The organism is Variovorax atrisoli (assembly GCF_014195185.1).
GTDB lineage: Bacteria > Pseudomonadota > Gammaproteobacteria > Burkholderiales > Burkholderiaceae_C > Variovorax > Variovorax atrisoli.
Map to the genome: position 1 here is coordinate 109527 of NZ_JACIBG010000006.1, position 54549 is coordinate 164075.

Here is a 54549-nt window from a genome sequence, read left to right on the forward strand (position 1 = left end):
CACCACCAGGAACAACCCCAGCCCGCCGCCAGCGCGGCCCTTGCTCGACTGGTAGGGCTTGCCGAACTCCTTGAGGATGGCCGGCAGGAAGCCGGGGCCTGCGTCGGTGACGGTGATCGTCAGCGCGTCGGCGTCGTGCGCCGCCTCGAGGCGCAGCCAGTGGGGCGACGCCTCCAGCGCATTGTCGAGCACGTTGCAGATCATCTGCTTGAGGGCCGAGTCGGAAACCATGGGCAGGTCGCGGCCGAAGCGGTTGTCGTACTCGAAATCCTCCACCGGGCGGGTGGTGCGCCATTCCTCGACCAGGTCGTCGAGGAAGGTGCTGACGGTGGTTTCCTCCGAAGACTCGCCGCGCGCCTCGCCGGCCGACAGCAGGATGCCGCTCACGATGCTCTTGCAGCGCTGGATCTGCAGTTCCATCTCGGCCACTTCGGTCAGCAGCTCGGGGTCGGAACTGAAATGCGGCAGCCGGCGCCAGTCGCCGAGGATCACCGCGAGCGTGGCAAGCGGCGTGCCCAGCTCGTGCGCCGCGCCCGAGGCCAGCAGGCCCATGCGCACGATGTGCTCTTCCTCCGAGGCGCGCTGCCGCAGGTCGGCCAGACGCGCGTCTCGCGCGCGCAGGTTGCGGCTGATGCGGGTGATGAAGATGACCAGCAGCGCCGCATTGAGCGCGAAGCACACCAGCATGCCCTGGATGTACGGGCTCCACAGGCCCCGGTCATGGTCCAGCGGCAGCGCGAGCGGGCGCGAGAACAGCGCCAGCCCGGCGAAGCAGATGCTGGTGATGACCACCATGGTCCAGGTCGACCAGGCCTTCAGCAGCACCGCGCCGAGCGTCACCTGCAGCAGGAAGAGGAACACGAAGGGGTTGGTCGCGCCGCCGCTCAGGTAGAGCTGTGCAGTGAGCGTGGCCACGTCCACCAGCAGCGCGACGAACAGCTCGCCGTTGGTCACGCGCCGATGGCTGCGCGAGCGCAGCAGGCTCACCATGTTGAAGAGGGCGAGGCAGGCCAGCACCTGCAGCATGTGGTCCAGCGGAAGCCGGATCTCGAAGCCGTAGTGCACCACCAGGATGGTGGCGACCTGCCCGACCACGGCGAACCAGCGCAGCTGGATCAGCTGCTGCATGTTCTGGTGGCCGATGGCGTTGTCGAGGCTCGCGACGCCGGCGCGGGGCGGGTGCAGTTCGCCCGCGACCGCGGCGGCTTCAGCCGTCGCGGCGGGCATCTTGGTCGGCGGGGCGGGCGTCGGCATGGGCCGCATTTTCGCTGCGCCGCACGAACCAGGCCGCGATCAGCACCATCAGGGCCAGGCCATACCAGGTCAGGGCATAGACGAGGTGGCTGTTGGGAAAGGAAATGACCGTCAGGCCGCCGGCGGGCCAGGCGGGTGTGTCGGCGCCCGGGGCGCCGGACTTTGCAGGTGCGGCTTCGGCATCGACGAAGTAGGGCGCCACGTCGGCCAGGCCGCGCGCGGCGGCGATGGCCTGCACGTCGCGCGAGAACCAGCGGTCGCCGGCCGGATCGTTCTTGCGCAGGAAGCCGCCCTTGGGCTCGGTCAGGCGCAGCAGGCCGTCTACGGTGGTCTCGCCCTGCGGCTCGGTCGCGGTACGCGCCGCGCGTTTCTGCGCCTCGGGAGGCACGAAGCCGCGGTTGACCAGCACGATGCTGCCGTCGGCGCTGCTGCGCAGCGGGGTCAGCACCCAGAAGCCGGCGCCGAGCTTGGTGCTGGCCTGCACCAGCGTCTCTTTGTCGTGGAGGAAGGTGCCGGCAAGGCGGACATGCCGGTATTCGTCGTTGGCCGCGTTGACCGTGGGCCATTCGGTCCGCCCGGGGGCCGCGCTGGCCGGGGCGTGCACGCGCTGTTCGACGCGTGCGATGAGATCCAGCTTCCAGGCCCTGCGCTCGACCTGCCAGGTGCCGAGCGCGACGAAGCCGGCGAAGGCGAGGGCGGCGCAGACCGCCAGCGCCACCCGTGCGGCGGTGGAGCGCTGGCGGACGGCCTGCTCCGCCATCAGGGCATGTTCTTCATGTCGTGCACCGAGTGCGGCATCATGTTGGTGTTCATGTGGTACATGACCCACAGCGAACCGGCCAGCGTGATGACCACGAGCACGAGCGTGAAGATCAGCGCCAGCATGTTCCAGCCGCCTTCGGACTTCGCGTCCATGTGCAGGAAGTAAACCATGTGCACCACGATCTGCACCACGGCGAAGGCCAGGATGACGAGGGCGGTGGTGCCGGGCTTGTCGAAGACCTTGCCCATCACGAGCCAGAACGGAATGGCGGTGAGGATCACGGCCAGCACGAAGCCGGTCATGTAGCCCTTGAAGGTGCTGTGGCTCACCGGGCCGTCATCGTGACCGTGCCCGTGATCGTCGTGGCCATGTGCGCCGTGGCCGGCGGTTTCGGTGTGCGCGCTCATTGCAGCGATCCCATCAGATACACGAAGGTGAAGACGCCGATCCAGACCACGTCCAGGAAGTGCCAGAACATCGACAGGCACATCAGGCGGCGGCGGTTGGCGGCGGTGAAGCCGTGCTTGGGCAGCTGGATCATCAGCACGATGAGCCAGATGATGCCGAAGGTCACGTGCAGGCCGTGGGTGCCCACCAGCGCGAAGAACGACGACAGGAAGGCGCTGCGCTGCGGGCCCGCGCCTTCGTGGATCAGGTGCGCGAATTCATACAGCTCCAGGCCGATGAAGCCCGCGCCCAGCAGGCCGGTGATGGCCAGCCAGAGCAGCACGCCGCCCATGCGGCGCTGCTGCATCTGCAGCATGGCGAAGCCATAGGTGATGGAAGACAGCAGCAGCAGCGAGGTGTTGATCGCCACCAGCGGCAGGTCGAACAGGTCGGCGCCCGAGGGGCCGGCCGCATAGCTGCGGCCCAGCACGCCGTACACCGCGAACAGGCAGGCGAAGATGAGGCAGTCGCTCATCAGGTAGAGCCAGAAGCCCAGCAGCGTGCCGTTCTCGGGGTGGTGGTCTTCGTTGCGGACGTTGAACACCTCGAAGGTGGGCACGCTCGCGGCGTTGCCCACGGTGTTCGTGTGGCTGGAGTGGAGGGCGGTACTGTTAGACATTGGCAGCCAGCAGGCGCGTGCGCGCTTCTTCGGTACGGACGACTTCTTCCGCGGGGATGTAGTAGTCGCGCTTGTAGTTGAAGGTGTGGATGATCGTGGCGGCGAGCATGGCGACGAAGCCGATGCCGGCCAGCAGCCACATCTGCCAGATCAGCGCGAAGCCGCACACCGCGCTCAGGCCCGCGATGATGAAGCCGGCGGCCGTGTTCTTGGGCATGTGGATCGGGCTGAAGCCTTCCAGCGGACGCTGGTAGCCGCGGGCCTTCATGTCGGACCAGGCGTCGTTGTCGTGCACGCGCGGCGTGAACGCGAAGTTGTAGGCCGGCGGCGGCGACGAGGTCGCCCATTCCAGCGTGCGGCCGTTCCACGGGTCACCGGTGGTGTCGCGCAGCTGGTCGCGGCGGATGAAGCTCACCACCAGCTGGATCAGGAACGAGGCGATGCCCAGGGCGATCAGCACGGCGCCGAAGGCGGCGATCTGGAACCAGATCTGCAGCGACATGTCCTGGAAGTGGTTCATGCGGCGGGTGACGCCCATCAGGCCCAGGATGTACAGCGGCATGAAGGCGAACCAGAAGCCGACGATCCAGAACCAGAACGAGCACTTGCCCCAGAACGGGTCGAGCTTGTAGCCGAAGGCCTTCGGGAACCAGTAGGTGATGCCCGCCAGCATGCCGAACAGCACGCCGCCGATGATCACGTTGTGGAAGTGGGCGATCAGGAACAGGCTGTTGTGCAGCACGAAGTCGGCCGGGGGAACGGCCAGCAGCACGCCGGTCATGCCGCCGATCACGAAGGTGATCATGAAGCCGATGGTCCACATCATCGGCAGCTCGAAGCGGATGCGGCCGCGGTACATGGTGAACAGCCAGTTGAAGATTTTCGCGCCCGTCGGGATCGAGATGATCATCGTCGTGATGCCGAAGAACGAGTTCACGCTGGCGCCGGAGCCCATGGTGAAGAAGTGGTGCAGCCAGACGAGGTACGACAGGATGGTGATCACGACCGTGGCGTACACCATCGAGGCGTAGCCGAAGAGGCGCTTGCCCGAGAAGGTGGAGACCACTTCCGAGAAGATGCCGAAGGCCGGCAGGATCAGGATGTACACCTCGGGGTGGCCCCAGATCCAGATCAGGTTCACGTACATCATGGCGTTGCCGCCGAGGTCGTTCGTGAAGAAGTTGGTGCCTGCGTAGCGGTCGAGAGACAGCAGGGCCAGCACGGCGGTCAGCACCGGGAAGGCGGCGACGATCAGCACGTTGGTGCACAGGGCGGTCCAGGTGAAGACGGGCATCTTCATCATGGTCATGCCGGGCGCGCGCATCTTCACGATGGTGGCCAGCAGGTTCACGCCGGACAGTAATGTGCCCACCCCCGCTATCTGCAACGACCATATGTAGTAGTCGACCCCCACGTCGGGGCTGAAGAGGATGCCCGACAGCGGCGGATAGGCCAGCCAGCCCGTCTTGGCGAACTCGCCGACGAACAGCGACGCCATCACCAGGCCGGCGCCGAAGGTGGTCATCCAGAAGCTGAAGTTGTTCAGGAACGGGAAGGCCACGTCGCGCGCGCCGATCTGCAGCGGCACCACGAAGTTCATGAGGCCCGTGACCAGTGGCATCGCCACGAAGAAGATCATGATCACGCCGTGGGCGGTGAAGATCTGGTCGTAGTGGTGCGGCGGCAGGAAGCCCGCGTTGTCGCCGAAGGCGATGGCCTGCTGGGCGCGCATCATGAGCGCGTCGGCGAAGCCGCGAAGCAGCATCACCAGGCCCAGGATGATGTACATGATGCCGATCTTCTTGTGGTCGATGCTGGTGATCCAGTCGCGCCACAGGGTGCCCCACAGCTTGAAGTAGGTCAGTGCGCCCAGGACGGCCAGGCCGCCCAGCACCACGCCGGCAAAGGTCACGAGCAGGATCGGCTCGTGCAAGGGAATTGCCTCCCAGGAGAGGCGGCCGAAGACGAGCTTCGTCAGGTCTAGGTTCTGCAACATCTTATTCTTCAGTGGTGCACATCGCGGTGACGTACTTGCGCTTGGGCGTATCGAGGGATTCGATGTCCCATGCCAGCTTGGTGGCAACGTTGAAGGCGCCGGGCTTGCCCATGCCGCCGCTGGCGTCGATGGCCATCATTTCCTTCATGCACATCTTGTTGCGGTCCACGCACTGGTTGAGGATCGCGTCGTACAGGTCGGATGCAACGGTGGGGTAGTGGCGCACGGGCTCGCGCTCGCTCGGCACTTCGAGCTTCTTGTAGATATCGCGGGAGAGTTCGCCGTCCTTGCCGGACTTGACCTTCTGCACCCACTGGTCGAAGTCTTCGTTGCTCAGGCCGTGGAACTTGAAGCGCATGCCCGAGAAGCCCGCGCCGCTGTAGTTGGCGGAGAAGCCTTCGAACTCGCCCGGCTTGTTGATGACCGCGTGCAGCTTGGTTTCCATGCCCGGCATGGCGTAGATCTGGCCGGCCAGCGCGGGGATGAAGAAGGAGTTCATGACCGAGGAGGCCGTGATCTTGAAGCTGATCGGACGGTCCACCGGGGCGGCCAGCTCGTTCACCGTGGCGATGCCCTGCTCGGGGTAGATGAACAGCCACTTCCAGTCGAGGGCGACCACTTCCACCGTCAGCGGCTTGGTCTCGGGCGGAATGGCGCGCTGGGCGTCGAGGCGGCGCAGCGGCTGGTAGGGGTCGAGCGTGTGGGTGCTGATCCAGGTGATGGCGCCCAGCGCGATGATGATGAGCAGCGGCGCCGCCCAGATCGCCAGCTCGAGCTGGGTGGAGTGGTCCCAGTCGGGGCTGTAGGTGGCCTCCTTGTTGGACTGGCGATAGCGCCAGGCAAAGAAGATGGTCAGGGCGATCACCGGAATGATGATGATCAGCATCAGCACGGTGGAGACGACGATCAGGCGTCCCTGCTGATGGGCGATGTCGCCGGAGGGGTTCATCAGCACCGTGTTGCAGCCCGCCAGGAGCATGGCGGAGAGCAGCAGGAGTGCTCGGCGAAGGTTCTTGAGGATGTGCATGCCGGGGAAAAGAGATGCAGGGACGCAGGGGGCGACGCAAAAAGACCCCACAATCTACGCCTGAAGACGGGTTTCGCCTATTGGACGTTTTGTCCTATGGCGGTAAACGTGATTCGGTGCGACGCTCTGGGGTCTCCCATGGTCCTATGGTGTCTCGCCGCGGCGTTACATCTGAATTACAGCAAGCAATGACGACGTCCAGCATCATTTCGCAAGGCGCACAGCCGATGCCGAACCCGGCCGATCACGGCGGCGCCCGGCAGGGCGACGACCACTCGCACATCTCCCCCGGCGAGATCGCGGTCGGTGTGGTCATCGGCCGCGCCTCCGAATATTTCGACTTCTTCGTCTACGGCATCGCCTCGGTGCTGGTGTTTCCGGCGGTCTTCTTCCCGTTCGAGCAGCATCTCGAGGGCGTTCTCTATTCGTTCCTGATCTTCTCCTTCGCCTTCATCGCGCGTCCGTTCGGAACTGTCATCTCGATGATGATCCAGCGACGTTTCGGGCGGGAAGCCAAGCTCACGCTGGCGCTCTTCGTGCTCGGCACCTCCACCGCCGGCATTGCCTTCCTGCCGGGCTATTCGAGCCTGGGCTTCACGGCCATCGTGCTGCTGTCGGTGTTCCGCTTCGGCCAGGGCCTGGCGCTGGGCGGCTCGTGGGACGGCCTGCCGTCGCTGCTGGCGCTGAACGCGCCGGCCAACCGCCGCGGCTGGTACGCCATGCTGGGCCAGCTGGGCGCGCCCATCGGCTTCTTCATCGCCAGCGCGCTTTTCGCCTACCTGTATTCCAGCCTGCCGTCCGAAGACTTCCTCGACTGGGGCTGGCGCTATTCCTTCTACGTGGCCTTCGCGATCAACGTGGTGGCGCTCTTCGCCCGCCTGCGCCTGGTGGCCACCGACGAATACTCGCGCCTGCTCGAAGAGCGTGAACTCGAACCCACCAGCGTCACCGAGCTGGTCAGCTCGCAGGGCAGCAACATCCTGATCGGCGCGTTCGCCGCGCTGGCCAGCTATGCGCTGTTCCACCTGATCACGGTGTTCCCGCTGTCGTGGATCACGCTGTATTCCGACCAGTCGGTCACCGAATTCCTGGTGATCCAGATGGTGGGCGCGGTGTTCGGCGCCGCCGGCATCGTGGCCTCGGGCCTGCTGGCCGACCGCATCGGCCGCCGCTTCACGCTGGGCGGCCTGGCCGCGGTGATCGCCGCCTTCAGCGGCTTCGCCCCCACGCTGCTCGACGGCGGCCGTATCGGCCAGGACATCTTCATCCTGCTGGGCTTCGTGATCCTCGGCCTGTCGTACGGCCAGGCGGCCGGCGCCGTGACCTCCAACTTCGCGCCCAAGTACCGCTACGTCGGTGCGGCGCTCACGGCCGACGTGGCCTGGCTGATCGGCGCGGCCTTCGCCCCGCTGGTGGCCCTGGGTCTCTCGGCCCACTTCGGCCTGGCCTACGTGAGCGTCTACCTGCTGTCGGGTGCAGTTGCCACGCTGGCGGCCCTCGGCCTGAACCGGGCGCTGGCGCGGGACTGAGTCTTTCGCGCAACCAACGAAAAAGGGGCCTCCATGGCCCTTTTTTCGTTTTTCATTACGATGCCCCGATGTTCGCCGCTGCAATCTTCGACATGGACGGGCTGCTGATCGACTCCGAGCGCCCCATCATGGCCGCCTGGATCGAGGTCGCCCGCACGCTCGGCATCGAGCTTTCGCACAGCCAGTACATGCAGGTGGTGGGGCTGTCCACGGTGGAGTCCGAAGTCGTGCTTGCCTCGCTGCTGGGCGGATCGGCGGCCTACACCCACGCCGTGGGCCTCGTGCGCCAGCGCCTGCAACTGGAGCGCTCCGACGGGACGCCGCTCTTTCCGATCAAGTCCGGCGCGGCCGAGATCCTGTCGGCGTTGCGCGAGCGCGGCACGCGTTGCGCCGTGGCGTCGTCATCCACGAGCGCGCAGATCCAGGCCTGTCTCGGCAGCCTGGGCGTGCTGGAGCATTTCTCGGCCTTCGCGGGCGGCGACGAGGTCGCGCGCGCCAAGCCCGATCCGGCCCTCTACCTGCTCGCGGCCGGGCGCCTGGGCGTGGACCCGGCCGAATGCATCGCGTTCGAGGACAGCGAGAACGGCGCCAAGGCGGCACTGGCGGCGGGCCTTCGGGTGGTGGTCGTGCCCGACCTCAAGCATCCGCCTGCATCGGTCGTCGAACGGGCCTTTCACGTGCTCGATTCGCTGCACGACGCGCTGGCGCACCTGCCGCGCTGGTTCCCGCAACAGGCCATGCAAAAGGTGTAACGGCATGATCAAGATCGGCACGCTCTGCCATGTGGTCGACAGCTGCCTGGCGTCGCCCTTCACGGAGCGGGCCGTGGGCCGGATCGTGGAGGTGGTGTCCGCGCCCTATGAAGCGCCGAGCGAGCGCTACCTGCCCGGCACTTACTACGACGTGCTGTTCGAGGGCTGGACCTTCTACTGCCGCAGCGACAAGCTCGTGCCCATCTCCGACCCCGACGCCCGCATCGAGCACTGGGAGGACGCCTTCCTCGAAGAGCCCGGCCTCCTGCCGGCGCCGGCTCCTGCCCCTCAGAGCACTTCGTCGCGCAGCTGCGGAAACACCTTCGACACCTTCGCGAGCAGGTAGTCGCCGTAGCGCCCGTTGAAGGCGTGCACGTTGGCGCGGTCCCAGCGTTCGGCACTGTCGTCGCGGGCCTCCGCGCCCGCGAGGCCCTCGATGCGCTGCACGCGCGCCTCGAAGTTCGGGTCGAAGAAGAGCGGAAACGACAGCCGGTCATGCCCCGAGGTGTTGCGCTTCACGCGGTGCGGCGTCGACTTGTAGAGCCCGCCGGTCATGCGGTCGAGCATGTCGCCGATGTTGCAGACGAAGGAGCCCGCCACCGGCGGCGCGTCGATCCAGCCGCCCGGCGTGTGCACCGCGAGGCCGCCGATGTGGTCCTGGTGCAGGATCGTCAGCAGCCCGTAGTCGGTGTGCTCGCCCACGCCCCATTGCACGTCGAGGCCTTCGGGCACCGGCTGCGAGGGGTAGTTGAAGAGGCGGAACAGGATCAGCGGATCGGCCGTATAGCGCTTCGCGAAGTAGTCCGCATCGAGGCCCAGGCTCAGCGCGATGCCTTCCATCAGCCGGTGGCCCAGCTGCGTGACGGCGGCCATGTATTCGAGGATGGTCTCGCGAAAGCCCGGCACGTCAGGGAAAAGGTTGGGCCCGTGCACCGGCGTCTTCGCCTGCACCAGCGGATGCGTGGCGGGCAGCTCCGTGCCGAGGTAGAGGCCTTCCTTCCAGTCGGGCCGGCCGGAGGTCAGCTCGCCGCCGAGCGGAAAGTAGCCGCGCCATGCGCGGCCGCCCAGGGCCATGCGCCACTGCATCTTGGTTTCCTCGGGCAGGTCGAAGAAGCGGTGGCTCAGGTCTTCGAGCCGCTTCACCAGCGCCGGGTCGACGCCATGGCCGGTCACGTAGAAGAAACCGTGGGCGCGGCAGGCGGCGCCGATCTGCGCGGCCACGGCATCGCGTGCGGCGGTGCCGGCGACGAGCGCGGAAACGTCGATGAGGGGGAGGGCTGAATCGGTCATGCGTCTCTCGCGAAGGGGGAGCGGATGTCGGCCAGGAACTGCTGCGCGCGCGGATGCTGCGGCCGGTTGAAGAAGTCGTCGGGCGTGGCGCGCTCCAGCACCTTGCCTTCGTCCATGAAGAGCACGCGGTCGGCCACCTCGCGCGCGAAGCCCATCTCGTGCGTGACGCAGACCATGGTCATGCCGTCGCGCGTGAGGTCGCGCATCACCAGCAGCACCTCGCCGACCATCTCGGGGTCGAGCGCGCTGGTGGGCTCGTCGAACAGCATCAGCGGCGGCTGCATCGCGAGCGCGCGGGCGATCGCCACGCGCTGCTGCTGGCCGCCCGAGAGCTCGCTGGGCCATGCGTTGGCCTTGTTCGACAGGCCCACGCGGTGCAGCAGCGCCATCGCACGCTCGTCGGCCTGCTTGCGGGTGAGGCCGCGCAGCTGCATCGGCGCCATCGTGCAGTTCTGCAGCACCGTGAGGTGAGGGAACAGGTTGAACTGCTGGAACACGAAGCCGATGCGCGAGCGGAATTCGTTCACGTCCAGCCCCGGCGCATGAATGTCCTGGCCGTTCACCACGATGCGGCCCGACTGGATCGGCTCCAGCCGGTTGAAGGTGCGGATCAGCGTCGACTTGCCCGAGCCGGAGGGCCCGCACACCACGACGACCTCGCCCTTGTGGATGGTTTCGGTCACGTCGACCAGCGCGTGGTAGCTGCCGTACCACTTGTTGACTTTTTCGAGTTCGATCATGCGGACACCTTGGTGGCGGCGGTGGAGATGCCGCGGCGTGCGAGCCGGTGTTCGAGCCAGTAGGCGAAGCGCGAGAGGCCGAAGCACAGGATGAAGTACGTCCCGCCCAGAATCAGGTAGATCTGAGCGGGCTTGGTGAACACCTGCGTGTTGATCTGCGTCGCGATGAACGACACCTCGGCCAGCCCGATGATGTAGCCCAGCGAGGTTTCCTTGATGGTCGAGACGAACTGGTTCACCAGCGAGGGCAGCATGCTGCGCAGCGCCTGCGGCAGCACCACGAGGCGCATCGCGGCGCCGTAGCCCAGGCCCAGCGCACGGGCTGTTTCCATCTGTCCGCGCGGCAGTCCCTGGATGCCGGCGCGCACGATCTCCGCCAGGTAGGCGGCGTCGAACACCACCAGCGCGATCAGCATGGTGGTGAACTGGTCGGTCTTCACGCCCGTGACGCTGGGCAGGAAGAAGTAGGCCCAGAAGATCACCATCAGCAGAGGCAGCCCGCGCACCACGTACACGAAGCCAGTGACCGGCCAGCGCAGCCAGCGCCAAGGGCTCACCCGCGCCAGCCCGAGCACGATGCCCAGAGGCAGCGCCAGCACCAGGCCGCAGGAGGCGAGGATCAGCGTGAGCACCAGCCCGCCGAGCGGCCCGTTCGGGTACTGGCCGATGAGGAAGTAGACCCAGTAGTCGTTGATGATCTGAAGCATCAGCGCTCAGCTCCCGCTTCACGTGGCTCGCGATGCACGGCACCGGCACGGCCAAGGCCGGAAACACCGCGGAACCGGCTTTGCCGGGCCGCCGGTGTTGCCCCCGGCGAGGGGGGAGGAGAAGCGACACGCAGTGCGCGCAGCCTGGGGGAGCGCGTCATATCGTCCGCACCGGGTAACGGTGGTGGTACCAGCTCGCCAGGCCCGTGATGGCCAGCGAAACAGTGAGGTAGGCCGCGCTCGCGAACGCGAAGGACTCGAAGCTGCGGAAGGTCGCGCTCTCGACCTGGCCGGCCTGGTACATCAGCTCGGCCACGCCGATCACGGTGGCGATGGAAGTGTTCTTCCACAGGCTCAGCGTCTGCGAGATGAGCGGCGGGATGGTCACGCGCAGCGCCTGCGGCAGCACCACGCGGCGCATGGTGGCAAGGTAGCTGAAGCCCATTGCCCGGCCGGCCTCGAACTGCACGGCGGGGATCGCGCGGATGCCGCTTCGGATGTCTTCCGCCATGAAGGCGGCCGTGTAGAGCGCCAGCGCGATGATGGCGCTGTAGGCCTCGATGTGCCCCGCGTAGAGCCATTGCTTGATGTCCTCCGGCAGCAGCTCGGGCGCGCCGAAGTACCAGAAGAGCATGTGCGCGAGCAGCGGAATGTTGCGGATCGATTCCACGTACGCGAAGCCGAGCCAGCGCAGCGGCGCGAAGGGCGACAGCCGCAGCAGCGCCACCACCACCGCGATGGGCAGCGCCAGCACCAGCGAGGCCGCGAGCAGCTGCAGCGACAGCAGCAGGCCCGCGACGAGCATGTCGTGGTACTTGCCGGTCAGCAGCAAGGAATAGTCGAACAGGGGCATGGGGGGCGACAGTATCACCGTCGCGGAGGGATGTGGCTCCCTCCCCCGCTGGGGGAGGGTTGGGGTGGGGGGCACGGCGGCGTCTGGAAAGACGCGGCGGTCATGTGCAGGCCGCTTGCCCCCATCCCGGCCTTCCCCCAGCGGGGGAAGGAGAAAGACCTGAGGCCGGGCTCAGTCGATCTTGTCGCTCTCGAGCTTGAAGTCGCGCGACTGGAAGCCCGATGCCGTGTTCGGGCCATACCACTTGACGAAGATCTTCTCTGCGTCGCCCGACTTCTCGAGTTCGCGCAGCGTGTCGTCCACCACGGCCTTCAGGCCGCTCTCGCCCTTCTTGATGCCGATGGCCAGCGCCTCGGTGCTCAGGTTCTGCTTGAGCACCACGTACTGCGCCTTCTGCGGGCCCAGCTTGGCGTAGCTGCGCAGCAGCGCTGCCTCGTCGTCCACGTAGCCCACGCCCTTGCCCTGCTGCAGGGCCTGGAAGGCCTGCTGGCTCGTGTCGAAGGTCACGACCTCGACGTTGGGCACGGCCTTGCGGATGTTCGGCTCCTGCGTGCCGCCGCGGATGGTCAGCACCTTCTTGCCGGCGAGCTGCGGCACCTCGGTGATGCCGCTGTCCTTCTTCACGAGGGCCTTCTGGCCGGTGACGAAGGTGGTGAGCGAGAAGTCGATCTGCGCCTCGCGCTCCTTGTTGTGCGTGAGGCCGGCGGCCACCAGGTCGACGTGGCCCTGCTGCAGCTCGGGAATGCGCGCGGCCACCGCGATCTGCTTGAGCACCGGCTTCACGCCGATCTTCTTGGCGATGGCGTTCACCAGGTCCACCTCGTAGCCGACGATCTGGCGCGTCTTGGGGTCGACGAAGGTCGCGGGCTCGTCCGTGCCGAGCACGCCGACGACCAGCTCGCCCTTCTTCTTGATGTCGGCCAGCTGGTCCGCATGGGCGGTGGTCCCGAGCAGGAAGGTCGAAGCGGCGAGGGCCGCGGCTGCAATCAGTTTCATGCGCATGTTCTTCTCCTTGGTGGAAACGGAAGGGGCAGGACCATATCAATAAAACCTCTGATTATTAAATCGTCAATCGACATATGCATATAGGGCAGCCCGAAGGCCGCTTTTCCGGGCTGGGTTAAATTCGCGGCGCAAAAACGCGCTTCCGGCGCCTTTGTTTCGCCTCCCTCAGCATCTCTTCGAGCGAGATCCTCATGATCATCAAACCCCGCGTGCGCGGCTTCATCTGCGTCACCACCCATCCCGCCGGCTGCGAAGCCAACGTCCGCCAGCAGATCGAATACGTCAAGGCGAAGCCCGCCATCGAAGGCGGCCCGAAGAAGGTGCTGGTGATCGGCGCATCGACCGGCTACGGCCTCGCCGCGCGCATCACCGCCGCCTTCGGCTGCGGCGCCGGCACGCTGGGCGTCTTCTTCGAACGCCCGGGCAGCGAGACCAGGCCCGGCTCGCCCGGCTGGTACAACACCGCCGCCTTCGAGCGCGCCGCGCATGCCGAGGGCCTCTATGCGAAGAGCATCAACGGCGACGGTTTTTCCGACGCGATGAAGCAGCAGGTCATCGACACCATCCGCGCCGACCTGGGGCAGGTCGACCTCGTCGTCTACAGCCTGGCCGCACCGCGGCGCACGCATCCGAAGACCGGCCAGGTCTTCAACTCGGTGCTCAAGCCCGTGGGCAAGGCGGTGACCTTGCGCGGCCTCGATACCGACAGCGGGACGGTGAAGGAATCGGTGCTCGAGCCCGCCACGCAGGAGGAGATCGACAACACCGTGGCCGTGATGGGCGGCGAGGACTGGCAGATGTGGATCGACGCGCTGCAGCAGGCCGGCGTGCTGGCCGACGGCGCCAAGACCACGGCCTTCACCTACCTGGGCGAGAAGATCACGCACGACATCTACTGGAACGGCTCCATCGGCGCGGCCAAGAAGGACCTCGACCAGAAGGTGTTGGGCATCCGCGCGCAGCTCGCGGCCAAGGGCGGCGACGCACGCGTGTCGGTGCTGAAGGCGGTGGTCACGCAGGCCAGCTCGGCCATTCCGATGATGCCGCTGTACCTGTCGCTGCTGTTCAAGGTGATGAAGGAAGAGGGCACGCACGAGGGCTGCATCGAGCAGGTGCACGGTCTCTATGCCGACAGCCTCTACGGCGCCACGCCGCACATCGACGAGGAAGGTCGCCTGCGCGCCGACTACAAGGAGCTGGCACCGCAGGTGCAGTCGCGCGTGCTCGCGCTATGGCCCCAGGTGAACGACGCCAACCTCGGCGAGCTCACCGATTTCGCCGGCTACAAGACGGAGTTCCTGCGGCTCTTCGGCTTCGCGGTGGAGGGTGTGGACTACGACGCCGACGTGAACCCCGACGTGGGCATTCCGGGCATCGTGCAGCTCTAGCAGGCCCTTGAGGGGATACTCCCGCCCATGCAGATTCAAGAAAAGCCACCCGCCGGCACGCCCTTCGACTGGATCGGCGGCGAGGCCAAGGTGGAGGCGCTGGTCGAGCGCTTCTACGACCTGATGGACCTCGAGCCTGCCTATGCGCAGCTGCGTGCAGTGCACGGCACCAGCCTCGACAACGCGCGCCAGCGCCTGTTCTGGTTCCTCTGCGGCTGGCTCGGCGGCCCCCAGTACTACACCGACCGCTTCGGCCACCCGATGCTGCGCGCGCGCCACCTGCCGCAGAGCATCGGCGGCCACACCATCGGCATCAAGGAGCGTGACCAGTGGCTCGCCTGCATGGACCAGGCGATGGGCGAGACGGGCGTGCCCGAGGATTTGCGTGCGAGGCTGCGCGACTCCTTCTTCAAGACCGCTGACTGGATGCGCAATAGAGGCGAATGATCGCCGGCCAGACACACGAGCAACGATTTCCGAAAGACGCTTCTTCCATCATGAATTCCATCGTCATCATCGGCGGCGGCCACGCCGCGGCCCAGCTCTGTGCGGGGCTTGCCGAAGCCGGGCAGGGCGCGCGCGTCCACCTGGTCTGCGAGGAGGCCTGCGAGCCTTATCACCGGCCTCCGCTGTCCAAGGCCTTCTTGAAGAGCGCCGAAGAGACCACGCAGCCGCACAAGGCCGCCGACTGGTACCGCGAAGCCGGCATCACGCTGCACCTGGGCGACGCGGCCGTGGCCATCGACCGCGAGGCGCACACCGTCACGCTGCGTTCGGGCGCGATCCTGCCGTGGCAGCAGCTGGTGATCGCCACCGGTACGCGCGCGCGCCAGATGCCCGACCTGAAGCCGGGCCTGGAGAACGTCGCCAGCCTGCGCGCGGCCGACGAGGCGCATCGCCTGCGCACGCGGCTCGCTGCGGCAGAGAAGGTGACGGTGCTCGGCGGCGGCTTCATCGGGCTCGAAGTGGCGGCGACCGCCAAGGCGCTCGGCAAGACGGTGCAGGTCATCGAGAGCGCGCCGCGCCTGCTGGGCCGCGCCGTGTCGCCCGAGCTGTCGGCGCACGTGCTGGCCACGCATCGCGCGTCGGGCATCGACATCGTGCTCGGCGCGCAGACCGGCGCCTTCGAGGTCGAGGGCGACCGGCTGGTGTCGCTGCAGGTCAACGGCGCGAAGCAGCCGGTCGACCTGCTGCTGCTGGGCATCGGCGCAGTGCCCGAGACCGCGCTCGCGCAGGCGGCCGGCATCGAGTGCGCGGACGGCATCGTGGTGGACGAGCACATGCGCACCAGCGCGGCCGACGTGCTCGCGGTGGGCGACTGCACGCGCTTTCCCGATCGCCGCGCGGGCCGTGCGCTGCGGCTCGAGTCGGTGCAGAACGCGAACGACCAGGCGCGCACCGCGGTCGCCACGCTCACCGGCGAGGCACGCGCGCACGATGCGGTCGCGTGGTTCTGGTCAGACCAGGGCGGCATGCGCCTGCAGATGGTGGGCCTGATGCCCGCCGAAGGCACGCCGGGCCTGAGCAGCGTGCGCCGCGCGGGCCCGAAGCCCGACGCCTTCTCGCTGTTCCACTATGTCGATGGAAAGCTCGTGTGCGTGGAGTCGGTGAACGCGCCGGTCGACCACATGATGAGCCGCAAGCTGCTCGAGGCGGGCCGCAATCCCGATGCGGCGTCGGTGGCGGATGCCTCGGTGCCGCTGAAGAACCTGCTGGCCTGAGCCGAAGAAGGTGCTCAGCGCCGCGCGGGGGCCAGCAGCACCACCAGCGCCCCGGCTCCGCCTTCGGCCGGCTTGGCCTGCACGAAGGCGATCACCTCGTTCTTCTGGATCAGCCAGCGCTGCGTCTTGGTCTTGAGCACCGGCTGCTTGCCCGGCGAGCCCAGGCCCTTGCCGTGCACCACGCGCACGCAGCGCAGGCCCTGCTTGTACGCATTGCGGATGAAGCCGCCCAAGGTCTCGCGCGCCTCGTCGCTGCGCAGCCCGTGCAGGTCGACCTGCGCCTGGATGGCCCAGTCGCCCTTGCGCAGCCGCGCGGTCACGTCGGTGCCGATGCCCGGGCGGCGGAAGCTCATGGCGTCGTCCACGTCGAGCAGCGTGGTCACGTCGAACTCGTCGGAGAGCGATTCGCGCAGCACGCGCTGCTCGTCGAGCTGGTGCTGCACCGGGATGGGCGCGGGCGGCTCCGGCGCGAGCGGCACCACGGCCTTGCGGCGCAGCGGCTCGGTGGCGCCGATGGCACGGGTGAACAGGTCTTTCTCGGCCGCGCGCTTGCGCTCGGCCAGCGCCTTGGCCGCGGCCTCGGCGGCTTCGCGCTCGCGGGTCTCGGCGAGCACGCGCTGCACCTGCTTGAGATCGGCGAGGTTCTTGATCGAAGGGGCGCGTGCGGCCATCAGAGCAATCCTTTCTCGGCCATCGAGAAGCTCTGCCCGGGGCTCACGATGATGTGGTCGAGCACGCGCACATCCACCAGCGCCAGCGCGGCGCGCAGCGTCTGCGTGAGCGACTCGTCGGCGCGCGAGGGCTCGATGCTGCCGCTGGGGTGGTTGTGCGCCAGCACCACCGCTGCCGCATGGTGGTGGATGGCGCGCGTGACCACCTCGCGCGGGTAGACGCTGGTCTGCGTGAGCGTGCCGCGGAACATTTCCTCCAGCGCGAGCATGCGGTGCTGCACGTCGAGGAAGACCACCGCGAACACCTCATGGGGGCGGGGGCCGATGTGCAGCTGCAGGTACTGCTTGACCGCGTCGGGCGAATCGAAGACGGGGCGCTCGCGCAGCTTCTCGCCCATGGCGCGGCGCGCCAGCTCGAGCACCGCGATCAGTTCGGAGCGCTTGGCGCTGCCGCCCAGCCCCTTGACCGACTTGAGGTCGTCGGCGCCGGTGTGCAGCAGCCCGGAGAGCCCGCCGAAGCGTTCGAGCAGCTGCTGCGCAAGCTGCAGCACGTTCTTGCCCGCCACGCCGGTGCGCAGCAGCAGGGCGAGCAGCTCGGCATCGGCCAGCGCGGCCGCGCCGCGCGCGATGAGCTTTTCGCGCGGACGTGCGTCCAGAGGGAGATCCTTGAAAGACATGAAACCCTGGGGTGAAACCTTGGCGGAGCCGGGTGAAGCCCCGGTCCTTAAAATGAGGCCAGTTTATCGGGACACATCCCTGTCTCCGCACACCTTCGCTGCACCATGTCCCAAGTCGTGAATTCCGGCTCTTTTCTCACCCTGCACTACCGGCTGGCCGGTCCGGCGGGCGACATCATCAACACCTTCGCCGACAAGCCCGCCACGCTTTCGCTGGGCACCGGCGAGCTCTCGCCCGCCATGGAGCAGCGCCTGATGGGCCTGGAAGAGGGCACGCACGCCACCTTCGAGCTGCCCGCGGGCGAGGCCTTCGGCGAGCGCAATCCCGACATGCAGCAGTGGGTGGCCAGGAAGCTGCTCGCGCAGATGGGCGACCCCGACGAGCAATATGCCGTGGGCGACGTGGTGCAGTTCCCCACGCCCGACGGCACGGGCAGCTATGCCGGCGCGGTCATCGAGTCGAACGACACCGCGGTGCGCTTCGACTTCAACCATCCGCTCGCAGGCCAGCCCGTGACCTTCGAAGTGAAGCTCATCGGCGTGCTATGAACCCCGGAATCTCCGAAGTCATCCTGGCCGAGCCGCGCGGTTTCTGCGCGGGCGTGGACCGCGCCATCGAGATCGTCGAGCGCGCCATCGCGAAGTTCGGCGCGCCGATCTACGTGCGCCACGAGATCGTGCACAACACCTACGTGGTGAACGAGCTCAAGGCCAAGGGCGCGATCTTCATCGAGGAACTCTCCGACGTGCCGCCCGGCGCCACTCTGGTGTTCAGCGCGCACGGCGTGAGCAAGGCCGTGGAGCAGGAGGCGCGAGACCGCGGCTTCTCGATCTTCGACGCGACCTGCCCGCTGGTGACCAAGGTGCACGTCGAGGTCGCCAAGCTCGCGAAGGAAGGCTACGAGTTCATCATGATCGGCCACAAGGGGCACCCCGAGGTCGAGGGCACGATGGGCCAGCTCTCCAGCGGCATCCACCTGGTGGAGGACGTGGAAGACGTGGCCAGGGTCGCCCCGGGGCAGACCGACAAGCTCGCCGTGGTCACGCAGACCACGCTGAGCGTGGACGACGCCGCCGACATCGCCGCCGCGGTGCGCGCGCGTTTTCCCAAGGTACGAGAGCCCAAGCAGCAGGACATCTGCTACGCCACGCAGAACCGCCAGGACGCGGTGAAGATCATGAGCCCGCAGGTCGACCTCGTGATCGTGGTCGGCAGCCCCACCAGCTCCAACAGCAATCGCCTGCGCGAACTGGCGCAGCGCCTGGGTACCGAGAGCTACATGGTCGATTCGGCCGCCGAGCTCGAGCCCAGGTGGTTCGAGGGCAAGGCGCGCGTCGGCATCACCGCCGGCGCCTCGGCGCCCGAAGTGCTGGTGCGCGAGGTGATCGACCGCGTGCGCGCATTCGGCGCGGTGTCGGTGCGCAAGATGGACGGCATCGAGGAAACCATCAAGTTCCCGCTGCCCAAGGGCCTCAAGCTCGACGACATTCCTCCCCCTGGACACATCTCTTGAACACCACGCAGACCGCCGGCTGGCGCTCCCAAATAGATAGCGCATCGCAACGGCTGGCCGATCGCGCCGGCCACTTCCTGCGCCAGACGCCGCTGTGGAAGCTGCCGGCGTCGGCCTTCGGCATCGACGCGAGCGGCGCGGAAATCTGGCTCAAGCTGGAGCACATGCAGGTCAGCGGCAGCTTCAAGGCGCGCGGCATGATGAACCGGCTCCTGGCCAACGACATTCCGCAAAGCGGGGTGATCGTCGCCTCGGGCGGCAATGCGGGCATCGCCACGGCGGCCGCGGCGCGCGCGCTGGGCGTGCCCTGCCAGGTCTTCCTGCCGGGAGTGTCGCCCGAAGCCAAGCGCGCGCGGCTGCGTGCGCTGGGCGCCGAAGTGGTCGTGGTCGGCGAGCTGTACCCCGATGCGCTGGCCGCCTGCCTGACGCGCCAGAAGGAATCGGGCGCCTTGCTCACCCACGCCTACGACCAGCCCGAAGTGGTGGCCGGTGCCGGCACGCTGGGCCGCGAGATCGAGCAGCAGGGCGGCCTGCCCGACGCTGTGCTCGTGAGCGTGGGCGGCGGCGGCCTCATCGGCGGCCTGGCCGGCTGGTTCGAGAAGCGCTCCCGCGTGGTCGCGCTCGAGCCCGAGAAGGCGCCGACGCTGTTCCGCGCCCGCGAGGCTGGCGAGCCGGTCGACGTGGAGGTGGGCGGCATCGCCGCCGATTCCCTGGGCGCGCGCCGTATCGGCGCCATCGCCTGGGAGATCACCCGACAGCACGTGCAGGACGCGCTGCTGTTGTCCGACGAATCCATCCGCGCAGCCCAGCAGTGGCTCTGGAAGGAGCTGAAGCTGGCCGTGGAACCGGCCGCCGCGCTGCCGCTGGCGGCGCTGCAGACCGGTGCCTACAAGCCGCGCGCGGGCGAGAAGGTCTGCCTGATCGTCTGCGGGGCGAACGTCGATCCCGCGACGGTTGCCTGACGGCTTCCTGCTTCACGCAGTTCATCTTCCAGGCTGGCAGAGCCTGTCGGCAGGCATGCCGAAGCCCGTGGCCCGCAACCGCGGGCCGCAGGGCATCGCCAGCCTGCCGCCTTCGGCTCGCGCACGCCCACCTAAAATCCCTCCATGCTCGACATCACCCTGCTCCGCAAAGATCTGGCCTCCGCAGTGGCCGGCCTCGAAAAACGCAAGAAGAACCAGCCGTACCTCGACGTGTCGGCATTCACCGCGCTCGAAGCCGAACGCAAGACCCTGCAGACCCGCACCGAGGAAATCCAGGCCCGCCGCAATGTGCTGAACAAGCAGATCGGCCCCCTCAAGGCCAAGGGCGAGTCGACCGACGCGCTGATGGCCGAAGTGAATGCACTGAAGGCCGAGCAGGAATCGCAATCGAAGCGTCTCGACGAGATCCAGCCGGAGCTGCACGCGCTGCTGCTGGCGGTGCCCAACCTGCCGCACGCCAGCGTGCCGGTCGGCGAGGACGAGACGGGCAACGTCGAGATGCGCCGCTGGGCCCCGAAGGGCGGCGCCGGCGCCAACGCCACGCCGCTAGGCTTCGCGCCCAAGGACCACGTCGACCTCGGCGCGCCACTGGGCCTCGACTTCGAGACGGGCGCCAAGCTCGCGGGCTCGCGCTTCACCGTGATGAAGGGCCCGATCGCCCGCCTGCACCGCGCGCTCGCGCAGTTCATGCTCGACATCCAGACCGAGAAGCACGGCTACAGCGAGTGCTACGTGCCCTACATCGTCAACGCCGCCACCCTGAGCGGCACCGGCCAGCTGCCCAAGTTCGAGGGCGACCTGTTCGCCGCGAAGAAAGGCGGCCAGGACGGCGAACCCGCGCCCGACCATTCGGCGCTGTACCTCATCCCGACCAGCGAAGTGCCGCTGACCAACTTCGTGCGCGACGAGGTGGTGCCCGAGTCGCAGCTGCCGATCAAGCTCACCGCCCACACGCCGTGCTTCCGTTCCGAAGCCGGCAGCGCGGGCCGCGACACGCGCGGCATGATTCGCCAGCACCAGTTCGACAAGGTCGAGATGGTGCAGATCGTGCACCCCGAGAAGAGCTACGACGCACTCGAGCAGATGACCGGCCATGCCGAGGCCGTGCTGCAGGCGCTGGAGCTGCCTTACCGCGTGGTGCTGCTGTGCACGGGCGACATGGGCTTCGGCTCCAGCAAGACCTATGACCTCGAAGTCTGGCTGCCCGCGCAGGACACCTACCGCGAGATCAGCTCGGTCTCGAACTGCGAAGCCTTCCAGGCGCGCCGCCTGCAGGCCCGTTTCAAGAACGCACAGGGCAAGAACGAACTCGTGCACACCCTCAACGGCTCCGGCCTGGCAGTGGGCCGCACGCTCGTGGCCGTGCTCGAGAACCATCAGAACGAAGACGGCTCGATCAACGTGCCCGCCGCGCTGCGTCCGTACCTCGGCGGACTCGAAGTTTTGAGGGCCTGATCGCAGGGGGCTTCAAAAGCCCCGTTTTTGTCTGCTAGAATAGCAGGCTCGACAGCACCGGAGAGGTGGCAGAGTGGTCGAATGTACCTGACTCGAAATCAGGCGTACTAGCGATAGTACCGAGGGTTCGAATCCCTCCCTCTCCTCCAAGAATGGCCCCGCAAGGGGCTATTTTTTTGCCTATTCCCCACCGAAAACCCAGCAAAATCAAGGTCTTAGCCGATTCCGCTGCCTGCTTTTCCGTGGATTTCCCACCGTCAAACACCGTTCCACACCGGTCCTCGGTGGGCATCGTTGTGGGCACTGAACGGCATCCGATTCACGATGCCTACAAACACCCTCACCGACACCATTTGCAAGACGGCTAAGCCGTCAGAGAAGGCGCGCAAGCTGTTCGACGGCCACGGCCTGCACCTGTTTATTTCGCCGACCGGCGCGAAGGTCTGGCGGATGGCGTACCGCGTCGATGGCAAACCCAAAACAAAGTCGCTGGGGGCGTATCCGCTGGTCACGCTGGCCGAGGCGCGGCAGCAATGCGCAGTGCTGCGCAAAGGCTTGCTTGAGGGGGTTGCGCCCGTCACCAAGACGAAGCGACCGGACTCGAGTTTTTGGGAGGACTGTCAGGCCTACTGGAACGGGCGAAAGGACGTGGCGGACGGGTACAGGGAGAACGCGCTGCGCGGACTTGAACTGCACCTGAAACCGGCGCTCGGCGACCTGGCGTCCGCGGAGATTGACCGCGCCAAGCTTCTCGCCGAACTCAATCGGATGGATGCGGCCGGCAAGCATGTGTTTGTGCGCAAAGTGCGGATGTGGGCCTCACAGGTTTTTGATTGGGCCGTCGAGCAAGGCAAGGCGACGATCAATCCGGCCGAACTCATCAACCCACAGAAGGCATTCGGCCGCCGCAAGGTCAAGCATCATGCGTCGCTTGAGCTGACCGAAATTCACGAGTTCGTGCGACGGCTGAGCTTCGAGAAGGACCTCAACTCGGTGCTCGCCTGCCGCTTCATCGCATACACCTGGGTGCGTACCAACGAAATGCGGATGATGCGTTTCGACGAGGTGGAGGGCGACGCCTGGCTAATTGGCGGGGAGCGCATGAAACGCGACAAGGATCACATCGTGCCGTTGTCGCGGCAGGCAATCGAAATCCTCGATGTGATGCGGGCGCGCCGGCGGGAAGGGTGCGACTACGTGTTTCCCTCAGACCATCGCATTGACCGACCGATCAGCGAGAACACGGTGCTCGCGCTGATCGCGAGGATGGGCTACAAGGGTGAGATGACGGGCCACGGCTGGCGCACAGTGGCATCCACCTGGGCAAACGAGCATGGCTATCCGCCTGACGCCATCGAGCGGCAGCTCGCGCATACGCCTGAAGACAAGGTGCGAGCGACCTACAACCGGGCGGAGTACATGCGCGTGCGGCGGCCCATGATGCAGGAATGGGCAGATTGGTTAGATCAACCCGATGCCGGCAGCTTGGAGGGTTGAGAGTCGCCAGCCCATGGTTTTCTGACTGATGGCTACGTCTGGCGGCGGGAGCTTGTTTGCCTTGATCCAGCGGCGAATCGCCTCAGACCCGACGCCTGTCAGGGTGCACAGCTCTCGACGATAGATGATGCGGTCGGCATTCAGCGCCGCGCCCGCTGCTTGGGGTTGTCCGGTAGTGCTTGTTGTGTGACTCATCTCGTCTTGCCTTGAGTCGAAGGCGCGGCGCCCTCGACGAGGTGTTTTGCGATCCATGCGCGCATGTGTGCCCACCGCTCGGTGCCCACTTCAGCGGCGGGCCGGGCGATGCGCACGCTGCGCTCGTGCCGATTCCAGTCGGGAAACCCGCGACGCATGGGGCCGCAGATTTCAACGTTTACCCACTCGTCAGTGCAGGTCTGCTCGTCGTTCTCGAACACGATTTCCTGAACGAGGACGGGTGCGACGTTGAGCGCTTTGCCGACGGCTTCCCACTCCTCGTGATGCCAATCCTCGTCGGGCACGTTGCGAGCATCAATGCCGTGCTTTGCTGCAATCGTGCCGAGGGTGCAGAACTCACCCTCGGCCGTGGCGAGGGAGCCGGCGACGAGCTGCTTCTGCGGCATGGCGTCGAGGGCGTCGGCCAACTTGCGCAGCAAGGCTTGCCCGCGCTTGCCGCGAATAGCGGACGCAATACGTCCGCGCCACCGACCATGCGCGAGCACGTCCTCGCACTCGTCGTCGATGTATCCGCTGCGGCTCATGCTGCACCGCCTTTCGACGAATCTCTGATCCGGTCGTGGCTCTCGACGGCCGCGATAGCGAGGGCGGCAATCTTCACGAGGCGTTCGCGCCGCTCGGCCTCGTTCGCGAGCTGGCGAATCTGCTTGTGGATACAGTTCTGCCAATCGATGACGCTATGCGCGTCGTCGTTGGCGGGGCCGCCCCATTGCTCGTCCTGACGATTGCGCTCCGCGCTGATGTCCCGGAAGGCGATCAGCCGGCGCCACCGCGTGCCGTCGAGGGTGTCGCAGAAGCTCGCCGTCAATTCGTCGTTCACGGTGTTCGGGCGACGACGGCGCGGCTCTGGCATCGCAACGGGCTTCCAGCCTGCGGGTGGTGCGTAGCCGACATACGCCAGCAGCTTGCCTTCGTGCACGAGTTGCGCGATGCGCGAATCAATGGCGGCATGCACTTCGGCAACGGTGTGCGGAACGCATGGTTCATCGCATTCCTCATGGTTGCAGTCTGGGCAGCCGCCCCAGTCACCATCAAGCAAAGCAATGGCCTTCATCAAATCGGCTTCGGCCCAATCGTTGATGGTTCGCTCGGACGCCCATTCGTGCGCGGCAGCGATCACCGCCGCCTCTGCTTCCACCGTCGGGGCAGCCTCGGGGGCTGAGTAGAGCGGCATGGTGAACTTGCCTGCAGGTGTTTTGCGCAGAGGGAGGTAGATGCCGCCTTCGCTGGCGCCGGGGCGGTCTTGCAGTGCGGCCACCTGTTCCGGGCTCGCGTAGAACATCGGCGCTACCGGGGTGACGCTGGGCGTGCCCGAGCCGTCGTCGTCGGCTTCGCCTCCTTCGTAAAGCCCGGTGTCGCGGTTCATTCGCACGCCGAGCTCTTGGCCGGGAAAGATGCCGTCCGGGTTGTCGTCCCACGCCTCACCGTTCGGGCATAGCGTTGTGTTTGCGTCGTTTGCGGTTACCTGCGTTGCAAGGATGCGCCGGGCGTAGCTCCGGCGTGGATCGTCTCCCTGTCCATCGGCGAGCCGCTGCAGCAACTCTTGGCGCTGCTCGGGTGTCGCCTTGACCTTCAGGGTGCATTCGTTGGCGGGCACGAGCGTACACGGCCAGCCACAAGCACACAGCAGCTCGTTGGCGACGTAGGCAACGAGCCAATCCTCGCCGGTCAGTGCGTGGTGCACGGTGTCGCCCGTATCGATGGTTTGCATTGCGATGGTGTTCATTGGGCGATTCCTTCCTCTGCCGCGACCTGGCGGCGAATGCGCGCGAGCGATTCGATGAATGCATCGAACATCTGCCTCGGCGAGCTGTTGCGGGTGATTTCTTCGCAGACCTGAAGGCCGGCCGCCATCGCTTGCAGGCCGGGTCCGTCGAAGCCGTAGCGGCCATGACGGCCCCGAATTGCGTCGCAGCGGCGCAGTGCATCCGCTGCGGCGTGGAGGGGCGCGAGGCAAAGCTCGTCGATAGCTTCGGCGCGCACCATGACGGTATTCAGGTGCGTGCTAAGCCTGTCGAAGAGCTCGTCGTCTCTGCTACCTGCCTTGAGGTCGGCAAAGGCGCTGTAAACCTTCGTCATGATGTCGTCGCCTGCCGGGATGTTGTGCACTTGGCGTGCGGCGACAGCGATAGCGACCATTGCAGGCCGGATGCGGCGGCTGACGCGCTTCATGCGGCCTCCGCGAATAAGCCGCCACGAGCGCGGGAAAGTGCCTCGCTGCATGCTGCGTTGAGCCAAACCACCTCGGTGCGGGATCGGGCGCCATCTGCGAAGCATGGCCGCTCGAAGCGCTCCCATCCTTCGAACAGCTGCTCGTAGAGGCCGCTCGGATAGCCCGACACGATCACCATACCCTCGAGGCCGTGTGCGAATAGCGCAAAGTCGCGATGTGCGTCGTCGTCCATTTCGTAGCGGTACGCCTTGCCGCTGGATCGGCCCTCGGTGGTCGTGCCTCTAACCTTGCTCGACCGCGTGCTATGGACATAGGGCGGGTCGAAATAGTGGAGGGTCGTCGGCGCGTCGTGATGGGCAGCGACGGCCAGCGCATCGCGGTTCTCGATGACGACCCCGCGTAGCCTCTCGACAAGCGCGGGAAGAGCGCCGGCAAGGTTCGCCCAGTCGTGCGCGGGCGTCGTTCCACTGCGATTTGAATTCGCGCGGAAGCCGCTGCGCTCACCGGTGGCGGCGGCAGATCCGAATCCCTGAAAAGAACGCACGATGGTGCGGCGCGCTTGTTCGACCGGATCCTCTGCGCGCACATATGAGAGGTCGAACTCGGCTCGCGCGAACGGTGTCATCGTCAGCACTCGCAGCAGCTCGTCGCCACGGTCGCGCAAGACGCGAAAGACGTTAACTACCTCGCCGTCGAGGTCGTTGTACACCTCGCCGTAGCTCCGCTCTTTTCTGAGCAGCACAGATGCTCCGCCGCCGAAGGCCTCGACGTAGACGCGGTGGGGTGGGAAGAAAAGCTGAAGCCACGGCGCGAGCTTCCATTTGCCGCCGTGATATCGCAGGGCGGGTCGTGTGACGGGCGTTTTCATGCGGCCCTCCGCATGTCGTAGTCGAAAAAGTTCGCTGCGGTCACTGCGCGCTGCAGCAGCGGCGGCACAGCGTTGCCGATCATGGCGACCTGTTTCGACTTCGAGAACATGCGCCCGTCGTGGCCGCGCTCGATGATGTGCTGCGGCGGGAAGCTGGTCGCGTTCGCCAGTTCGCGCGGCGTCAGCATCCGCAGACAGATATCCACGATTACCCAAGGCTCGCCCTTGATCCACACCGTCACGAGCGCGAGCCGGGCCTTTGTGGTGATGGTGTGCATGGGCTCATTGAGGTCGCCGAGCTGGCCGCCTTCGCCGTAGTAGCGAATGAGGAACGCAGCGCAGCGAAGGGCGCCTGCCTCTGTCTCTGGCGAGAGGTCGTAGGCGGCTTCGGCGCTGGCAAGCTGGTCGGTAACGAGACGCTGCTGACTGCCGCTTGTGGTGACGGTAGAGAGCGGCGCCGTGGCCGCGCGAGCTGGCATGGTGTTATGACCGCCGTTCGCCTGTTCCACGAACGCCGTTACGAGTGCATGCTTTGCGCCTCCGGCCACCACGGTGCCGAGCGGTCGGCCGAGGTCGAGCGCGCGTGGTGCTTGGCCCTCCCGCTCCCCATAACCCGTTTGCACGAGAACCGGCGTGGCGACCATGAATTCGCCACGCTGCGCCGTGGTGATGGTGCGCAGTGGCTCGCGGATGTCGTGCACGCGCACGCTGCCCGAATGGGTCACCGGCACGATGAACGGGTCTGCGTTGTCGAGGACGTAGCGCTTCAAGCCATGGGCAACGCGCTTGCACGTTGCATCTGCGAGCGGCTTCTTTCGGTCGAAGATGCTCGTGGTCGGCAGCGAGAAGTCGATGCACTCGGCTGCGCTTCGCCACTTCGTCTGCCCGGGCTGCGGGTTGCGGAAGTGCGTCGGGGTGGGCCAGCAGATCGGAAGGCCGTCGCGCCGGGCGATCATGAAGAGGCGCGTGCGCGTGGTGGGCGCGCCGAAGTCGGCGGCGCACAGCAGACGATGCTCGACCATGTAGCCCAAGCTGCGCAGTAGCCGCAGGAAGCGCTCCCACGTCTTGCCGACGTGCTTCGGGTCGGGGATGAGGTGCTGCAGGCGGCGCGGCACCACTTCGCCGGGCTCCGCCACGCTGCCATCGACCTTTACGACACGGCCGGTTGCCTTGTCGCGTTTGGCGATCAGACGCCCCCATTTACGAATCTGCTCGACGTTCTCCAGCGTGATGACATCGGGCTTTGCCTGGCCGGCCCAACGCAGCCCGACCCAAGAGAGGGAGCGGATTTCCGTGTCGCGCGGCTGGCCGCCGAGCGCCTGGCTGAAGTGAGTGCAGTCCGGTGAGAGGTGCAGATAGCCCGCCGGCCTGCCGCCCGTCAGTTCGCGTGGGCACAGTTCGCGCACGTCCGCGCGGTAGTGCTTCGTCTGCGGGTGGTTCTTCGCGTGGCTGGAGATGGCGTCTTCGTTGTGGTTGGCCGCGATGTCAACGTGGCGGCCGATGGCTTGCTCGATGCCCGTGCAGCTACCGCCCGCGCCAGCGAAAAGCACGATCACGAGCTTTGCCGAGAGGTTGAGGACGAATTGAGGGGTCAGCATTTCTTCGCCCCCAGTCCAGCGAGGGTGCGAGCAACCTGCAGCTCGGCGAAGCGCGTGAGAAAGCGCTCGCGCCATTCCTTCCACGTCGCGGCCTCGCGCTCGGGCGTGTCGAGGCGAACCCAGTCGGCGGGCGCGACCGGCTGCAGCGTGTTGTCGCTGAGCACGGGCCACGGCATGTGCCGCGATGGGTTGTAGGGCGTAAGGTCGCGGCGAGCCGTGGCGAGCGCCTGCAGGTCGATGGAGCGCAGAAACTCGCGATGGCCGGCGAACACTGACAGGAGCTTGAAGTGCTCGCGCACGCCCTTCGCATGCTCGGCCTCGAAGGCGTGCCATGCGCCAACGCCGAAGGCCATGCTGTAGCTATTGACAGCTTGCTTAGCCGGGCTGATGAGGTCGTTGGTGTATGCCTCGTGCGCGTCGTGCAGCAGCGCTGCCATCTGCACGAACACCGATGCGCCAGCGCGCTGGGCGATGTCGCAACACAGGAGGCTGTGCTCGGCCACGCTGTAGGGGCGCGACGTGGCGCCGTTGAACTGGGCGACGATGGCGAGGTGGTGCGCCACGTCGTTGATGTCCACGGGGCGGCCGCATGCGCCGTAGGCGGTGGGGCCGGCGAGGTGGTACTCGGCGCCGCTGGCGGTAAGCATCCACGTCATTGCGCGCCCTCCGGCTGTTGTTGCGGGCTGCGTGCGAGCAGGGCGGCGCGGTGATCGTTGAACACCTTCTTGAAGTGCTGCCCCGAGCGTTCGTCGAAGGGATAGCTGCAAGCGAAGTTGAGCGAGTGGCCGGCCTCGGCCGCTTCCTTCGCTTCGCGCTCGATCTTGTCGAGCGACACGATGGGAAAGTCCATGGAGTCTCCGGTAAATGAGTGGCTAGGCGGCGTGGGCCGGCGCGGGAGCGCGTGCGGGCAGCAGCTCGCACGAGGTGATGGCGGCGTGGATTTCGGGCGCGTGCGCGCCTGGCATCGAGCGCGGGTTCGTGAGCACCAAGCGCAGCGCATCGCCGGCCTTTAGGCTGCGATGCTTCGCGCGCCATGCGGCGGCCTCGGGGCCGACCCAGCGCACCACGTAGACCTCGACCGCGCGGGGGCCTTGGTTGTCTACGACGCGCATCTTCAGGACGAAGGCGCCGTCGTTGTTCGTGTGCTCGCTGACGGCGGGCCGCGTGGGGTGGTCCTTGCCCACGAAGAAGAGCCCTGTCGTGGTCGTCGTCATCGCTGCGCACCTCGCTGCATCTCAGCGCGGATGCGCTTGAAGGTCTTGCGGATGTCGGTGGCGACGGCCGGCGTGTAGTGGAAGCGGTCATCGGCGAGGCCGCCGATCGGACCGGTGCGCTGCGGCTGCTTGGGCCGGCGCGGGCGAGGGTGGGTAATCACGATCATGGAGTGCTCCAGCCGTAGACGCACATCGCGGCGATCACGATGGGCAGGACGATGAAGACCGCCAGCGCTGCAGCGGTCGCGAGGAAGCCCGGAATGGGCGCGACTGGCGATGTCCTCATGAGGCCATTGCCGGTTTCGTGGAGAGAGGTCGAGCGCATGGCCGGCCTTTCAGAAAGGGCAGGCCGCGAGTGCGCGGCCCGGGGCGGTGAGGGCGATTTCGAGCGCGATGTCGAACACCTCTTCGTCAGAGGCGCCGTACCGGCTCGCGAGCAGGGCCGCGCTCATCGGGTTGCGCTCGCAGTACGGCGAACCCGGGCGGTGCTCGTAGTGGTATCCGCCGCACCGGCACAGGCGATGGCCGGTCGCGCGCAGGTGCTGCGTGAACAGCCCATGGTCGCGGCGGCGCGTGCGGCACTCGGGGCAGCGGAATAGGAAAGCCACGCGCTTAGCTCCCGCGAGTCTTCTTGGCCGTGGTGCGGCCGGCGAGCGCGAGGTGCCGCGTGTTGACGGCAAGGCCTTGCCAGTACGTGAACATTGGAGGCTTGCGCGTCTTGTACGCATGCACGGCGTTCTCGCGGCACAGACGGCTGACCACGCGAAGCATCGTCACGAGCGCGGCACGCGCTTCGGGTGGGAGCGCATCGAATTCATTGCGCACCTCTGGCAGCTTCAGCATCGGATTGCGCACGTCGGCGCGATTGCTGCGGGCAGCCGGGCCGGGTGTGGGGTGTGCGCCGCTCACGACTTCACCTGCCGCAGCGAGAAGTTGACGTTCGCCAGCGCGTCGTGAAGCGGCTCGGTCACGAGCGAGCCATAGCCGGCTTCCTGATAGCAGGCGATCGCCTCCGCGATGGCCTTCGCTGCGAGGGCTGCTGCAAGCTGCGCCTTCAGCTCGGCGACGCTCTCGACGTTGATCTTTCGCGGGGCGTTCATGCGTCACCTCGCGCGGACGGGTTCAGGGCGTCGATGTCGCTGTTGAGAGCGCGAGCACGCTCCGCGAAGTCGGCGGCCATCGGATGCACCGGCGCTTCCTCTTCCTCGTAGCTCTCGACGGCTGCATCAGCGAGGCCGGGGAGGTCGATGCTTCCAGCCTTGAGGGCCTTCAGTGCCAGCGGCACGCCCATGGCCTGCCACGTCGTGACGCCAGCGAGCTTGCAGCGATAGAACGCCTGGCGCCGGCGGCCGGTGGTGCGCATCCAGATTTCGACGCGCGCGGCGCGGGTGGCGACGAACGGCGACGGGCGGCCGGCGGTCGCGTGGTTGGTTTGTGCGCGGGCCACGGCGTCAGCCCTCTATGCGCACGGTATCGAGCACCGGACACCCGGTGATGCGGTGCGCGATGTCGGCGGCCCGTGTGGCGCTGGTGGCGTGGAATTGGACGAACGGCGCGGCGCCGGTGTCCGAGGGGTTCAGGTGCCCGTGGGCATCCCGAGGGGTGTAGTAGCAGCGATAGCGGCGAGTTGCCATGTCCATCTCCGAGTTGAGATGGACGGATTACAAATCAGTTTGTAGTGCGTGTCAACAAGCTGCTTTGTAGTTCTACATGTCAGTTTGTAGAAATCGTTTCCATGGCGGTCCAATAGGCCTGCACTTGACCTTGCGGACGCAGCCGAACGAGACCGGAAAAGATGGATGTGTCGTCGATAAACACGACCTGGCCGCGTTTGAAGATCACGCACTGTCCCGACAGAACGCCGGCGGCGAGTGCCTTTGTGAATGCCTCCTTGTCGCCTTGGACAGCAATCTTCGTGAGTTGCTCGTAAGCCTCCTTACTCGCGCAGCCCGCCGACGATCCGCGACTGACGATGTGCGACCCATCAGCGCGCACCGTTGGTTTAGCGCTGGCCGCCGGTGCGGCGACTGCGGGTGAGGGCTTTGCGGGCGGGCTTTGTGGAGCGCTTGGTATCGGCTGCGCTATCTGAACCGGTTGGCCGTCAAGCGACTTCGCTCCGATGGCCCCGGCGGGGCATGTGTGGGTAAGGCTCAGAGTGATGGTGCGGCCATTAGGCATCGTGCAGGCGACCTGCGCGCCTGCGTTCAGGCTCGCAGTGAGCATTCCGATGAAGGCCCAGGTCTTCACGCGCTGCTATCTAGCCGTTTGATTCGTCGCCGAGGTACGGGGTGGGCGATGTAGTAAATCCAAGTCACCTCGGAGGGCTCATAGAACATCACTTCTGGATCGTTGTAGCTGCTGAAGCGATACCCATCGCGGCGCGACACCAGCCGCTTAATCATGGTTTCGCCACTTTGTAGGCGAACAAGCACGTCGTCCTCAAGTTCCGGTTCGGTGCCTGGCTCCACGAGAGCGAAGTGCCCGGGGTTGTAGACCGGAATCATGCTGCGGCCGGATACGCGAACGAGGAATGCGTGAGGGTCCGCGCTCGCCACCAATCCGTATTCATCCGTCATGCCCACAGGATAGTCGCCGTCTGTCCATATGCGCTCGGGTAGACCTCCGGCACCCTTGCCAAGGACCCAAATCGGACGAAACTTGGTTGCAGCTACAGTAATCGCGTCGTCGGGGATGGCTGGCGCAAACGTGCTGTCGTTGGTTGGCAGCGTTTCGTCCATCAAGCCCTCGCCAGTAGCGAGCCACCGCGAACTAATCGAAAGCGCGCCCGCGAGCGCAACCGTGTGTTTGCTTCCAGTAGCGCTGTTGCGTGGATCGAGCAGGTACTGAATGGCTTGTGGCTTAACCCCAACTGCCCGCGCCAGCGTGCTTTGGTTGCTCTGGCCTCTTTTCTCCATGGCAAAACGCAACCGCCCCGCATAGGTTGAGAGGTCGGAGGGATCGCTCGGAGAAGTGGGGGGCGCACGGTCGTTCACCGTCGAATGGTACAAACGGGTTTGTCGCTGGGGTTGCAAATTCATTTGTAGTCAGTTACAAACAGGCTTGTATGAGCAAGCCAAAACAACCAAGCCCGGAAGATGAAGCCTCCCGCGAACGGACGCGCGAGGTGCTGCTGCGCATCGCTGCCGTGATGGGCAGCCAGGCGGCAGCGGGAGCTGCATGCGGCAAGACCCAGGGGCACTTCTCGCATTGGCTCAAGGTGGGTTTGGTGCCGGCAGAGCATTGCCCCGCGCTAGAGGGGGCGACAAGGGCGAAGGGTAGCGTCGTGCATTGCGAGGCCATCCGGCCCGATGTGCCATGGCGTCATGTTCGCGGCTGGCCTCCTGTCGGCGATGCGCAGGAAGAGGGCGCGGCGCGTGCATAAAGCTGATGGGCTCAGGATGGCCGCCCGGGCGCCGGCCGCAACACGTCTACGGCGGACGAAAACACGCGCCCGCAAAGCCAATCCATCGCCGCACGCTCGCGCGACGACTGCAGACCGTGAGCGGTGGCGCACTTGTTGGTTAGCTCAATCCACGCCGAGATGTTCTCGCGCGTCAGTTCTGGCTCGACCTCCAGCAGCAATACGAGCTGCTGCAGGAAGTTTTCAACAGCTCCCATTCGCTCTTCGAGCGTGGGCGCCTGGGTTGTTGCGCTGGCGGCGCGATGGCCTGTTTCATCTGAGGTTTGCATGGGAGTGACTGTCTCAATTCCCGATGGCATTGCCTATGGCGCAGACGAAGCCTTGCCCGCCAGAGTGCAGGGGCAGAGCGTTGCCGAGGTTGCCTACAACACGGTGTACGGCTTCGAGCCGGGTATCGAAGTCCTTGCGAAGCGCATGAACATGAGCGCGAACACGCTCGCGCACAAGGTCAATCTGAAGAACAAGACGCATCACCTTTCGCTGCGCGAAGCCATCGAGCTGCAGCGCGCGACGGGCAACTTTGCGCTGCTGCATGCGATGGCGGACGAGCTGGGCCACACCGCCACGCTCGCCACGCCGCCGCAGGCCGAAGGCAATCCCGTCGAGACCATCATGCGCATGCACTGCGAGTTCGCCGACTTCACGCGCGCGGTTGCAGACGCCGTAGGCGACGGCACGCGGTTCGTGACGGGCAACGAGATGCGGCGTGCGGACTACCACGGGCAGGAAGCCGTCGCATCGGTGGGGCACACCCTCTCGATGCTTCGCTCGCGTGTGCGGAAGGCGCCGACGACGTGAGACATCGGTTTGCCAGACGAGGAGGGTGCGCGATCCCATGAGCATCCGCCTGATGTCGATGATTTTCGAGCGCTACCCCGAGGGCGGTAGCGAGATGCTGCTCGCGCTCGCGATGGCTGACCACGCGAACGACGATGGCGCGCGCATCTGGCCCTCGCTCGACGAGCTGGCGCGCAAGACGCGGCAGAGCCGGCGCACCGTGCAGCGGCAGATCGCAAAGATGCTGGCCTCGGGCTGGCTGGAGCAGGTTCGTACGGCCACGGGCCGTCCTGGCGCGACGAACGAATACCGCGTTTGCCCCGCCTGGGTTGCCGGCGCAGAGCTTCCGAAGACGGGTGTCAAAGTGACACCCGTCGAGGATTCGCCTGAACCGGGGACGGGTGACACATTGACACCCCTCGCGCCGCATGAGGTTGTCCACACGGGTGACAAAGTGACACCCGTTGGCGAAGGGGAGAGGGGTGTCACCCGTGACGCGAGGGGTGTCACCGGTGACGCGACGGGTGACACAGCTATGTCACCCGAATCTTCAGGAACCATCAAGAACCATACCCCCCTACCCCCCGATGGGGGGGCGGACGGGTTCGAAGCCCTTTGGGCGATCTACCCGAACCACGACAACCGGGCAAAGGCAGAGCGGCGATACCGCCGGCTCGCGCCGAGCACCGCGCTGCAGCAGGCCATGCGCTCGGCCATCGAGGCACAAAGGCTTGGCAAGAGGTGGACGAAGGACGGCGGCGAGTTCGTGCCCGAGTTCGCGACCTGGCTTCGCAATGAGCGTTGGCGCGATGAGCCGGCTACTGCTGGCGCGACGGGCCGAGGATGGGACGAGACACGCGCAGGCATCGATGCGAAGGCCCGCGAGCTAGGCATCCCCGCATGGGACGAGGCAGCGTTCTCGCTGGGCAGGGGGCCGAGCTACCCGGCATTCACGGAGCGCGTGCGACGCGCAGCAGAAGGAAGGGAGGCCGGATGCGCCTAACGATGACATTCGATAGCGGCCTCGCCAGCGTGCAGCGTCAGCTCGCCAAGCTGTCCAGTCAACAGGCTAAGCAGGCATACGCCGAGGGCTTGAACGACGGCGGCTTTCGCGTGCGGCGCGAGTGGCAGCGCGAGATGAGCGACCAGTTCGACCGGCCCACCGCCTACATCCTCAAGAGCGTGTACGTGCGCAAGGCAACGCCCGACCGCTTGAGCGTGGACATCGAGCCGACGTACTTCGGCGGCAAGGGCGTGGACCCGCAAAAGATTCTTCAGGCGCAGGAGTTCGGCGGACCACGGCGCGACAAGCGCAGCGAACTGGCCCTGCGCCGCATCGGCATCCTCCCGGCCGGGTATCAGACGGCCATGCCCGCAGCGCCTTTCCCGGGCAGCGATGACGGGCGGGGCAATGTGCGCGGCAGCTTTCTCGTGCGGTTGCTGTCGTACTTCCAGGCGCTGGGCGAGCAGGGCTATCGGGCCAACATGACGGACAGGAGCAAGGCCCGTCTGCACAAGGGGACGAAAGGCCGAGAGGGCGTCCGCTTCTTCGTTGCGTACGGTCGCCTTCGCGGTGGTCCCACGCGGCATCTTGCGCCTGGCATCTGGGCTGCGACGGGCACGCAGGGCGTCATCGTGCGGCCGGTGCTCATGTTCGTACGCAACGCAACGTACGAGGCGCGCATTAGCCGCGAGCGCGTAGCAGAGCGTGCCGACCTGCAGCCGTACATCGAGCGGCGCATCCGCTTCCGCATCCGGCAGATGGTGGGCGAATGAGGGGAGGCCACGTCATGTCTCCCCGTCGCGCGCACCCTCGCCCCCGCACCATCGTGGGGCGCCTTGGGGCGCCGGCCGGGTCCTTCTGGGAGGTGCGCGATACGGGTAATTCGAACCGCGTGCTCGGGCTGTTCACCGAGCTTGCTAAGGGGGTTAAGTGAAGGTGGTTGAGGCTATGGGAGTCGGCATCACGCAGGCCGAGTTCGCGGCCCTCATCGGCGTGAGCGAGGCAAAGGTCAGCCAGTTGGTTGCCGAAGGCGTGATCGAGCGCGGCCAGTCGGCTCACGCATGGCTGCTCGCCTACTGCGAGCGGCTGCGCGAGGTCGCTGCCGGCCGCGCATCGGGAGAGCTGGGCGGACTCGACCTCGTGCAGGAGCGCGCCGCGCTCGCTCGCAGTCAGCGCGAGGCGCAGGAGATCAAGAACGCTGTGGCCCGTGGCGAGTTCGCGCCTATCGGCCTGCTTGCGGACGTGCTCGGCATGGCGTCGAGCGCAGTCGTTGATCGCTTCGAGCAACTGGAGGGCGCGCTGCGCAAAGCATGTCCGGATTTGCCCGATGAAGCGAAGGCCACGCTGCAGCAGGTGATCGCCAATGCGCGCAACGAATGGATTCGGTCCACGGAGAAACTCGTCGCGTCGGAGCTGGACAGGATGAGCCGTGAGGCGGACGAAGACGAGAGCGCAGACGGCGGCGTCGCCGCACTCGAAGAGCATTCGGAGGCATCGACCTGATGGCCGCACACGTTTCGCGTGAAACATTCACGGCAGTGCTTCACGCCGTGACTCTCGGCCTCGGCAGCCTGCGCGCCGAGGTCTTCCAGACGCTGAGCGAATGGGCCGCCGATCACTTCAAGCTCGCCGGCGAAAGCTCGCACCAGAAGGGCGGATGGATCGCATGGTCGTTTCAAGTCGGCATCCTCGACTTCATGAGTGACGACCGCATCGAAGAACTCGATGTGATGAAGTCGAAGCGTGTCGGCTACACAAAGATGATTACCGCCTTCGTCGCCTACAACATCGCGCACCGCCGCCGCAAACAGGCGCTCTGGCAACCGACAGACGACGACCGAGATAGCTACGTCAAGAGCGAGATCGACCCAATCCTCGATGCGCGCGACGGTGTGCCGTCCGTGCAGGCGGCTCGCCGCAAGGGCGGCGGCAACGACGACACCATCAAGATGAAGAAGTTTCGCGACAGCGTGCTTCACCTGCTGGGCGGCAAGGCCAAGCGCGCATATCGCCGCATCACCGTGGCCATCTCGATCCTCGACGAGTGGTCGGCCTTCGATCAGACCATCGAGAAGTCCGGCGACCCGGGCGGTCTTGCGAAAGGCCGTCTTGAGGGCGCGCCTTATCCGAAGTTCGTCGGCGGCTCCACTCCTGGCGTGAAGGGCCTGTGTCACGTCGAGCGCGCTGCGCTGAATGCGGCTGGCTTCGTTCGCTTCTACATCGACTGCAAGCACTGCGGCGTCGAGCACCCGCTCTCGTGGGGTGGCAAGGAAAAGCTCCACGGCTTCAAATGGGAGCGCGGCAATCCGGCCAGCGTGCGGCATGTCTGCCCGCACTGCCGCAAGCCGATTCGACAGAGCGACTTCCTGCAAGGCGGCCTGCCCATGCCCGGCCGCTGGGTGTGCGAGAAGACCGGCAAGACCTTCGGGCCTGATCGCATCTGGCGCGATGCCACCGGCATGCCGACGCGCCCGCCGCAAAGCCTCGGCCTGCATGTGTGGGCGGCGTACAGCCCGCAGCGCACCTGGGAAAGCATCGTCAAGGAATTCGAAGAAGCGTGCGACGCTCTCGCGCGTGGCGATGCCGGTCCGATGCAGCTCTTCGTCAATGAGACGCTCGGCGAGACATGGGAGGTCGTCGGCGAGCGCACCGATGAGCACGCCCTGCAGTTGCGTGCCGAGCCCTATGCGCTCAGGACCGTACCCGCCGGCGGCCTCGTGCTCACGGCTGGCGTGGACGTGCAGCGTGACCGTTGGGAGATCGACGTATGGGCATGGGGCCGCGGACTCGAGTCATGGCACGTCGAGCACCATGTCATCTACGGCAATCCCGCGTCTGAAGACGACTGGGCGCCGGTGACGGCCTACCTCTCGAGTCGCTATGTGCAAGCCTGGCACGGTGGCTCGCTGGGTCTGAGTGCTATCTCCATCGATTCGAGCGACCAGACGCAGGCGGTCTACAACTGGGTGCGCAAGACGCAGCACCTGTTGCCCAAGCTACGCGCAGTGAAGGGGCGCGGCGAAGAGAACGTGCCAGTGCTCGGGCCGAGCAGTCCGCAAGAGGTACGGTTTAACGGGAAGAAGATTCCCAACGGCATCAAGCTTTGGAACGTCGGCGTTGATACGGCGAAGGATCTGCTGCTCGGGCAGCTCGCCATCGAGCAGCCTGGCCCGGGCTTCATCCACTTTAGTTCGGAGTTGCCGCGCGAGTGGTTTGAGCAGCTCACGGCTGAGCAGCGCATTCTCGTAAAGGTAAATGGCAAGGAAGTTTTTCGCTGGGTGAAGCGCAGGCCGCGCAACGAGGTGCTCGACAACAGGAACTATGCATTGCACGCGGCCTTCGGCCTGGGGCTGCACAACTACGCGGATAAGCGGTGGACCGATCTTGAAGCGTCGGTGCAGCCTCCGCGCGATCTCTTCTCGACTATGCCTCTTTCACCGAATTCATCAGGCGCTGCACTGGAATTTGAGGTGACGTCGGCGACCGTTGCACACGGCCCGGCGGCTGCGTTGTCCAGAGAGGACATCGACATCTTCTCTCCCATTGAACTGAATTGACCATGTCTGACGTTGTCCCACCCGCCGACGAACCACTAGCAATCATTGAGGAGGAAGCCTGTGCAGTCGCGAGGTGCTTTGGTATTCCAATGCCCGAAGCCGCCGCAGCGTCGCTAGTTGATCGGATTGTCTTGCGACTGGGGGGCGCCCATGTCTATCTTCCCAAGAAGACCCCGCGAGAGAGAGATCGCATTCGCACTGAGATCTTTGCGAGATTCAACGGCCGCAATCTCCACGAGTTAGCACGTGACTACGAAATTACTCCCCGTCACCTGCGCCGCATCCTTGCGGCTAACAAGAAGCCATGAGTGCAAGGCAGCGGCTTTAGGAAGCGATGGTTGCTGATGGACAACATACGGTCTATCTCCTAGACGTACTTTCATATTCAACTTCAAGGGGAGTCCAAGGAAAGATCCGAAAGTTGTTTGAAACGAGCGGAATGTCCGCTAGGCTGAAACAACTTGTACCAAGTACATGCCAGTGCCTCCCGCCAACCGAGGAGCGCTGAAGCAATTCAAAGTACTAATTCCTTGGAGGGAATATGAGAAGAAAGCGTGCGGCTGGCTCGCTGGGCAGCGTGGCTCTTGCCTTTTGTGTTGGATTCTTCTTGCTCTTCTCAACGGTTGCGAATGCACTTCCCAAGCAAAGCCAGTGGTTTACCGACGATGGCTTGGAAGGATTCCCGCGCACACCTAACAAGACCTATCAGGACGCATGCGCCAAAGCTGTAAAGCTGTACCAAGAAAAATACCCGACTTTGCCAATCACATTGCGGGGCTACTACTTCTACCCTGACGACCCGCAAGGCTTGAATCGGGTGCGTTGTGACCTCGTTGGATTCGGGGGCGGCGTCATCGTGGAGTACGTTGTTGCCACGCGCGTCGAATTTTGCCCCGCAGGCAGCATGGAAGATGGAGGAGGCTGTATATGCGAAAGTGGCCGTGAGGAAGATTTTGCTCTAGGGGCATGTGTGGTCCCGGTGGTGGAGCCTGCGCCGGGCGGCGGTGGAGCAGCCGGGATGTGTACGCCGAACCCCATTCTTCCTGCTTCCGGAGAAAAGTATCGGTACGAACTGGACTTCTCCGACGGTGGCCCTGCACCGCTGGAGTTTGCGCGGATCTATCGCAGTACCTGGGGCACAAGTGACACTGTTGAGAAGGGACCCTTGGGGAAACCCTGGAATCACAGTCATGCTACGACCTTGAAGGCCTGGCCTCAAACGGGCCCCACAAAGGTCACGGTTCTCACCGCTGAAGGCTTTCGGCGTACGTTCGCGAAGGCTACCAATGCAGCGATTTGGACGGCCATTAATAGCGATGACACGCTTGCGCAAAATGCCGATGGCAGCTGGACCTACCGTCGGACGCCCGAAGATGCCGTCCTAGTGTTTGACGCGAGTGGACGGCTGCAGACTTCGTCAACTCGAAACGGCTGGCCTACAAACTACACCTATAACGGCGCGGGGCAGCTTGCGACCATCAGCAATAACTTCGGCCGAAGCCTCAATCTCTCGTACAACAGCGCTTCACAGCTGGTTAGCGTCACCAGCGCTGACGCTCGTAGCGTCTCATATGCTTATGACGCTGCTGGCAGGCTCTCGGCTGTTGTCTATCCTGACGGAAAGTCCCGCGCATTCCTTTACGAGGACGCAAACTTTCCTCAGGCGCTTACTGGACTGATCGACGAGACAGGAGCGCGATTCGCCACTTTCTCGTACGACACCCGAGGGCGCGCAATCGATTCGTCGCTTGCCGGACTGGTAGACCGCTACCAAGTTACTTACCCTAGCCAGAATACGGCAACCATCGTCGACCCACTTGGCACGAGCCGGACCTATCAGTATCGGATCGCAAATGGTCGATTCGGCGTCGGTACAAGCTCGTTACCTTCGGCTCTCAGCGAACCCGATGCAGCCACACGCACTCTCAATACCTTCGGCGATGTAATTTCAGCGACCGATTTCAAGGGGGTGCGTTCTACGTACGCTTGGACACGCGGAGTGCTCACCCAGAAATTCGAGGCAGAACAAGCCTCGGGATTTCGCACAACGCGAATCTATTTGCACCCCTCTTTCAGTCTTCCCGAATACGTCAATGAAGAGGCGCGCTTCACCACCTATCAATACAACGGACTCGGCAATGTTCTGAGCCGAGCGGTACAAGACACTTCGTCTGGTGTGACCCGACTGTCGAGCTGGACCTACAACAGCCAGGGTCTCGTTGATACTGCTACGGCCCCCAACGGCGCGGTTACGCAGTACTCGTATGACACGCGCGGCAATGCGATAACTATTACGAACGCTTTGGGTCTTGTTCAGAGCTATAGCTACGACGGTGCTAATCGTCTGATTGGCTACACGGCTCCGAACGGCCTTATTACCACCTATACCTACGATGAACGTGACCGTCTCCTTACTCAAACTGTTGGGGGTTTAACCACCACTTTTTCCTATAAACCCTATGGTGCCGTCGAAACGGCGACGTTGCCTACAGGAATGACGGTCACATACACATACGATGCCGCTCACCGCCTTACCGGCTGGAGTAACAATCGAGGGGAAAGTGGCATCTTTGCGCTCGATGCAATGGGCAACCGCACTTCTGAGCAAGTCAAAGATTCGAGTGGTGCTGTGGCTTGGAGCGTCGTGCGAACCATCACGAACCTCAACCGCCTTGCCTTAGAGGTCAAAGGTCCGAACGAAGCGACTTCATTTGCCTACGATGCAAATGGCGATCTCACGACAAAGACCAATGGACTGAACCAAAGTACCCAGTATGAATTGGATGGCCTTCGTCGGGTGGAAACCATTACCGACGCCTCAAACGCCGCAGCTACTTTTTACCGCGACCGTTTCGATGCAATCAAGCAGGCCACCGACTTCAATGGCTTGACCACTTGGTACAACCGCGATGCCTGGGGCGGCGCGGTCACCGAGCTAAGTCCTGATTCTGGTTCTTCATCTACTGAATATGATGGTCTTGGCTTGCCTGTTCGGTTTACCGATGCTCTTGGCCAAGCCACGTCAATCGTTCGCGACGCGTTGGGCCGACCCACCAGCGTAGTCTTCGGCGATGGCAAGACCACTACCCTGCGCTACGACCTCACGGCCAACAGCAAGGGGTATCTCTCGGAGATCATCGACCGCAGTGGTACCACCGAGTACACCCGGGATGCCTTCGGCCGGGTCACGCTCAAGAAGCAGACCTTGGCCAATGGAAGCGTCCAGCAGGTCAGCTACGCCTACAACCCCAACGGCACCCTGGCGAGTATCGGCTATCCCAACGGTGGCACCCTCAGCCACGTCTACGACGCCACGGGCCGCCTCACGGGCCTGAACTGGAACGGCAACCCGCTGGTCAGTGGCATCGCCTGGAACCCGCTGGGCCAGCCCACCGCATGGACTTGGGCCTTCACGTCCAGTAACCCGAAGCTTGCAGCCATCCGCAGCTACGATACCGCAGGCCGGCTCACGAGCACCGAGTTCAGCAGCTACGGCTATGACGCCGCAGGTCGCATCACCAGCCTCACGCAGAACCTGTACCTGCCCGGCGACAGTGACCCGACCCATAGCACCATCGCCAATGCGAACGTCACCTGGAGCGTGGGCTACAACAGCGTGGGGCGCATCACCAGCTTTAATGCCACAGGCAACACCGCTAGCTTCGGCTACGACGCCAATGGCAACCGATCCAGCAGCACCCGAGTCTTGAACGGCCAGGAGACTAACCGCGTATACACGGTCGGCTCATCTAGCAACCGGCTCACGGGCTTCACTCAAACTATCAACGGATCGAGCAGTACCAGCGTTGCCTACGGCTACAACGCCAACGCCGACCTCTTGACCGACGGCCTGCGCAGCTACACTTACGATGCCGAAGGCCGTTTGGCCGCGGCAACCACCGGTGCTACCGATGTCAGCCCGACCACGCGTTATGCGCACAACGCGCTGGGTCAGCGGGTGTTTAAGACGGAGCCGCTGTACCCGCCCACACAGGGCGATGAGGCCGACCCTGGCTTTATGGCCAGCCTGATCACCTTCTTCACGAAGCTGTGGAGTCCGAGTACGACACAAGCGGAGCAACTGGGCTACGCCTACACCTATGACGAGCAGGGTACGCTGATTGCGGAGGTGGGCAGCGGCGGCACCAACAGTGCGGGGCAGAGCCAGTACATCTACTTGCCGACGGCTAATGGACCGATGCCCGTCGCTGCCGTCATCGATGGCACTACCTATGCCATCCACAGCGATCACTTGAACACCCCCCGAAAGCTCGCCAATGCAGACGGTCAGGCCGTCTGGCAATGGGGCTACAGCGCCTTTGGCGAAGACAAGCCCACCACGGCAAAGAACAGATTCGCCAACACGGAGACCACGCCCAACCCTGGCACCACGAACATCTCCCAGGTCAAGTTCAACCTGCGATATCCGGGGCAGTATGCGGATGAGGAGTCGGGTCTTTACTACAACTACTTCCGCAGTTACGACGCGAGAACAGGAAGGTACAGCCAACCGGATCCGATTGGACTGGCGGGCGGATGGAATCGATTCGGCTACGTGGATGCGAATCCGCTTCGATACTCCGACCCAAGCGGACTGCAGATCGCTCAAGGACTTGGGTTGGGAGGACTTGGCCTGGGACTCTGCCAAGCCGATCCGAACTGTCGCCGGAAATTGCAAGAAGCCGCGCAAGGAGTCGTTGATGCCTGCAAGCGGCTTGGTGATCGGATGTTCTCAGACGGGAGCGATGGTGGAAAGAAGAACACACTAGAGCCGGGCCCCAATGCAGGTGACTCTATCCCGGCACGTGGTCCTGAGCGCGATTTCACGCGTGAAGAGCGAGATGCCATCAACGAAATCGGAGATCGGGATGGATGCCACACCTGTAGCGCCGGCGACCCGGGAACAAAGAGCGGCGACTGGGTTCCCGATCATCAGCCCGCAAATGGTCTGAATCCGGAAGGACGACCCCAACGGCTGTATCCTCATTGCTTGAAGTGCAGCAGGATTCAAGGTGGACAAGTTCGCGGACAGCAACAACGTTAAGGAGCAGAGCTGATGACCATCAACTGGACCCGTACAGATGGTGGTCCATTTATCTGTGCGTCCCCGCAAGTTGGAAAGCTGTGGCGAGGGGTTTGCGGCACCTCTATCGGTGCAGTGGAGACGGACTATGAGCGAGCATGTGCCGAGGGTGACTATCTGGGCATTGTTGCTTGCGGAGCTTCCCAAGTCCTTGTCTTGGGCGATGAACCGGCGCAGTCGGCGTTTCTGAGTACTTCAACTGGTTTAGTGATCGCGCGATGGATCCACTGTGAATCAGCTGATACGGCCCGGTCGGCGCTCGAAAAGATTCCCGCTGACCTGCCGTCCCTACAGTCCCCAGTGAGGCTTCGGCTTGATGAACCTGAGTTGTGGCTTTTTGATGCGGCGGCAGATTCAGTGAACGAATCGACTGGTGTCGCTGCCCATATGCCTGCTGGGATGTTTGATATCACCGTCGAGCGTTACGTCCAAGGACGAGTATTCGAGTTCTGGCTGCATCGGCTGATTCGTTCCTCAGAATAGGGCGTTGGGCTCGATTGAGCCACTTGCCTTTGCGGCGATGGGCGGGCCAGGGTTCTGCTTGGCGGACCTGTTTTTGTGAAAATGTCCAGCGGAAATGTCCGCGATGAACTGTTGTCATCGCATGCATGGGCATTTACCGCCACCTCTCAGTTTCTGAACTTCAAGCTACCCGCGCGCGCCTCATGGCGTCGCTGCAGGACCGGCTAACCGCTCCTACTAGCGCCGCCCACAACGGGCGGTCTGTCCAGTACCAGCAGAACGTCGCCGAGATCCGCAAGGAAATCGCCGCCGTGGGCGAAGAGCTTGACCGCCGCTCGGGCGGTAGCTCGCGTGGCCCCATCTACATGGTCTGAGATGGCGCGCCGCACCCGTCTCCGCCATCCGTCCGCAAGCGCCAGTGTGTCGGCGCGTCCTGGTGCGGCGATGGCCGCACACGATGCCGCCTCGGGCACCGACCTGGCGATGCGCGACTGGAACCCTGTCGCCGGCAGTGCTGATGCCGATCTTCTGCCAGATCTCGACACGCTGACCGCGCGCTCACGCGACCTCGGCCGCAACAACGGCCTGATGGCCGGCGGCATGCAGACCCTGCGCGACAACATCGTCGGCTCGGTGCTGCGTTTGAGTGCTACGCCGGATTACCGCCTGCTCGGCTGGACGCGCGAGCGGGCTCGCGAGTGGGGCAACGTCACCGAAGCCAAATTCCGCTCTTGGGCCGAAACGCCCGAGTGCGATGCCGCGCGCACGCAGAACCTGCTCGGCATGACCCTGCAGGCGCTCGGCGGGGCGATGCTCAACGGAGACGCACTGGCATTGCCGCTGTGGCTGCCCCGTCCAGGCGCTCGCTGGAACACGCGGCTCATGATGGTGGAGTCCGACCGACTCGCAACCCCTGTCGGCATGGAGCATCGAGAGGACATCCGCAAGGGCATCGAGTTCGACAAGTGGGGCGCCCCCGTCGCGTACCACATCCTCAAGCGCCATCCGGGTGACGCCTTCGCGTTCGGCTTCTACGGCATGACGCGAGAGGCGCAGTTCATAGAGTGGGACCGCGTGCCCGCCTTCACTCCCTGGGGCCGTCGTCGCGTCATCCATCTGCACGACAAGGAACGCACCGGCCAGTCGCGCGGTAAGCCGGTCGTGTCGGCCGTCATGCGCGAATTCCACATGGCCGGCAAGTACGCGGCCAACGAGCTGCAGGCGAGTCTCGCCAACTCACTGGTCGCCGCGTTCCTCGAATCGGATCTCGATCCGGCATCCGCTGCCGAGCTGTTCGGAGAGAACCCGCGCGATGCGTGGAATGCCTCGGTCGCGCAGACCCGCAACATCCGCCAGCTCAAGGGTGCTGCGGTCATTCCGCTGCCCGCCGGCGCACGCCTCTCCAGCTTCACGCCCGGGCGCCCGAACCAGGCCTTCGAGGCGTTCATGCTGGCTTCGCTGCGGCACATCGCGGCGGGCATGAATCTGCCCTATGAGCTGCTGCTGAAGGACTTCAGCAAGTCGAACTACAGCAGCGCACGCGCGGCACTGCTCGAAGCCTGGCGCTACTTCCACGGGCGCCGTCGCTGGCTGTCGGACTACTGGCTTCGCGCCATCTATGAGCTGTGGCTTGAAGAGGCGATCAACGCCGGCGAGATCGAGGCGCCCGGCTTCTACGAGAACCGCTACGCCTACCTGCGTGCGCGCTTCATCTTCGGCGGTCGCGGCTGGGTCGATCCAGTCAAGGAAGCGCAGGCCGCCGCGCTGCGCATCGAGACGGGCATCTCGACGCTGGAGAAGGAGTGCGCGGAGCAGGGCGACGACTTCGAAGAGGTCATGGACCAGCGCGCCATCGAACTGCGCATGGCCGCCGAGCGCGGCCTGACCACCGCGCAACCCATCGCCGTAGCACTTGCTGCCAGCGGACAGACCACGCGCGATGACGAACAGCCCGACGCTTCCGGCCGTAGCGGTAGCGGCGGCAGCAGTGACGGCGATGGCAACGACCAGACCGAGGAAACCACCGCATGAGATACCCCCACATCGCCGCGCGCATCTTCAACACGCCGCTGCTCATCCACCCGCAGAAGCTCGACGCCATCATTGCCGGCCTGAGCGAACGCCTGCTCGGCGCCGCTCCGCTGGCTGTCGCTGCGGCAGACGGCTCCCGCCTGCTCGCGCCGGAGCTGTTCTCGACGCGCCGGGGCGAGGCGAGCGACCGTGGCTATCGCGTGGTTGAAGGCGTCGCCGTCCTCAACGTCAGTGGCGCACTCCTGCATCGCAGCAGGCTCGACATGGCCGAGAGCACCTACCTCGTCGGCTACAACGACTTGGCGGCCGACCTCGAAGATGCGATGAGCCAGCCGGACGTGCATGCTGTGCTGCAGGTCTACGACAGCCCCGGCGGCGAGGCACAGGGTGCCTTCGAGTACGCGCAGCGCATCTTCGATCTGCGCGGGCGCAAGCCCATGCATGCCATCGCGGACGGCATGGCCCTGTCGGCGGCCTACCTCGGCGCCAGCGCGGCGGATGAAGTGGCCGTGACAACCACGGGGTACGCCGGCTCTGTTGGCGTCGTCTCGCGACACGTCGATTTCTCGCGCGCGCTCGACCAAGACGGCATCACGGTGACGCACATCTTCGCGGGTGCGCACAAGGTGGACGGCAATCCCTACGAGCCGTTGCCCGAGGACGTGCGCAGCGCCTGGCAGACCGAGATCGACGGCCTTTACACGATGTTCGTGGATGCCGTGGCGCGTCATCGCGGTATGGACGCCGCCGTCGTGCGCAAGACGCAGGCGGCCAGCTACTCGGGTGTCGCCGCTGTCGCTTCCGGCCTGGCGGACCGCATCGCCACCACGGACCAACTCATTTCCGAACTGGCCGCCCAGCGCAGCCGGTCCTTTCCTGTCGGGCCGACCGCCCGATCCAACGCCAACGACAAAGGAGTTTCAATGTCTGGCACCACCACCAACGAGGCGGGCGGTCAACAAGCCGCAGCAGCCAACGCAGGCACCCCGCCGGCCAACCCGGGCGCGTTCACGCAGTCCCACATCGACAGTGCGCGTGCCGAGGGTCGCGAAGAAGGCGCCAAGGCCGAGCGCACGCGGGTTAGCGGCATCTTCGCGCACGAGGCCGCAGCCGGCCGCACTCAGCTCGCGATTCAGTGCGTCACCAGCGGCCTCACGGTCGAGCAGGCCGGCGCAGTTCTCGCCGCCGCACCCGCCGCGGCCCCGGCAGCGGGCGCCAACGCCTTCGCCACCGCGATGTCCACGCTGGGCAACCCCGACGTGTCGGGCGTCGAGGCCGCCACCGGCCCGGCCTCCGAAGAGGCCGCACTCGCGAGCCAGATCGTGTCGAGCTTCCGCGGCTCGCGCTGATTCGCAGCTCATCCCACACAGCAACTCAGGAGTTCCAGACATGGACTATCGCGCTGAATTCAAGACCGAGGGCGTCTCGGCATCCAAGGTGCTCATCGCGGGCAATGCGCACCTGCTCGTCGGCCGCAAGGTCACGCTGCTGGCTGGTCGCGTCTACGCCGCCGGCACCGTGCTCGGCGTCATCACCGCCTCTAAGAAGCACACCGTGAGCGCCGCTGCTGCCACCGATGGCAGCGAAGAGCCGGATCTCATCCTGGCTGAAACCGTCGATGCCACCGGCGGTGACCGCGAAGCGCTGGGCTACGCCCGGGGCGACTTCAACGTGAGCGCGCTGGTGATCGGCGCCGGCCACACGGTGGACAGCCTCACCGAAGGCTTGCGCACCAAGGGCATCACCTTGCTGCCCGACATGGCCTGAGCGAGGCCACAGGCACACCAGCCGCACCCGCACCCCTCATCCCACAGGAGAAACTTTTCATGGACATCTTTTCCACCGGCGTGCTCGCGCGCGTCATCGCCGAGCTGCCCGCTCCGGCACCGTTCATCCTCAACTCGTTCTTCCGCGACCTGCAGACCGAAACGAGCGAGGACATCCATTTCGATGTCGCCAACGGCCGCCGCCGCCTGGCTCCGTTCGTCGCGCCCATCGTGGCCGGCAAGGTCGTGCAGTCGAAGGGCTTCAAGACCGGCACCTTCAAGCCGGCCTATGTGAAGGACAAGCGCGTCTTCGACAGCTCGCGTCCCTTCAAGCGCGCCATCGGCGAGCGCATCGGCGGCGAACTGTCTCCGGCGCAGCGCCAGCAGGCATTGCTCGCGGGCGACCTGCAGGACCAACTCGAGATGTTGTCGCGCCGGCAAGAGGTCATGGCGGTCGAGGCCCTGCGCACCGGCAAGGTCACGGTGGTGGGCGAGGAGTACCCGGCCGTGGTCGTGGACTTCGGTCGCCACGCCGATCTGACCAAGGCGCTTTCCGCCGGCAACCGCTGGGGCGAAACCGGCGTCGATCCGCTCGAAGATGTCAACGAGTGGTCGATGCTGGTCACGCAGCACTCGGGTGCCGCTGCGAACACCCTCGTCATGGACGTGAAGGCCTGGCAGCTCTTCAGCGCGGCGCCCTCGGTGCAGAAGCTGCTCGACCGCTTCCGCGGCAACGACAAGCTCAACCCCACTGTGGTGGGCGAGGGCGGTCGCTACATGGGGAACATCGGCGACTTCGACATCTGGGTCTATGCCGGCTGGTACGAAGACCCAGAGACGGAAGAGCTGGTGCCCTACCTGCCCGACTACACCGTCATCATCACCAGCCCTGACCTCGAAGGCGCCCGTGCCTACGGTGCGATCCGCGACGAAGAGGCCGGTTTCCAGGCGGTGCCGTACTTCTCCAAGTCGTGGATCGAGAAGGACCCGGCAGTGCGCATCCTGCTGCTGCAGTCGGCGCCGCTGCCCGTGCCGTACCGCATCAACGCGTCTTTCGCGGCGAAGGTGCGCTGAGCGAGGCGGCGCAGTGGTGATGGAAGCTCCCTTCGCCCAGATCGAGCGCATGGTGGATGCCGGTGTGCTCGGGCATCTCGCCAACGCCATTGCGAACGTGGCCGGCCGAGACGTGCCCGTCATCTTCGACGAACCCGCCGCGCATCTCTTCGAAGGGCAGGTCGATGCGCGTGCGCCGGAATGCTCCGGCGCCGTCGCGGACCTGGGCGGCTTGGCACGGGGCGACACGATCACCGTGCGCGGGACCGTCTACGAAGTGATGCGCACGGACGCGGACGGCGCTGGTTTCGTCCGCCTGACCCTCGGGAGCGCGTGACCATGCTCGCACTCGAACCCGTCATCGTGGAGCGGCTGCGCGAGTCGCTGTCGGCCGCGTGGACCGTCAAGGGCTACACGACCGACATGGGCGAACGCCCCGGACATGCGCTCGCATCCGTCATGTTCGCTGCCGGCGCGGTATCGGACGTGAAGGCGGGTGCCGTAGCGCTGCAGCCGGGCTGGCAGGTCCTGCTCTGCGCCAAGCACGGGCCGGACGCCGCGCTGCTGCTCGATGCCGCCTTCTCGGCGGTCATTGCCTCGCTTCACAACTGGGAGCCCGGCGCAGCCGGGGGCCGCCGGTGGGGCGCCTTGGCGCTCGTGCGCTTCGCCCCGCCGCAATACCCGCTCGAAGGCTTCGTCGGCGTCGAGCTTCTTTTCTCCACGACTGGCCGGTTTCTCGGTCAGGAGTGAACCCTTTCAACGGAGCCACCATGGCAAACAAATTCGAAAAGAGTGAATACGTCATCCCGCGCGGCCGCGTGTTCTTCGACCCCATCGACGACGCCGACCAGATCACGGGCGAGCGCCATTTCGGCAACTGCCCCACGGTCACGGTGAGCATTTCGACCGAGAAGGCGCCGCACTACAGCGCCGAGGTCGGCCCGGGTGTAAAGGATGCGGATCGCGTCGTTCGCATCGACCGCACCGGCAAGATCACCTGCGACAACATGAGCATCGACAACCGCGCGATGTTCATTTCGGGCGACAAGTCCACGACCACGCAAGAGGCCGGCTCGGTCGCGGCAGAGGCACTGAAGGTGATTCCGGGCCGCTTCTACCAGCTCGGCCGCACGGACGCGAATCCGGCCGGTGCGCGCAATGTCTCGGCTGTGGTCGTCACGCCGGATGCAGGCGGCGATCCGTTCGAGCTGGGCGCGGACTACACCATTGACGCGGCGCTCGGTCGCCTGCAGATCCTGGCGGGCGGCAACATCCCTGCAGGCCCGATCAAGGTCGCGTACACGAAGCCCTCCGCGACCTGGCAGACGATCAAGTCGAGCGAGAAGACGCTGCGTCGCGGTGCGCTACGCGTCATCTCCAACATTGCAGACGGCGAGCAGAGCGACACCTACATGCCGCTCGTGACGCTCACGCCGACCGGTGACCTGTCGCTCATCACCAGCGATGACGCCTACACCTCGATGGAGTTCGATGTCGAGGTGCTGACCCCGCCCAACGGTGTGGCGATCTTCGTGGACGGCCGCCCGGTGGCCGCCTGACGCCTCCCTTCGCCGTCGCCGGCCTCCCGGCGGCGGCGACGCCTGGCGCTTCGCCTGAGGCGCCATACGTCGCCGCATTGGCTTCCGTTTCGCTTCCCACTTCTCCAAAGGTTACCCATTGGCCTTCAAGCCGATTCAGATCCTCATCAACGCCAAGGACGATGCGTCCAAGGTGTTCGACCGCCTGCAGGCGCGTCTCGCCGTCTTTGCTGCGGCCGTGCTGGGCTACTTCGGCATTCAGGCGTTCGTGGGCTGGGTGAAGGGCGGAGCGGACCTCGAACAGGCGCTCAGCCGCGTACAGGCCGCCACGGGCGCCACGGCGTCCGAGATGCGCGCCCTGCGCAAAGCGGCGCAGGAAGCCGCGGCAGATGCCCGCTATGGTTTCACCGAGCTGGAGGCGGCAGGCGCGCTGGAGAACCTGGCAAAGGCCGGTCTCAGCGTCAAGGATGCCATCGGCACGCTGCCGGCGGCCATGCAGCTTGCGCGTGCCGGCGATGTCGAGCTGGCAACCTCAGCCGAGTACCTGACGAAGATCGTGAATGGCCTCGGCCTGTCCTTCACCGACTCCGGCCGAGTGGCCGACGTGCTCGCCAAGGGCGCCAATGCCACGAATACGAGCGTGTCGGGTCTGGCGCAGGCACTGAGCTATGCAGCACCGCTGGCGAACACGCTCGGCCTGAGCCTTGAATCCACCGTGGCGATCATCGGTAAGTTCGCTGACGCCGGCATCGACGCGAGCCGCGCCGGTACGGCGTTGAACAGCATCCTCGCCCAGTTCTCCGACCCGGCCAGCAAATTCCGAACGGAGCTGGCAGCGGCCGGCATCACGACGAACAACTTCGAGAAGATGCTGCACGAGCTGGCCGCTGCCGGCCCGGCCGGACAGCGCGCGATTGCGGCGGTGGGGCAGGAGGCCGGCCCGGCGCTGCGCGCGCTGCTGAATCAGGGCGTGGACAAGCTCGATGAGCTCACCAAGTCGCTGCAGAACGCGAAGGGCAGCGCAGCCGATACGGCCGGCGTGATGCAGGCCAATCTCAACGGCGCGCTCAACGCTCTGCGCACCGCGTGGGACTCCACCCTCAACGCGCTGACCACGCCCATCCTGCCGGTGCTGAAGCAAGGCGTCGAGCAACTGTCGGGCGCCCTGCGCGCGGCCGTGGCCGATGGCACCGTGGGCCGCTTCGGCAATGCTCTTGCGACGGCCTTCCAGAACGGCATCAAGTGGGTGCAGGCGTTCATCGCGAGCGTGGACGTGCCGGCGCTGGTGGCGAAGGCGCAGGTCATGGCCGACCGCGCCGGCGCGCTGCTCGACGACTTCGGCCGCAAGGCGCAGAACGCCGGCAACATCGTGCAGACCGTGTGGGGCGTCATGTCCACCGGGGCCAATGTCGTCTTGGCGGCCATCTACAAGATTGCCGAGGGCATGGCGACGGTGGTCGTAGCGGTGCAGGAGGGTATCGCCACGATCATCGCCGGGCTGGCGAAGGTGACGTTCGGCGACCTGTCGGCGGCGTTCAAGCAGGCTGCGGAAGAGGTGCGCGCATCCGCCGAGGCCACCGGTGCGGTGGCGGATGCTTTCGGAGAGAAGGCGGGCGAAGCCTTCGACCGCGCGGCCGAGGGCGCGGAGCAGGCCCGTACCGGCTGGGCAGCACTGACCGGCGACGCGGAGAAGACCACGGCCGCAGCTGCCAGCGGCGCGGCCGCCTTCACGAACATGGCCGCCGAGATGAAGGCCGCCGGCGACGGTGCGCAGGAAGCCGGCCAGAAGGCCGCCAGCGCGGCCGAAGCGCAGAAGGTCAAGACGGAGGAAGCCCGGGCCACCGTCGAGCGCCTGCGGGCCGAATACGCGCAGGCCATCGAGACGAAGAATTTTGAGCTGGCGGTGCAGAAGCTCGATGAGCTGAAGAAGGCCAACAACGCGGCGGCCGATGCTGCCGGCGCCAACAAGAAGGCGCAGGCGGACGCGGCGGCCGAGGTCGCGGCGGCCTTCCAGCGTGCCGGCGTGCAGACGAAGGCCGAGCTTGAAACCATGGCGAAGGTCGCGCTGCGCGACTACGAGCTGATCCGCGACAGCGGGCAGGCGACCGCGAGCGGCCTGGGCGATGCATGGAAGCGTGCAGCCGAGGCCGCCATTGCGGCGAGCAATGGAGTGGCGCCCGGATGGGTGCAGGCGCAGGCCGCGATGCGCGGCTTCGAAGTCGTGCTCGACAGTGCCGGCCGCTCGACCCTGAAGCTCAAGGACACGCAGACCGACGCCACGCAAGCCGCCATCGGCCTGGCCGGCGCCCTGCGCGAGGTCACCAATGCACGCGAGCGCGACATCGAGGCGCGCGAGAAAGAGATTCAGCTCAAGCAGCGCGAGATCGCACTCGAGAACCAACGACTCGGCCGCGACGCGAACGGCTTCTCCACCGACAAGACCGGCAAGACCGTGAACGCGGGTAGCGACCTGGGCACGCTGACCGGCATCGCCGCCTTCCTGAAAAACGCCGGCATCAAGGACGATGAAACCGCGCGTCGCATCGCCCGCGAGTTCGCCGATGAGAAGGGCAACGTTCAGTTCTTCAACAACCCGGGGCAGAAGAAGTACGGCGGCGACACGTTGAGCTACGCGCTCCTGAGGGCGGCCGAGAAGGTGACGTTCTTCGGCGACGGCCAGACCCCGACCAGCATCCCCAAGCCTGAATCGAATCGCACTGTCAATCTGCAGTTGCAGCTCAACGGACGCGACTACGGCCGAGTGAACACCGACGCCGCCGGCGCCGACGCCATCGAGGGCCTGCTCGCGCAGCTCGGCGCCGCGCGTGGCACGTCTTCCCTGCGCCCGGGAGCCTGACATGGCAGCACCGAAGTTTCACATCCTCGGCGGGCTGCAAATTCCGCGCGGCATGGTCTGGGTCGATGAGTTCGCTTGGAACGCCGTCGAGAAGAGCCTCGGCTACTCCGTCACCGGCGCTGCGCTCATTGATGCCGCTGTGCGCCTGGCGGGCCAGCCGATCACCCTGCAGGGCGAGGTCGAGGCCGGATGGATCAAGCGCGGCGCGCTCAAGGCCCTGAAGGCGCTCAACGAGGCGAACGCGGTCGGCGAACACGCGCTCGTGCTGGCCGATGGCCGCGCCTTCACCGTGCAGTTTGCGCCCGGTGTGGCCGTCGAAGGCAAGCCGCTGGCGCGCCCCGAGCTGCCGGCCGAGGACTACCCCTACATCGCCACCGTGCGTCTCATCACCGTCACACCGTCTGACCAATGACCATTCTCGAATCCGATATCAAGCTCGTCACCACGCAGGTGATGGATGACGTTCCTGAGGGCGGCGGCGCTCCGACTTCGAAGGTCATCGAAGACGGCAAGAGCAATGCCATCTTCAAAGACATCTCGGCGGTGGACCGCGCACGCGGCGATGCGTCCATCATGAAGATCGCGGCGACGGTGCAGACGCTGAACACCGATACCGCGCTCGGTGGACTGGTCATCATCGCGCGTCCGCCGCTCGATCCGAACGTGAGCGCGGCGCTCTTCTATACCGGCGACTTCTTCGACCGCCGCGCGAGCATCCAGAACCGCATCGAGGCGTACACCGCCCCGGGCGAAGAGTTCAACGGCTACATGCTGTCGAACCACGTTCAGGGGCAGCGCTCGCTTCAAATCTTCCAGCGCCCCGGCGCGACGCCGCCCGCCATCAACGGCACGCTGCAGATCAGCGGCGGCGGCAAGACGGAGTACGTGCGCGTGTCCGATGTTTCGGTGGAACAGCGCACCTACAGCTACAGCACCGGCGGCACCTTCGTGGACTACGCCGCACAGGTCTGCGTCTGCGAGCTGCTGGATGGCCTCAAAAACGACTACACCGGCTCGCCCGCAAGCCGCCTCTTCGAGCGCTCGGCGACGGCCGCAGCGGTGAACCGCATGCTCGTGGCGAATGCCGCGAAGTTCTACGGCATCGCGAAGCTAGCCGCGCCCGTGAGCACCGGCGACCTGTCCGCCAAGGTGAACACCATCAGCACGCAGCTCGTGCCGAGCGCCACGACCGAAATCCCGCTCGTGGACATGTCGGCCGCCGGCTCCTCGACCTCGCTTGTCGCCTCGGGTTCTGGCACCGTGACGCTGAATACCGGGGTGGTGTTCGGCCCGAATTCGATCATCACCTTCGGCAATCCCGCCTACCCGGGCTCGCTCTCGGTGGCGACCTCGGCGGGCACGCTGACCGACGACGGCGGGCGCCTGAAGCTCGGTGCGCTCACGGTGGGCAGCGTGAACTATGCCGGCGGCGCCATGACGCTCGCCAGCGATGCGCCCACGATCACCGGAAACAAGACGATCACCTTCCGCCCGGCGGGCGCGCCTATCGAGCTGGCCGATTCGACCTCCATCGCGGTGGCGCTGGAAAGCCGCCGCATCAATTACCCGTTGACCATCCTGCCTCCGCCGGCGCCTGGCTCGCTGCGCGTGGCCTACCGCGCCGGCGGCAACTGGTACGAGCTGGCCGACGATGGCGGCGGGCGTCTGTCGGGCACGGATTCGAGCATCGGCAGCGGCACGGTGGATTTCGTGACGGGCACGGCCTTGCCGACGCTGGGAAGCCTGCCGGACGTGGGCAGCGAAGTCATCTTCACCTGGGCGGCAAAGGCGAACTACAAGGACCGTAGCGGCACCCTCACGGCCGCCGTGTCGATCATGCTCGCGCTCGACAACCAGGCGGCGCAGGCCGGCACCGTGTCGGTGGACTGGAACGACGGCGCCGCGCGCCATGCCAGCGACAACGGCAGCGGCGTGCTCACAGGCGACGCCACCGGCCCGGTGTCCTATGCGTCGAGCACCATCGAGCTGCGGCCGAACGTGCTGCCGGCCTCGGCGGTGGCCTTCACGGTCAACTACAGCCACG

At 65.6% G+C, this 54549-nt stretch carries 62 protein-coding genes and 1 tRNA gene (2 of these 63 running past the window's edge); 32 read left to right on the forward strand and 31 right to left on the reverse strand.

The window, feature by feature from the left end; genetic code table 11:
• The 6 genes in view from FHY06_RS21045 to cyoA are tightly spaced (at most 1 nt apart) and all read right to left on the reverse strand, a layout consistent with a single transcriptional unit that may run on beyond the window.
• On the reverse strand, positions 1–1254 hold the 5' portion of the coding sequence (locus tag FHY06_RS21045; RefSeq protein WP_019656669.1) for an ATP-binding protein. The gene continues 204 nt to the left of window position 1, outside the view; 1254 of the gene's 1458 nt are visible here — the first part of the coding sequence; its start codon is at positions 1252–1254; its stop codon lies beyond the left edge, outside the window.
• Positions 1208–2014, reverse strand: a complete 807-nt coding sequence (locus FHY06_RS21050) for an SURF1 family protein (RefSeq protein WP_184606235.1) — start codon at positions 2012–2014, stop codon at positions 1208–1210. The genes FHY06_RS21045 and FHY06_RS21050 overlap by 47 nt, the downstream gene beginning before the upstream one ends.
• Positions 2014–2424, reverse strand: a complete 411-nt coding sequence (cyoD, locus tag FHY06_RS21055) for a cytochrome o ubiquinol oxidase subunit IV (RefSeq protein ID WP_019656671.1) — start codon at positions 2422–2424, stop codon at positions 2014–2016. Before cyoD ends, FHY06_RS21050 begins: the two co-directional genes overlap by 1 nt.
• On the reverse strand, positions 2421–3083 hold the full coding sequence (gene cyoC, locus FHY06_RS21060; protein WP_019656672.1) for a cytochrome o ubiquinol oxidase subunit III: 663 nt from the start codon (positions 3081–3083) through the stop codon (positions 2421–2423). Before cyoC ends, cyoD begins: the two co-directional genes overlap by 4 nt.
• Entirely contained in the window at positions 3076–5079 is a 2004-nt protein-coding gene (cyoB, locus tag FHY06_RS21065) for a cytochrome o ubiquinol oxidase subunit I (RefSeq protein ID WP_019656673.1), read from the reverse strand. The genes cyoC and cyoB overlap by 8 nt, the downstream gene beginning before the upstream one ends.
• A gap of 1 nt (position 5080) precedes the next feature.
• On the reverse strand, positions 5081–6106 hold the full coding sequence (gene cyoA / locus FHY06_RS21070; protein WP_184606236.1) for a ubiquinol oxidase subunit II: 1026 nt from the start codon (positions 6104–6106) through the stop codon (positions 5081–5083).
• Between the two features lie 188 nt (positions 6107–6294).
• Here cyoA and FHY06_RS21075 point away from each other — a divergent pair, with 188 nt between their 5' ends.
• The 3 genes from FHY06_RS21075 to FHY06_RS21085 all read left to right on the forward strand — a co-directional run bounded on the left by FHY06_RS21075 (position 6295) and on the right by FHY06_RS21085 (position 8733).
• Positions 6295–7635, forward strand: a complete 1341-nt coding sequence (locus FHY06_RS21075; protein WP_126183119.1) for an MFS transporter — start codon at positions 6295–6297, stop codon at positions 7633–7635.
• A gap of 68 nt (positions 7636–7703) precedes the next feature.
• Positions 7704–8387, forward strand: coding sequence for an HAD family hydrolase (locus tag FHY06_RS21080; protein WP_184606237.1), 684 nt, complete (start codon positions 7704–7706; stop codon positions 8385–8387).
• 4 nt (positions 8388–8391) lie between these two features.
• Entirely contained in the window at positions 8392–8733 is a 342-nt protein-coding gene (locus tag FHY06_RS21085) for a hypothetical protein (RefSeq protein ID WP_132753889.1), read from the forward strand.
• Here FHY06_RS21085 and FHY06_RS21090 read toward each other — a convergent pair.
• The 5 genes from FHY06_RS21090 to FHY06_RS21110 all read right to left on the reverse strand — a co-directional run bounded on the left by FHY06_RS21090 (position 8676) and on the right by FHY06_RS21110 (position 12979).
• The gene (locus tag FHY06_RS21090) at positions 8676–9677 is read right to left on the reverse strand and encodes an isopenicillin N synthase family dioxygenase (protein ID WP_184606238.1); all 1002 of its coding nucleotides are present in this window, start codon (positions 9675–9677) and stop codon (positions 8676–8678) included. The genes FHY06_RS21085 and FHY06_RS21090 overlap by 58 nt on opposite strands.
• Complete coding sequence (locus tag FHY06_RS21095) at positions 9674–10417, reverse strand: amino acid ABC transporter ATP-binding protein (protein ID WP_019656679.1); 744 nt, start codon at positions 10415–10417, stop codon at positions 9674–9676. Before FHY06_RS21095 ends, FHY06_RS21090 begins: the two co-directional genes overlap by 4 nt.
• Positions 10414–11124 carry an amino acid ABC transporter permease gene (locus FHY06_RS21100; RefSeq protein ID WP_184606239.1) on the reverse strand — a complete coding sequence of 237 codons (711 nt, stop codon included), beginning with the start codon at positions 11122–11124 and terminating at the stop codon, positions 10414–10416. The genes FHY06_RS21095 and FHY06_RS21100 overlap by 4 nt, the downstream gene beginning before the upstream one ends.
• A 157-nt stretch (positions 11125–11281) precedes the next feature.
• A complete protein-coding gene (locus tag FHY06_RS21105) occupies positions 11282–11977 on the reverse strand; it encodes an amino acid ABC transporter permease (protein ID WP_019656713.1) in 696 nt (231 codons plus the stop codon).
• Positions 11978–12148: 171 nt separating this feature from the next.
• Complete coding sequence (locus tag FHY06_RS21110; protein WP_184606240.1) at positions 12149–12979, reverse strand: ABC transporter substrate-binding protein; 831 nt, start codon at positions 12977–12979, stop codon at positions 12149–12151.
• Between the two features lie 194 nt (positions 12980–13173).
• On the opposite strand from FHY06_RS21110, the gene fabV reads away from it, so the two are divergent.
• Genes fabV through FHY06_RS21125 form a run of 3 tightly spaced genes read left to right on the forward strand, consistent with a single transcriptional unit; the run spans position 13174 to position 16091 of the window.
• Positions 13174–14370 carry an enoyl-ACP reductase FabV gene (gene fabV / locus FHY06_RS21115; RefSeq protein WP_126183123.1) on the forward strand — a complete coding sequence of 399 codons (1197 nt, stop codon included), beginning with the start codon at positions 13174–13176 and terminating at the stop codon, positions 14368–14370.
• 27 nt (positions 14371–14397) lie between these two features.
• A complete protein-coding gene (locus FHY06_RS21120; protein ID WP_019656683.1) occupies positions 14398–14817 on the forward strand; it encodes a group II truncated hemoglobin in 420 nt (139 codons plus the stop codon).
• 50 nt (positions 14818–14867) lie between these two features.
• On the forward strand, positions 14868–16091 hold the full coding sequence (locus FHY06_RS21125; protein ID WP_184606241.1) for an NAD(P)/FAD-dependent oxidoreductase: 1224 nt from the start codon (positions 14868–14870) through the stop codon (positions 16089–16091).
• A 14-nt stretch (positions 16092–16105) separates the two neighbouring features.
• Here FHY06_RS21125 and FHY06_RS21130 read toward each other — a convergent pair whose 3' ends face one another.
• On the reverse strand, positions 16106–16762 hold the full coding sequence (locus tag FHY06_RS21130; protein WP_019656685.1) for a Smr/MutS family protein: 657 nt from the start codon (positions 16760–16762) through the stop codon (positions 16106–16108).
• The gene (radC, locus tag FHY06_RS21135; RefSeq protein WP_019656686.1) at positions 16762–17439 is read right to left on the reverse strand and encodes a RadC family protein; all 678 of its coding nucleotides are present in this window, start codon (positions 17437–17439) and stop codon (positions 16762–16764) included. The genes FHY06_RS21130 and radC overlap by 1 nt, the downstream gene beginning before the upstream one ends.
• Before the next feature lie 105 nt (positions 17440–17544).
• On the opposite strand from radC, the gene FHY06_RS21140 reads away from it, so the two are divergent.
• The 6 genes from FHY06_RS21140 to FHY06_RS21165 all read left to right on the forward strand — a co-directional run bounded on the left by FHY06_RS21140 (position 17545) and on the right by FHY06_RS21165 (position 22888).
• The gene (locus FHY06_RS21140) at positions 17545–17988 is read left to right on the forward strand and encodes an FKBP-type peptidyl-prolyl cis-trans isomerase (protein ID WP_019656687.1); all 444 of its coding nucleotides are present in this window, start codon (positions 17545–17547) and stop codon (positions 17986–17988) included.
• Positions 17985–18953 carry a 4-hydroxy-3-methylbut-2-enyl diphosphate reductase gene (gene ispH / locus FHY06_RS21145; protein WP_184606242.1) on the forward strand — a complete coding sequence of 323 codons (969 nt, stop codon included), beginning with the start codon at positions 17985–17987 and terminating at the stop codon, positions 18951–18953. The genes FHY06_RS21140 and ispH overlap by 4 nt, the downstream gene beginning before the upstream one ends.
• Positions 18950–19915 (forward strand): threonine/serine dehydratase, encoded by a 966-nt coding sequence (locus tag FHY06_RS21150; RefSeq protein ID WP_221404332.1) that lies wholly within the window; start codon positions 18950–18952, stop codon positions 19913–19915. Before ispH ends, FHY06_RS21150 begins: the two co-directional genes overlap by 4 nt.
• Positions 19916–20059: 144 nt before the next feature.
• On the forward strand, positions 20060–21391 hold the full coding sequence (serS, locus tag FHY06_RS21155) for a serine--tRNA ligase (RefSeq protein WP_019656690.1): 1332 nt from the start codon (positions 20060–20062) through the stop codon (positions 21389–21391).
• 59 nt (positions 21392–21450) lie between these two features.
• Positions 21451–21540: transfer RNA gene (locus FHY06_RS21160), tRNA-Ser, on the forward strand.
• Positions 21541–21715: 175 nt separating this feature from the next.
• Positions 21716–22888: a tyrosine-type recombinase/integrase gene (locus FHY06_RS21165; RefSeq protein ID WP_145760867.1), complete on the forward strand. Its 1173-nt coding sequence runs from the start codon at positions 21716–21718 to the stop codon at positions 22886–22888.
• A 191-nt stretch (positions 22889–23079) separates the two neighbouring features.
• Here the strand turns inward: FHY06_RS21165 and FHY06_RS21170 are convergent, their stop codons facing one another.
• From FHY06_RS21170 to FHY06_RS21245, 17 genes are all read right to left on the reverse strand, one after another.
• A complete protein-coding gene (locus FHY06_RS21170; protein ID WP_145760866.1) occupies positions 23080–23628 on the reverse strand; it encodes a hypothetical protein in 549 nt (182 codons plus the stop codon).
• Entirely contained in the window at positions 23625–24830 is a 1206-nt protein-coding gene (locus FHY06_RS21175) for a hypothetical protein (RefSeq protein ID WP_145760865.1), read from the reverse strand. Before FHY06_RS21175 ends, FHY06_RS21170 begins: the two co-directional genes overlap by 4 nt.
• Complete coding sequence (locus tag FHY06_RS21180) at positions 24827–25276, reverse strand: hypothetical protein (RefSeq protein ID WP_145760864.1); 450 nt, start codon at positions 25274–25276, stop codon at positions 24827–24829. The genes FHY06_RS21175 and FHY06_RS21180 overlap by 4 nt, the downstream gene beginning before the upstream one ends.
• Entirely contained in the window at positions 25273–26145 is an 873-nt protein-coding gene (locus FHY06_RS21185; RefSeq protein ID WP_145760863.1) for a DNA adenine methylase, read from the reverse strand. Before FHY06_RS21185 ends, FHY06_RS21180 begins: the two co-directional genes overlap by 4 nt.
• The gene (locus FHY06_RS21190) at positions 26142–27743 is read right to left on the reverse strand and encodes a DNA cytosine methyltransferase (protein ID WP_145760862.1); all 1602 of its coding nucleotides are present in this window, start codon (positions 27741–27743) and stop codon (positions 26142–26144) included. Before FHY06_RS21190 ends, FHY06_RS21185 begins: the two co-directional genes overlap by 4 nt.
• Entirely contained in the window at positions 27737–28399 is a 663-nt protein-coding gene (locus tag FHY06_RS21195; protein WP_145760861.1) for an HD domain-containing protein, read from the reverse strand. The genes FHY06_RS21190 and FHY06_RS21195 overlap by 7 nt, the downstream gene beginning before the upstream one ends.
• Complete coding sequence (locus FHY06_RS21200) at positions 28396–28593, reverse strand: hypothetical protein (protein ID WP_145760860.1); 198 nt, start codon at positions 28591–28593, stop codon at positions 28396–28398. The genes FHY06_RS21195 and FHY06_RS21200 overlap by 4 nt, the downstream gene beginning before the upstream one ends.
• A gap of 22 nt (positions 28594–28615) precedes the next feature.
• Entirely contained in the window at positions 28616–28957 is a 342-nt protein-coding gene (locus FHY06_RS21205; RefSeq protein WP_145760859.1) for a hypothetical protein, read from the reverse strand.
• The gene (locus tag FHY06_RS21210; RefSeq protein ID WP_184606243.1) at positions 28954–29124 is read right to left on the reverse strand and encodes a hypothetical protein; all 171 of its coding nucleotides are present in this window, start codon (positions 29122–29124) and stop codon (positions 28954–28956) included. The genes FHY06_RS21205 and FHY06_RS21210 overlap by 4 nt, the downstream gene beginning before the upstream one ends.
• The gene (locus FHY06_RS34890; RefSeq protein ID WP_260310560.1) at positions 29121–29243 is read right to left on the reverse strand and encodes a hypothetical protein; all 123 of its coding nucleotides are present in this window, start codon (positions 29241–29243) and stop codon (positions 29121–29123) included. Before FHY06_RS34890 ends, FHY06_RS21210 begins: the two co-directional genes overlap by 4 nt.
• A gap of 49 nt (positions 29244–29292) precedes the next feature.
• Positions 29293–29565: a hypothetical protein gene (locus tag FHY06_RS21215; protein ID WP_145760858.1), complete on the reverse strand. Its 273-nt coding sequence runs from the start codon at positions 29563–29565 to the stop codon at positions 29293–29295.
• Between the two features lie 4 nt (positions 29566–29569).
• Positions 29570–29866 carry a hypothetical protein gene (locus FHY06_RS21220; RefSeq protein WP_145760857.1) on the reverse strand — a complete coding sequence of 99 codons (297 nt, stop codon included), beginning with the start codon at positions 29864–29866 and terminating at the stop codon, positions 29570–29572.
• On the reverse strand, positions 29863–30057 hold the full coding sequence (locus FHY06_RS21225; protein WP_145760856.1) for a hypothetical protein: 195 nt from the start codon (positions 30055–30057) through the stop codon (positions 29863–29865). The genes FHY06_RS21220 and FHY06_RS21225 overlap by 4 nt, the downstream gene beginning before the upstream one ends.
• Positions 30054–30404 (reverse strand): hypothetical protein, encoded by a 351-nt coding sequence (locus tag FHY06_RS21230; RefSeq protein WP_145760855.1) that lies wholly within the window; start codon positions 30402–30404, stop codon positions 30054–30056. Before FHY06_RS21230 ends, FHY06_RS21225 begins: the two co-directional genes overlap by 4 nt.
• A gap of 4 nt (positions 30405–30408) precedes the next feature.
• Complete coding sequence (locus tag FHY06_RS21235; protein WP_145760854.1) at positions 30409–30597, reverse strand: hypothetical protein; 189 nt, start codon at positions 30595–30597, stop codon at positions 30409–30411.
• Positions 30598–30670: 73 nt separating this feature from the next.
• Entirely contained in the window at positions 30671–31204 is a 534-nt protein-coding gene (locus FHY06_RS21240) for a hypothetical protein (RefSeq protein ID WP_145760853.1), read from the reverse strand.
• Entirely contained in the window at positions 31201–31995 is a 795-nt protein-coding gene (locus tag FHY06_RS21245) for a S24 family peptidase (protein ID WP_145760852.1), read from the reverse strand. The genes FHY06_RS21240 and FHY06_RS21245 overlap by 4 nt, the downstream gene beginning before the upstream one ends.
• 26 nt (positions 31996–32021) lie before the next feature.
• On the opposite strand from FHY06_RS21245, the gene FHY06_RS21250 reads away from it, so the two are divergent.
• A complete protein-coding gene (locus FHY06_RS21250) occupies positions 32022–32339 on the forward strand; it encodes a transcriptional regulator (RefSeq protein WP_145760851.1) in 318 nt (105 codons plus the stop codon).
• 11 nt (positions 32340–32350) lie between these two features.
• Here the strand turns inward: FHY06_RS21250 and FHY06_RS21255 are convergent, their stop codons facing one another.
• Positions 32351–32647, reverse strand: coding sequence for a hypothetical protein (locus FHY06_RS21255; RefSeq protein ID WP_145760850.1), 297 nt, complete (start codon positions 32645–32647; stop codon positions 32351–32353).
• Positions 32648–32699: 52 nt separating this feature from the next.
• Here FHY06_RS21255 and FHY06_RS21260 point away from each other — a divergent pair, with 52 nt between their 5' ends.
• From FHY06_RS21260 to FHY06_RS21350, 19 genes are all read left to right on the forward strand, one after another.
• Complete coding sequence (locus FHY06_RS21260; protein WP_126182970.1) at positions 32700–33176, forward strand: phage regulatory CII family protein; 477 nt, start codon at positions 32700–32702, stop codon at positions 33174–33176.
• Between the two features lie 37 nt (positions 33177–33213).
• Positions 33214–34158: a helix-turn-helix domain-containing protein gene (locus FHY06_RS21265; RefSeq protein WP_145760849.1), complete on the forward strand. Its 945-nt coding sequence runs from the start codon at positions 33214–33216 to the stop codon at positions 34156–34158.
• 2 nt (positions 34159–34160) lie between these two features.
• Positions 34161–34931, forward strand: coding sequence for a hypothetical protein (locus tag FHY06_RS21270; RefSeq protein WP_260310561.1), 771 nt, complete (start codon positions 34161–34163; stop codon positions 34929–34931).
• Positions 34932–35106: 175 nt separating this feature from the next.
• Positions 35107–35661: a hypothetical protein gene (locus tag FHY06_RS21275; protein WP_260310562.1), complete on the forward strand. Its 555-nt coding sequence runs from the start codon at positions 35107–35109 to the stop codon at positions 35659–35661.
• Entirely contained in the window at positions 35661–37715 is a 2055-nt protein-coding gene (locus tag FHY06_RS21280) for a phage terminase large subunit family protein (RefSeq protein WP_145760847.1), read from the forward strand. The genes FHY06_RS21275 and FHY06_RS21280 overlap by 1 nt, the downstream gene beginning before the upstream one ends.
• An 89-nt stretch (positions 37716–37804) precedes the next feature.
• On the forward strand, positions 37805–38023 hold the full coding sequence (locus tag FHY06_RS35160; RefSeq protein WP_409327463.1) for a Mor transcription activator family protein: 219 nt from the start codon (positions 37805–37807) through the stop codon (positions 38021–38023).
• 233 nt (positions 38024–38256) lie between these two features.
• Positions 38257–42759 (forward strand): RHS repeat-associated core domain-containing protein, encoded by a 4503-nt coding sequence (locus FHY06_RS21290; protein ID WP_145760845.1) that lies wholly within the window; start codon positions 38257–38259, stop codon positions 42757–42759.
• 12 nt (positions 42760–42771) lie between these two features.
• Complete coding sequence (locus FHY06_RS21295) at positions 42772–43281, forward strand: Imm21 family immunity protein (protein WP_145760844.1); 510 nt, start codon at positions 42772–42774, stop codon at positions 43279–43281.
• 125 nt (positions 43282–43406) lie between these two features.
• Positions 43407–43634: a hypothetical protein gene (locus FHY06_RS21300; protein ID WP_186475857.1), complete on the forward strand. Its 228-nt coding sequence runs from the start codon at positions 43407–43409 to the stop codon at positions 43632–43634.
• 70 nt (positions 43635–43704) lie between these two features.
• Positions 43705–45291 carry a phage portal protein gene (locus tag FHY06_RS21305; protein WP_260310563.1) on the forward strand — a complete coding sequence of 529 codons (1587 nt, stop codon included), beginning with the start codon at positions 43705–43707 and terminating at the stop codon, positions 45289–45291.
• Positions 45288–46640 (forward strand): S49 family peptidase, encoded by a 1353-nt coding sequence (locus FHY06_RS21310; RefSeq protein ID WP_145760842.1) that lies wholly within the window; start codon positions 45288–45290, stop codon positions 46638–46640. Before FHY06_RS21305 ends, FHY06_RS21310 begins: the two co-directional genes overlap by 4 nt.
• Before the next feature lie 40 nt (positions 46641–46680).
• Complete coding sequence (locus FHY06_RS21315) at positions 46681–47058, forward strand: head decoration protein (protein WP_145760841.1); 378 nt, start codon at positions 46681–46683, stop codon at positions 47056–47058.
• Between the two features lie 59 nt (positions 47059–47117).
• Entirely contained in the window at positions 47118–48131 is a 1014-nt protein-coding gene (locus tag FHY06_RS21320) for a major capsid protein (RefSeq protein WP_145760840.1), read from the forward strand.
• Between the two features lie 19 nt (positions 48132–48150).
• Positions 48151–48447: a head-tail joining protein gene (locus tag FHY06_RS21325; RefSeq protein ID WP_145760839.1), complete on the forward strand. Its 297-nt coding sequence runs from the start codon at positions 48151–48153 to the stop codon at positions 48445–48447.
• A gap of 2 nt (positions 48448–48449) precedes the next feature.
• The gene (locus FHY06_RS21330) at positions 48450–48860 is read left to right on the forward strand and encodes a hypothetical protein (RefSeq protein WP_145760838.1); all 411 of its coding nucleotides are present in this window, start codon (positions 48450–48452) and stop codon (positions 48858–48860) included.
• 20 nt (positions 48861–48880) lie between these two features.
• Positions 48881–49669 (forward strand): phage tail tube protein, encoded by a 789-nt coding sequence (locus FHY06_RS21335; protein ID WP_145760837.1) that lies wholly within the window; start codon positions 48881–48883, stop codon positions 49667–49669.
• A 118-nt stretch (positions 49670–49787) separates the two neighbouring features.
• Positions 49788–52505, forward strand: a complete 2718-nt coding sequence (locus tag FHY06_RS21340) for a phage tail tape measure protein (RefSeq protein WP_145760836.1) — start codon at positions 49788–49790, stop codon at positions 52503–52505.
• Position 52506: 1 nt separating this feature from the next.
• Entirely contained in the window at positions 52507–52917 is a 411-nt protein-coding gene (locus FHY06_RS21345; RefSeq protein ID WP_260310564.1) for a hypothetical protein, read from the forward strand.
• On the forward strand, positions 52914–54549 hold the 5' end (the start) of the coding sequence (locus FHY06_RS21350; RefSeq protein ID WP_145760835.1) for a hypothetical protein. Its footprint extends 1946 nt past the window's final position; 1636 of the gene's 3582 nt are visible here — the first part of the coding sequence; its start codon is at positions 52914–52916; its stop codon lies off the right edge, out of view. Before FHY06_RS21345 ends, FHY06_RS21350 begins: the two co-directional genes overlap by 4 nt.

Excerpts from the sequence above, each read along its gene's own strand:
- FHY06_RS21090 (WP_184606238.1), bottom strand. The coding sequence starts at position 9,677 with ATGACCGATTCAGCCCTCCCCCTCATCGACGTTTCCGCGCTCGTCGCC.
- serS (WP_019656690.1), top strand. The coding sequence starts at position 20,060 with ATGCTCGACATCACCCTGCTCCGCAAAGATCTGGCCTCCGCAGTGGCC.
- FHY06_RS21250 (WP_145760851.1), top strand. The coding sequence starts at position 32,022 with ATGAGCAAGCCAAAACAACCAAGCCCGGAAGATGAAGCCTCCCGCGAA.
- FHY06_RS21295 (WP_145760844.1), top strand. The coding sequence starts at position 42,772 with ATGACCATCAACTGGACCCGTACAGATGGTGGTCCATTTATCTGTGCG.
- FHY06_RS21105 (WP_019656713.1), bottom strand. The coding sequence starts at position 11,977 with ATGCCCCTGTTCGACTATTCCTTGCTGCTGACCGGCAAGTACCACGAC.
- FHY06_RS21130 (WP_019656685.1), bottom strand. The coding sequence starts at position 16,762 with ATGGCCGCACGCGCCCCTTCGATCAAGAACCTCGCCGATCTCAAGCAG.
- FHY06_RS34890 (WP_260310560.1), bottom strand. The coding sequence starts at position 29,243 with ATGAGGACATCGCCAGTCGCGCCCATTCCGGGCTTCCTCGCGACCGCT.
- FHY06_RS21120 (WP_019656683.1), top strand. The coding sequence starts at position 14,398 with ATGCAGATTCAAGAAAAGCCACCCGCCGGCACGCCCTTCGACTGGATC.
- FHY06_RS21290 (WP_145760845.1), top strand. The coding sequence starts at position 38,257 with ATGAGAAGAAAGCGTGCGGCTGGCTCGCTGGGCAGCGTGGCTCTTGCC.
- cyoC (WP_019656672.1), bottom strand. The coding sequence starts at position 3,083 with ATGTCTAACAGTACCGCCCTCCACTCCAGCCACACGAACACCGTGGGC.
- FHY06_RS21180 (WP_145760864.1), bottom strand. The coding sequence starts at position 25,276 with ATGAAGCGCGTCAGCCGCCGCATCCGGCCTGCAATGGTCGCTATCGCT.
- FHY06_RS21050 (WP_184606235.1), bottom strand. The coding sequence starts at position 2,014 with ATGGCGGAGCAGGCCGTCCGCCAGCGCTCCACCGCCGCACGGGTGGCG.
- radC (WP_019656686.1), bottom strand. The coding sequence starts at position 17,439 with ATGTCTTTCAAGGATCTCCCTCTGGACGCACGTCCGCGCGAAAAGCTC.
- FHY06_RS21080 (WP_184606237.1), top strand. The coding sequence starts at position 7,704 with ATGTTCGCCGCTGCAATCTTCGACATGGACGGGCTGCTGATCGACTCC.
- FHY06_RS21125 (WP_184606241.1), top strand. The coding sequence starts at position 14,868 with ATGAATTCCATCGTCATCATCGGCGGCGGCCACGCCGCGGCCCAGCTC.
- FHY06_RS21335 (WP_145760837.1), top strand. The coding sequence starts at position 48,881 with ATGGCAAACAAATTCGAAAAGAGTGAATACGTCATCCCGCGCGGCCGC.
- FHY06_RS21200 (WP_145760860.1), bottom strand. The coding sequence starts at position 28,593 with ATGGACTTTCCCATCGTGTCGCTCGACAAGATCGAGCGCGAAGCGAAG.
- FHY06_RS21165 (WP_145760867.1), top strand. The coding sequence starts at position 21,716 with ATGCCTACAAACACCCTCACCGACACCATTTGCAAGACGGCTAAGCCG.
- FHY06_RS21330 (WP_145760838.1), top strand. The coding sequence starts at position 48,450 with ATGCTCGCACTCGAACCCGTCATCGTGGAGCGGCTGCGCGAGTCGCTG.
- FHY06_RS21315 (WP_145760841.1), top strand. The coding sequence starts at position 46,681 with ATGGACTATCGCGCTGAATTCAAGACCGAGGGCGTCTCGGCATCCAAG.
- FHY06_RS21185 (WP_145760863.1), bottom strand. The coding sequence starts at position 26,145 with ATGAAAACGCCCGTCACACGACCCGCCCTGCGATATCACGGCGGCAAA.
- FHY06_RS21310 (WP_145760842.1), top strand. The coding sequence starts at position 45,288 with ATGAGATACCCCCACATCGCCGCGCGCATCTTCAACACGCCGCTGCTC.
- FHY06_RS21085 (WP_132753889.1), top strand. The coding sequence starts at position 8,392 with ATGATCAAGATCGGCACGCTCTGCCATGTGGTCGACAGCTGCCTGGCG.
- FHY06_RS21275 (WP_260310562.1), top strand. The coding sequence starts at position 35,107 with ATGGGAGTCGGCATCACGCAGGCCGAGTTCGCGGCCCTCATCGGCGTG.
- FHY06_RS21270 (WP_260310561.1), top strand. The coding sequence starts at position 34,161 with ATGACATTCGATAGCGGCCTCGCCAGCGTGCAGCGTCAGCTCGCCAAG.
- FHY06_RS21320 (WP_145760840.1), top strand. The coding sequence starts at position 47,118 with ATGGACATCTTTTCCACCGGCGTGCTCGCGCGCGTCATCGCCGAGCTG.
- cyoD (WP_019656671.1), bottom strand. The coding sequence starts at position 2,424 with ATGAGCGCGCACACCGAAACCGCCGGCCACGGCGCACATGGCCACGAC.
- FHY06_RS21075 (WP_126183119.1), top strand. The coding sequence starts at position 6,295 with ATGACGACGTCCAGCATCATTTCGCAAGGCGCACAGCCGATGCCGAAC.
- ispH (WP_184606242.1), top strand. The coding sequence starts at position 17,985 with ATGAACCCCGGAATCTCCGAAGTCATCCTGGCCGAGCCGCGCGGTTTC.
- FHY06_RS21205 (WP_145760859.1), bottom strand. The coding sequence starts at position 28,957 with ATGACGACGACCACGACAGGGCTCTTCTTCGTGGGCAAGGACCACCCC.
- FHY06_RS21300 (WP_186475857.1), top strand. The coding sequence starts at position 43,407 with ATGGGCATTTACCGCCACCTCTCAGTTTCTGAACTTCAAGCTACCCGC.
- cyoA (WP_184606236.1), bottom strand. The coding sequence starts at position 6,106 with ATGCACATCCTCAAGAACCTTCGCCGAGCACTCCTGCTGCTCTCCGCC.
- FHY06_RS21175 (WP_145760865.1), bottom strand. The coding sequence starts at position 24,830 with ATGAACACCATCGCAATGCAAACCATCGATACGGGCGACACCGTGCAC.
- cyoB (WP_019656673.1), bottom strand. The coding sequence starts at position 5,079 with ATGTTGCAGAACCTAGACCTGACGAAGCTCGTCTTCGGCCGCCTCTCC.
- FHY06_RS21100 (WP_184606239.1), bottom strand. The coding sequence starts at position 11,124 with ATGCTTCAGATCATCAACGACTACTGGGTCTACTTCCTCATCGGCCAG.
- FHY06_RS21305 (WP_260310563.1), top strand. The coding sequence starts at position 43,705 with ATGGCCGCACACGATGCCGCCTCGGGCACCGACCTGGCGATGCGCGAC.
- FHY06_RS21235 (WP_145760854.1), bottom strand. The coding sequence starts at position 30,597 with ATGGACATGGCAACTCGCCGCTATCGCTGCTACTACACCCCTCGGGAT.
- FHY06_RS21255 (WP_145760850.1), bottom strand. The coding sequence starts at position 32,647 with ATGCAAACCTCAGATGAAACAGGCCATCGCGCCGCCAGCGCAACAACC.
- fabV (WP_126183123.1), top strand. The coding sequence starts at position 13,174 with ATGATCATCAAACCCCGCGTGCGCGGCTTCATCTGCGTCACCACCCAT.
- FHY06_RS21245 (WP_145760852.1), bottom strand. The coding sequence starts at position 31,995 with ATGAATTTGCAACCCCAGCGACAAACCCGTTTGTACCATTCGACGGTG.
- FHY06_RS21280 (WP_145760847.1), top strand. The coding sequence starts at position 35,661 with ATGGCCGCACACGTTTCGCGTGAAACATTCACGGCAGTGCTTCACGCC.
- FHY06_RS35160 (WP_409327463.1), top strand. The coding sequence starts at position 37,805 with ATGCCCGAAGCCGCCGCAGCGTCGCTAGTTGATCGGATTGTCTTGCGA.
- FHY06_RS21265 (WP_145760849.1), top strand. The coding sequence starts at position 33,214 with ATGAGCATCCGCCTGATGTCGATGATTTTCGAGCGCTACCCCGAGGGC.
- FHY06_RS21325 (WP_145760839.1), top strand. The coding sequence starts at position 48,151 with ATGGAAGCTCCCTTCGCCCAGATCGAGCGCATGGTGGATGCCGGTGTG.
- FHY06_RS21140 (WP_019656687.1), top strand. The coding sequence starts at position 17,545 with ATGTCCCAAGTCGTGAATTCCGGCTCTTTTCTCACCCTGCACTACCGG.
- FHY06_RS21190 (WP_145760862.1), bottom strand. The coding sequence starts at position 27,743 with ATGCTGACCCCTCAATTCGTCCTCAACCTCTCGGCAAAGCTCGTGATC.
- FHY06_RS21095 (WP_019656679.1), bottom strand. The coding sequence starts at position 10,417 with ATGATCGAACTCGAAAAAGTCAACAAGTGGTACGGCAGCTACCACGCG.
- FHY06_RS21110 (WP_184606240.1), bottom strand. The coding sequence starts at position 12,979 with ATGCGCATGAAACTGATTGCAGCCGCGGCCCTCGCCGCTTCGACCTTC.
- FHY06_RS21225 (WP_145760856.1), bottom strand. The coding sequence starts at position 30,057 with ATGAACGCCCCGCGAAAGATCAACGTCGAGAGCGTCGCCGAGCTGAAG.
- FHY06_RS21345 (WP_260310564.1), top strand. The coding sequence starts at position 52,507 with ATGGCAGCACCGAAGTTTCACATCCTCGGCGGGCTGCAAATTCCGCGC.
- FHY06_RS21210 (WP_184606243.1), bottom strand. The coding sequence starts at position 29,124 with ATGATCGTGATTACCCACCCTCGCCCGCGCCGGCCCAAGCAGCCGCAG.
- FHY06_RS21170 (WP_145760866.1), bottom strand. The coding sequence starts at position 23,628 with ATGAGCCGCAGCGGATACATCGACGACGAGTGCGAGGACGTGCTCGCG.
- FHY06_RS21195 (WP_145760861.1), bottom strand. The coding sequence starts at position 28,399 with ATGACGTGGATGCTTACCGCCAGCGGCGCCGAGTACCACCTCGCCGGC.